Origin of the sequence: uncultured Abyssibacter sp. (assembly GCF_964000955.1) — a bacterium.
Lineage (GTDB): Bacteria > Pseudomonadota > Gammaproteobacteria > Nevskiales > OUC007 > Abyssibacter.
Map to the genome: position 1 here is coordinate 1 of NZ_CAXFCL010000058.1, position 44,641 is coordinate 44,641.

Genomic DNA, 44,641 nt, shown 5'->3' on the forward strand with positions numbered 1-44,641 from the left:
CCCGCGGCTGAAGATGCGGCGAGTGCGGATGCCGGGACCGGGCAGGCGGCGGCGCAACGTGCCTACATCGACCCCGAAACAGGGGAATTGACGGTTCCGCCCACCGATCAGAAATCCGACGCCGCCGAGCGCGACCGTTCATCACCCAAATATTCGTTCGAGACTCGCCCGGATGGCGTGACCGTCATGCGGCCCAAGAATCCGACAAGCCGCACGCTGAATGCGGAGAAGGCCGAAGACGGGTCGCTGGAGTACGAGGAGACGGCCAATGACGACTAGGTTGTTTGTTGCGGCCGCGGCTCTCGTCGCGACCGGCGTCTTGCATGCCGCCACCATTACCATCGTTCCGACCGACCCGGCGGGCGAAGGCTTCAATGACCCGAGGCCGTTTACGTCCGTCGGCGGAAACAACGCGACAACGCTCGGCGAGGCTCGCCTCAATGTGTTTCGAGCCGCGGCGGAACAGTGGGGGGCGCTGCTGCAAAGCGATGTCGAGATCATCGTTGAGGCCAATTTCGAGCCGTTTCCGGATGAGGACTGCGACTCGAATTCCGGAACGCTGGGTGCGGCGGGCCCCAACGGTTTTCTCGCCGATTTTCCCAATGCGCCGGTTGCCGACACGTTTTACCCGATAGCACTGGCGAACGCACTGGCGGGAAGTGATCTGGATCCGGGAGTTGCCGACATTTCCGCGCAATTCAATGGCGCGGTGGATACCGACCCGAACTGCCTGAGCGGCACGCAGTTCTACTACGGCTTCGATCACAACGCCCAGGGCGATCTGGATTTCTACAACGTCGTGATGCACGAGTTCGGTCACGGGCTTGGCTTCTTCTCCGGGATTGACGAGGACGGTGCCAACCTGGCCGATCCGCAGTTTCTCGCGTTTGACCGGCTCGTGTTCGACAACTCACAGAATCGTTACTGGGATGACATGGACCAGGCCCAGCGCGGACAGTCCATCGTCAACGATCGCGGCGTCGGCTTTGACGGGACCCAGTCCATCGCCGGCGCCACGGGCCAGGGCCTGAATGTCGGCAACGGCGCCGATGCGGCGGGCCGCCCGCTGCTGTTCACGCCGGATCCCTTCGATACCGGCTCCAGCGGCAGTCACTGGGACACGCAGGCCACGCCCAGTCTGCTGATGGAGCCATTCGCCTCCTCCGACGTGGCGAGCAACGCCGGCGTGGACATGACCACCTGCCTGTTCGATGACATCGGCTGGACGCTGGCCGCGGGCGTCGGCTGCCCGGATGCTCACGCCGCGGACACGCCTCCGGAGATCAGCGCGATCTCCGACCAGGTCATTCAGTCCGGACAGTCCACTGGCGCGGTGAATTTCACCGTGACCGACAATTCGCGCTCCACGCCGGACAGCATGCTGACCTTGTCCGCGCTGACCGACAATCCGGCGTTGGTGCCGGTTCAGAATGTCGTCTTCACGGGCAATACCGGCGCTCGCGCCGTCGAGGTGACGCCGGACGGTGTGAATGCTGGTCGCGCGGATATAACAGTGATTGTCTCGGATGGGTTGTTTACTGCACGAACCTCTTTCGAAGCGGAGGTCATCGGTGCGAATGGCGATCGCCCGCCTCGGGCCCAGACCGATGGATTCAGCGTGCTGTCCACGGCCACGCTGAGCGGGAACGTGCTGGTCGACAACGGATCGGGCGCCGATTCCGATGCCGACGGTGATTCGCTGACCGTGGTTGCCCTGGAGGGCGCCGCCGGCAACGTCGGGACATCCGTGACGACGCCCGGTGGTTCGGCCCTGCAAGTCGACGGCAACGGCGCGCTGGCCTACACCCCTGGAGGCGATATCGCCGACCTGCCGCCGTCCCAGCAGCAGACGGAGGAGTTCAGCTACACCATCAGCGATGGTCAGGGCGGGACCGATGTCGGCACCATCAGGATCATCGTGACCGGAGACCCTGGAACGGACCTGCACGCCGACAGGCGACAGGGCGCCACCGACATCGATGTCGGGGCCACGGTGTCCACGACCGAGGGGACGATCAACACCTCCGGCGACCTGGATTACTTCGAGTTCTTCCTGTCCGAGCGCTCTGATGTCCGCCTGGAGACCACTGGCGACACGGATACCTATGGCACCTTGCTGGACAGCTTCGGTGTGCTGATCACCGAGAACGACGACATCGTGCTGGGTGTCGAGCGCAACTTCCGCATTGAAACCACGCTGGATCGGGGTACGTACTACCTGGAGATCAGGGGCTTCGATCAGTCCGTGACGGGCGCGTATGTGCTGGAGGCACAGGCCACCCCGAACACCTCCGGCGGCGGTGGTTCCGATGGTGGCGGTTCCGGTGCCTGGACGTTGGCTCTGCTCCCGCTTATCTTCGGCGTGCGGCGACGACGCAGGTGATTGTGCCCGGGCCGCGACTGGAGACCGTGTGCGAACGGAGGATAGACGCAGCCCATGGCGATTAGCCAATGGTTGGCCGACCATCTGGTCGGCCCGGACACTCGCGAAACCGTTGACCGGTTCGAGAAGACGCTCGGGTCGTTCGGATTCGATCCGTGGGGTTACAACCGTTCGACGGCCGCGCTGACGCTGGCTGGCGCAGGCTGGCTATACGATCACTATTTTCGCGTGACCGCCGAGGGGCTGGAGAACATCCCCGCGAGTGGCCGCGTGATGATGGTGCCGAACCACAGTGGCCAGTTGCCGCTGGACGGCGTCATGCTCGGCGTGGCGATGGCCCGCAATCCCGCGGGCCCGCGGGCACCCCGGGCGATGATCGAGCGCTTCTTCCCGACGGTGCCGTTCCTGGGCAACTTCATGAACGGGCTGGGCGCGGTGGTCGGTGACCCCGTCAACTGCGGTGCGATGCTGGAGCACGAGGAGGCGATCATCGTGTTTCCGGAAGGCATCCGCGGCTCCGGGAAGGTCTGGCACAAGCGCTACCAGCTGCAACGTTTCGGTGCCGGCTTCATGCACCTGGCGATGCGCTATCGCACGCCCATCGTTCCTGTTGGCATTGTCGGGTGCGAGGAGACCATGCCGTCGTTTTCCGATCTCAAGCCCATCGCCCATCGGCTGGGTCTGCCGTACATCCCGCTCGGTCCGCTGTTCCCGCTGCCCGCCCGCGTCAGCCTGCATATCGGCAAGCCGATGGTGTTCGAAGACAACTGCGAACACGAGTACGACATCGAGCCCAGGATCGAGCAGGTCAAGGCAGCGATTCACGAGCTGATCCAGCGGGGGCTGAGCCAGCGGACGTCGATCTACCGATGAGTCCGTCGCGCATCAAGCCCAAGACGATCCTGGTCACCGGCGCCGGTGGTTCGCTGGGCCGGCGCGTGATGGCGCGCCTGATGGACCGCCATCAGGTCATCGCCGTGGATTTTCGCCATGCGGTTCACACCGATGCGCATATTCCGAGCTATCAGGTGGATCTGCGCAAGCGCCGGTTCGAGGACATCTTCCGGGATCACGCCATCGACGGGGTGATCCACCTCGGTCGCATCCTGACCAACGAGTACAGCCGGTTCCGTCGCTACAACGACAACGTGCTGGGTACACGCCGCCTGTTCGACCTGGCGGAGAAGTACAACGTGGGCAAGGTCGTCGTGCATTCCACGCACTTCGTCTACGGGGCGGATGCCTACAACCCGGCGCCGCTGCGCGAGACGGCGCCGCTCAAGGCCAGCGAACTGACCATGGACCTGGTCGACGCGGTGGAACTCGAAAACCTCGCCCAGATCTACCTTTGGCGGAGCCCCAAGCTGCACATCACGATTCTCCGGCCGTGCAACATCGTGGGTCCGGGCGTGCGCAATTCCATGTCGAGACTGCTGTCGCGACGGCTTGCGCCGGCCCTGATCGGCTTTTCTCCGATCATGCAGTTTCTGCATGTCGAGGACATGGCCGACGCAGTCGTGGCGGCCTTCGAGCGGAGGGGCAAGGGCGTCTTCAACGTCGCACCGAGCGACTGGGTCGCCTATCAGGACTTTCTGCGGGCCTGCGACTGCCGCATCCTGCCACTGCCGTCGCTGCCCCCCTCCCTGCCCCGGCGCATCGCGGAAAGCATGGGCTGGAGCTCCTTCCCGCCCTACCTGATCAACTTCTTCAAGTATCCGGTCGTGCTCGACGGCAGCGCGTTCGCCAGCGCCTACCGCTGGCAGCCGCAGTATTCGCTGGCGGATATCAGCGCCTACTACCGCTCCAAGAAGCATCGCCCGGTGGACGCGTAGACGTGCGCGGGCGCCGGGGTTTGCATGGTTGCGGTGGTCTCGCGCTGGCTTGCGTGGCCGGCATCTGGCTGACGGGATGCGTGGATGACTGGCTGGGGCATCCCGGACGTGCGTCGCAGACGCCCCGGGCCGCCGACTGGGCCATGAGCGAACCCGCCAGGGAGCTGCTCGCCGAGACCTTCGCCGACATGCCGGATCACATTGTCGACCATGGCGCCTACCTCGTGCGTCGGCAGCCCGATTCGGGCTGGTTCGCCAGGCTTCGGGCCGCCATCTGGGCGGACGCGACCGGCGTGAGCGATTCGACGCGATGGCGGCCCGCCTACGTGGATCGACTGCGGGCGCTGACCGATCTGCCGTCTCGCGACATCGAACTGGTGGTGTTGACCGAGCAAACCGATGACAGCGCGGGATGGCCGGCGCGGTGGATACCGGTGGCGCAGGGCCCCGTCGGCAAGGACCGATGGATTCATGGCCTGACGCTCGCCGGCGGCGATCCGGAGCCGGACCGGTTGTGGATCGATCTGACCCCGCTGGAGGATCCGGGGCCGGCGCTGAAGCTCGCGGCATCGCACGCCGCAGCCGGACAGATGGTGTTCCTGCTGGGCTGTCTGCGGGCCGATGTCGAGCGCTGGCAGGCCTGTCTGCGCACGTTACGCGCCTCGGAGCAGCAGGAACGCCTGTACATCCTGGTCGACGGTCTTGGGCGTCCTGACACCGTATCGGCCCTGCTCAACGGCCTGTTGCAGCAGGTCGACCTGTTCGATCGGTTGCGCTACGCCAGCGCCTACCCCTATCCGGCGATCAACACCAACATCTGGCTGGACGAACTGGTCTGGGCCGGCTTCATCGAGCGGGATGATGTGGCGCCGCTGCGCGAGCTGTACGCCTACAACCCCTGGCTGTTCGATCTCGCGCTCAAGCGGCGGCTGCGGCTGCCCGGCACCGAGATCGCGCTGACGCCCGAGGTATTCGGTCCGGTCACCGGCGAGTAGGACCGTATCGGCGCGGTGGTCAGCCGCAATTCGGTCGCTTGCCGGCGCGTTTGGCCTGTTCGTACAGCGGCATCGCGACCTGCAGGCGCTTGGACAGGTCGCTGATGCGGGTCTGGTGCGAGGGGTGCGTGGAGAGAAACTCGGGCGGATTGCCGCCACCTGACTTGCCCATGTTCTGCCACAGCGGGATGCTCGCGCGCGGGTCGAACCCGGCCTTGGCCATCAGGTCCAGTCCCAGCAGGTCGGCCTCGGATTCCTGGGTTCGCGAGAACGGCAGCAGCACGCCGACCTGAGCGCCGAGTCCGAGCAGGCCGAAGAGCTGCTGCTTGGCCGGCGTGGGTTCCCCCGCCGCCACCTGGGCGAGCTGCAGGCCGGCGCTGGCGATGTAGCTGGTCGACACGCGCTCATTGGCGTGATTGGCGAGCACGTGCGCCACTTCGTGACCGATGACGGTGGCGAGCTGGTCCTGGTTCTCGGCGATGTCGAGCAGCCCCGTGTGCACGCCGATCTTGCCGCCGGGCAACGCGAAGGCGTTGGCCGAGTCATCCTTGAATACCTGTACTTCCCAGGGGCGCTGGTCCGGCAGCTCGGCCGTGATCGCCCGGGCAACACAGGTCACATAGCCGTTGGTCCGGCTCGATGTTTCCAGCGGCTGCTCTTGTTTCATGTCCTGGAACGCGGCGGCGCCCATTTCCGCCATCTGCGACTCCGGAAACAGCTGGAGTTGCGAGCGCCCCAGCGGCGAGGTGGCGCAGGCGGTGATCAGGGCGGTCAGGGTCAGGATGAGCAGGCGCTGCATGGGACGTGACTCCGAAAGATGAACCGGCATTATCGCTCAGACCACGTCGGGCGGTTTCCGCTCCCCGCCGCCGACGGATTGTGGGCGGTGGGACGGCCTGTCAGGCTGGCCGGCTTCAACGGTCGAAGGAGTGGTCGCATGCATGTCAGTGTTGAAATCTGCCTGGTCCCGATCGGCGTCGGAGTGTCCGTGTCACCCTACGTCGCCACCTGCCAGCGTGTGCTGCGGCAGGCGGGGCTGGATCCGCAGATGCACGCCTATGGCACCAACGTGGAAGGGGACTGGGACGTGGTGATGAACGCGCTCAAGGCCTGTCACGAGGCCGTGCACGACGAGGGTGCGCCAAGGATATTCACGACGCTGAAGGTCGGCACCCGAACCGACCGGCCCCAGACCCTGGCCGACAAGATTCACAGCGTTCAGTCCAGGCTTGCGTCCACACCCGACGCGTAGGATCATACCAATCGGTATGTAAAGGGGTGCGTGATGCGATCAACCATCGCAGCCATGGTCGTGGCGTCGTCGGTCTGGGGAGTGGCGAGCGCCGCGGATGGAGACATCTACACCACACTGGAGCTGGAGCTTCGCGAATTTCCACAGGAACCCGAGCTCCCCGAGCGGCCCGACCGGCAAAGCTCAACCGCGCTGACGGTGGAATTCTTCCGGGAGTGGAATCGCGGTGACCAGTTGCTGTCCGGTGTCATTTTCGGTCGCGTGGATTCCGATGACGATGAGCGTACGCATGCCGACATTCGCGAGCTGAGCTTCGTCCACGCCGCGCGTGACTACGAGGTTCGGCTGGGGATTCGCAAGGTGTTCTGGGGCGTGACCGAGTCACGCCATCTGGTTGACGTCATCAACCAGATCGACTTTGTCGAGGACATCGACAACGAGGACAAGCTCGGCCAGCCGATGGTCAATGTCGCATGGATCTCGGATTTCGGAACCTGGGATCTGTTCTGGCTGCCGGTCTTTCGTGAGCGGACCTTCCCCGGCGAGGATGGCCGCCCCGCTTTTCCGCTGAACATCAACCAGAACGCCGCGCGCTACGACTCCCATCGCGGCGATGATCACGATGACTTTGCGTTCCGCTGGCGGCATACGCTGGGCTCGGTCGACATCGGGTTGAGCGCATTCAAGGGGACCGCGCGGGACCCGCGGCTGGTGCCCTGTCTGCGCCAGGGCAGCGGGTTCGACGGGACCGGGACGCAGGCCAATTGTGACCTGATGTCGGTGATCACCGATCCGATGCTGACCGGTCTGGCGCCGCTGGATGCGGTGCTGGTCATGCTGGCGCAGCAGGCCGGTCTGGCGCCCACCGACGAGGAGTTCGAGCAGGAGGTGCGCGCGTCGCTGGAGTTGATCCCGCATTACGACCAGATCGAGCAGTACGCGCTGGATGCGCAGTGGATTCTGGGCGCCACCGCGCTGAAGCTGGAGGCGACCCGCCGTCGGCAGCTGGGTGAGTGGACGACGGCATTCGTGTCGGGTTTCGAGCACACGCTCTACGGCATCTTCGGTTCGTCAGTCGATCTCGGCCTGCTGTCCGAGTATCTCTACGACCAGCGATTCGCCGAGACTCAGGACCTGTTCGACCGCGAAGTCTTCGTGGGCACGCGTTTCGCTTTCAACGACGTGGCCGGTACCGCGATTCTCGCCGGAGCGATTCGCAGTCTCGATGAGACGACGGTGGGGTATCTGCTCGAGGCCGAGCGCCGCATCGGCTCGTCATTCAAGGTGTCATTGCAGGCCCGGGCGCTGAGCAACGTGCCCGATTCGGTTCCCGAGCAGTCGTTCAGCTCGGCGCTGGCGCAGGAAGACACCATCAGCCTCATCGTTCAGGCGTTCTTCTAGGCTGAAACGGCGTTGCTCCGGCGATGATGCCGGCCGGGGCGGATCAGGCCGAGGTCACGCCGTCGCGGTTGGGGGTGACCAGGATGCGCTGCGTGTCCTTGACCGACTTCGCCGACGTGACCTTGCGGTTGCGCTCGGCGAGCTGGCGGAACCAGAGCCGGATGGTTTCGTTCGGAATCTTCACGGCGTCGGTGTTGCGATCCGGATCGTTCCAGAGCAGATCCCAGGGCCCGCCCTGCTCGCGGGTGACCAGTGACAGGTCATACCCGGAGAGTTTGCCGTAGGCCTTCCAGGTTATGTTCAGCACGCGTCGCGTACTTTCATCGGCAGCCTGGGGGTGCGGTGTCAGTTCGATCATCTTGCCGGAGGCGGGGTCATTGCGGCGAACGACCAGTGGCTCGAGCACCCGCTTGGTTCCGCTGAGATGTTCTTGCAGGGTGGCGACGCGGGGGCCGTCCACCGTGGCGACGATATGACCATCCACCAGTGATTTGCCCACCATCGCCAGATGCCAGCCGTGGGCGCAATAGGTCAATTCATGCAGCTTCGGCGGGTTCAGATCACGCAATCGCTCACTGGCCGCCTGGGCGATGAAATAGTTGGCAACGGCAACGGCCTCAAGCATTGCGCTCGGCTCGGTGGGGGGTACGGTCGAGCGTTCAGTGAACGCCAACCGGCGTCGTTTTGCAAGGACAACGGGCGCGGCCGGCTTTCGTATACTGCCCGCCGAAGAGAGTCGGGCATCGGGCCGCCCCCGGCCGGACTCCAGTTGACTGACCCGAGGAGCAGGATGGACAAGCACATGACCAGGAAATCTCACCGACCCACACGGTCTCGTCATGGCCTTCGCGGGCTGCCTGCCCTGCTGGCGGCGCTGGTCTCGCTGGCCGCCTGTGCGACGCCGGTCGCCGACACGCCGGTCATCAGTCTGACGAGCACGCCGTGGATGCTGGTGTCGCTGGCCGGTACCTCGATCGATACCCAGGCCCGTCCGGCAACCCTGGTGCTGGAGGCCGGCAACGAGCGGATCCATGGCCACGCCGGTTGCAATCGTCTGTCCGGAAGCTATGCCCTCGACGAGGGGCAACTGGAATTCTCGCGTCTGATCACGACAAAAATGGCCTGCGCTCAGGGGATGGAGCAGGAACAGGCCTTCATCGCGGCCCTGGCGGCGACGGCAACCTATCGATTGGAACAGGGGCGTCTGACGCTGCTCAACGCCGACGGCGATGTGCTGGCGGTGCTGATGGCCGAACCCAGCGTGGGTTAGCGCGCTCGAGTCAGATGCCGCATGGCGTCTTCCAGACCCTGGATCGTCAGCGGGAACATGCGGTCGTCGAAAATGGTGCGCGTCATCGCCACCGATGGTGCGTATTCCCAGTGTGACTCCGGTTCGGGATTGAGCCACACGGCCTTGGGGAAGTGGTCGAGCAGGCGCCGTGCCCAGACTTCGCCGGATTCCTCGTTCCAGTGTTCGACACTGCCGCCCGGATAGGCGATCTCGTAGGGACTCATCGTCGCGTCGCCGACGAAGATGATCTTGTAGTCGGGTCCGTAGGTGCGGATGACCTCGCGCGTTGGTGTCTTTTCCGAGCGTCGCCGCAGGTTGTCCTTCCACACCGACTCGTAGAGAAAGTTGTGGAAGTAGAAATACTCCATGTGCTTGAACTCGGTGCGCGCGGCCGAGAACAATTCCTCGCAGAGCTTGACGTGCGGGTCCATGGAGCCGCCCACGTCGAAGAACAGCAGGACCTTCACGGCGTTATGGCGCTCGGGCACCATGCGGATGTCCAGCATCCCGCCGTTCTTGGCCGTGGAGCGGATCGTGTCACCCAGGTCGAGCTGGTCGGCCGCGCCCTCGCGCGCGAAGCGGCGCAGCCGCCGCAACGCCATCTTGATGTTGCGCGTGCCCAGCTCGCGGCTGTCATCCAGGTTGGCGAACTCGCGCTTGTCCCAGACCTTGACCGCCGAGCGGTTGCGCCCGCCCTGCTGGCCGATGCGCACCCCCTCGGGATTGAAGCCGTAGGCGCCGAACGGTGACGTGCCGGCCGTGCCGATCCACTTGTTGCCACCCTGGTGGCGCTTTTCCTGCTCCTCGAGACGCTTGCGCAACTCTTCCATCAATTTCTCGAAGCCGCCCATTGCCTCGATCTTGGCCTTGTCCTCGTCGGTCAGGTGCAGTTCGGCCTGCTTGCGCAGCCAGTCTTCCGGAATCTCCGCGAACAAATCCTCGGTCAGCGCTTCCACGCCATGCCAGTAGGCGGCGAAGATCTGATCGAAGCGGTCGTACTTGGTCTCGTCCTTGACCAGGGCCGCCCGTGACAGCACGTAAAAGTCGTCGATGCTGTAGATCACGACCTGGCGCTTGAGCGCCTCCAGCAGGGTCAGGAACTCGGTGACAGTGGGCTTGAGACCACCTTCACGCAGGGCAAAGAAGAAAGACAGGAGCATCAGACCGACCGGATCTCGTGATCGTGGGTGATGTTCACGCTGGCCTGCAGCATCAGCGACGCCGAGCAGTATTTCTCCGCCGACAGCTGGACCGCGCGCGCGACATGACGCTCGGCGAGATCACGGCCTTCCACGATGAATCGCAGGTGAATGTCGGTGAAGACCTGCGGAATGGTCTCGGCCCGGGTTCCGCTGATCTCCACTGAACAGTCGGTCACGTCCTGCCGCGCCTTGCGTAGAATGAGCATCACGTCCATGGCGCTGCAGCTGCCCACACCAAGCAGCATCAGTTCCATGGGGCGCATTCCGAGGTTGCGTCCACCGACCTCGGGCGAGCCGTCGATGACGATGGCGTGTCCGCTTCCGGACTCGCCAACCCAGGTGACACCCTCCGAAAGTTTTAGGCGGGCTGACATCACGTTTACAGTCATGGCGTTATGATACTGATCATGAACGGACGGGGAGCGGCGGAATGACCGCTGAACAGGAATGACCAGCTTGCACCAGCTGGACGAAGGGAGCGAGGCCGCCATCCAGGCGTTCCACATGGCGGCCCATCGCAGGCACTACCCGAAGAATCACACGATTCTTCACGAAGGGGATGCGCCGGACTCGCTTTATCTGATTCTCGAGGGCTCGGTCAGCATCATCTTCGAGGACGAGGATGGTCGCGAGATGGTCCTGGCCTACCTGAACCCCGGCGACTTCTTCGGCGAGATGAGCCTGTTCCCGGAAATGGAGTCGCGCAGCGCCATCGCGCGCACGCGCAAGCCGACGGTGGTGTCGGAACTGGGCTTTCAGCCGTTCCGTGAGCTGGCGCACAAATATCCTGATCTGATGTTCGTGCTGGGTCACCAGCTCGCCAAGCGGCTGCGGGACACCACGCGCCGCGCCGCCGATCTGGCGTTCGTCGATGTCGCCGGTCGCATCGCCCGCACCCTGCTGACCCTGACCGACGATCCCGGTCATGAAGTCGTCGAGGACGGCCGCGTTGTCCGCATCAGCCGCCAGGAACTGGCGCGCATCGTCGGTTGCTCGCGCGAAATGGCGGGTCGGGTGCTCAAGTCGCTGGAGGAGGACGGCATCGTGCGGGTGAAGGGACGCGCGATTTTCGTTCCGGAGGACACCCGGGATTCGCTCGGGGCGGGGTCGGCCGAGGCCTAGCCTGCGCGCAAGGGCGCGTCGAGCAGTGTGGCGAGTGCCTCACCCGGGTCCTCGGCGCGCATCAGCGATTCCCCGATCAGAAAGGCGTGAACGTCCGCCGCCTGCATTCTCTCGATGTCATTGCGGTCGTGAATGCCGCTTTCCGTGACCAGGACGCGATCCGCCGGCACCGATGCCCGCAGGGTCAGTGTGGTTTGCAGGTCGACGTCGAAGCTGCGCAGGTTGCGGTTGTTGACGCCCAACAGTGGGCACAGCTCGGCTGGCAGGCGCAGCGCGCGTTCCAGTTCGGCGCCGTCGTGGACCTCGATCAGGGTGTCCATGCCCAGTTCCAGCGCTGATTCCGCCAGCGTGCACAGACTGGCGTCGTCCAGTGCCGCGACGATCAGCAGCACGCAGTCCGCCCCCCAGGCGCGTGCCTCCAGCACCTGGTAGGGGTCGATGATGAAGTCCTTGCGGATGACCGGCAGGCCGGCGGACCGGGCCTGCACCAGATAGTCCGGCGCACCCTGGAAATAGTTCACGTCGGTGAGCACGGACAAACAGGTCGCGCCCCCTGCCGCGTAGCGATGGGCCAGCCAGGTGGGGTCGAAATCCGGGCGAATCAGGCCTTTGCTGGGCGATGCCTTCTTCAGTTCGGCGATCACGGCGGGTTGGCGTGTCTCCACGCGTGCCCGCATCGCGTCGGCGAAGCCGCGTGGCGGCTCGGCCTCGACCGCACGTCGGCGCAGCGTGTCATGCGACGTGCGCGACTGCGCCGCGGCCACCTCGTCACGCTTGGTGGCCAGGATGCGATCGAGGATGTCGCTCATGGGTTCGGGGATAGCGACTGCGAAAGCGACGCGAGCTTTTCCAGCGTCTTCAGCGCGGTGCCGGCCGTCAGCACTTCCCGCGCGCGGTTCACGCCATCGGCCAGCGTGCTGGTGAGCCCGGCGACATAAATGCCGGCTCCGGCGTTCAGCGCGATCATGTCGGCGACCGAGCCCGCGCGGCCGCCCAGCGCCTGACGGATCATCGTGTAGCTCTCGTCGGCCGAGGCCGCGCGTAGCGGTTGCAGGCTGTGAGCGGTCACCCCGAAGGTGGCGGGCTCGATGCTGTAGGTGCGCACCTCGCCCATGCGCAGCTCCGCGACATGGGTCGGCTCCACCGGACTGATCTCGTCCAGGCCATCCTGCCCGTGCACCACCATCACATGTTCGCTGCCCAGGCGTTGCATGACCTCGGCGATCGGTGCGCACCATGCGCTGGAGAACACGCCGATCACCTGACAGGGCGCGCTGGCCGGATTGGTCAACGGGCCGAGCAGATTGAACACGGTGCGTACGCCCAGTTCGCGACGGGGGCCGATCGCGTGCTTCATCGCAGAGTGGTACCCCGGGGCGAACATGAACCCCACGCCGAGCTCGTCCACGCAGCGCGCGACCGCCTCGGGGCCGAGATCGACCCTGACCCCCGCGGCCTCCAGCACGTCGGCGCTGCCGAACTGGCTGGAGACGGAGCGGTTGCCATGCTTGGCGACATGGCCACCGGCGGCCGCCACCACCATCGCCGCCGCGGTGGAGACGTTGAAGATGCCGCTGGCATCGCCGCCCGTTCCGCAGGTGTCGACCAGGTGGGCCCGGGCGGACTCCGGCAGCGTGACCGGTGTGGCAAGCTCGCGCATGACCGATGCCGCTGCCGCGATTTCGCTGACCGTCTCGCCCTTGCAGCGCAGGGCGATCAGGAAGCCGGCAACCTGAGCGGGTGTGAACTCACCCTGCATGATGCCGCGCATGGTCGCGGTCATGACCTCCGGCGTGAGGTCACGGGCGTCCAGCAACTGTTCCAGAACAGCTTTCATGGTGATGAGCGCGCGAATCCCGGATTCCGGGATTCGCGAATTGGTGGATGTGTTCCTAACGGCCGGCGATATCGGTGTACGGACGTTCCGTCGCGCCGGTGTAGATCTGGCGGGGGCGACCGATGCGCATGCCCGGATCGGAGATCATCTCCAGGTAGTGGGCGACCCAGCCGACCGTGCGGCCGATGGCGAACATCGGCGTGAACATGTTGGTCGGGATGCCGATGGCCTTGTAGATGATGCCGCTGTAGAAATCGACGTTCGGATAGAGCTTGCGCTCGACGAAGTACTCGTCCTTCAGCGCGATCTCCTCCAGCTTCATCGCCAGTTCCAGCATGCCGTCGGCGTCGCCGCCGTAGGCATTGAGCACCTTGTGGCAGTGCTCGCGGATCACGGTCGCGCGCGGGTCGAAGTTCTTGTACACGCGGTGGCCGAAGCCCATCAGCCGGAAGGGGTCGTTCTTGTCCTTGGCCTTGGCGATGAACTTGTCGACGTTGTCGGCGCTGCCAATGGCCGACAGCTGCTTGAGCACGGCTTCATTCGCGCCGCCGTGCGCCGGTCCCCAGAGGGCGGCGATGCCCGAGGAGATGGCCGCGTAGGGGTTGCAGCCGGTGGAGCCGGCCAGGCGTACCGTCGACGTGGACGCGTTCTGCTCGTGGTCGGCATGCAGGATCAGCAGCACGTCCAGGGCTTCCGCGGCGACCGGGTCAACCTCGTATTCCTCGGCGGGCACCGCGAACATCATCCGCAGGAAGTTCGAGCTGTAGTCCAGGTCGTTCTTCGGGTAAATCATCGGCTGGCCGATGGAGTACTTGTAGGCCGCCGCCGCAATGGTCGGGATCTTGGCGATCATGCGCCGCGCGAAGATCTTGCGGTGCTCCGGATCGGCCGTGTTCGTGGTGTCGTGATAAAACGCCGACAGGCCACTGACGATGGACGACAGCATCGCCATCGGGTGCGCGTCGTAGTGGAAGCCGGTGAAGAAGCGCTTGAGCGATTCGTTGAGCATGGTGTGCATGCGAATCGCGTCGTTGAACTCGTCGTATTCCGCCTTGGTCGGCAACTCGCCGTTGAGCAGCAGGTAGCAGACTTCCATGTAGTTGGACTTCTGCGCCAGCTCGTCGGCGCGGTAGCCGCGGTAGAGCAGCTGGCCCTTTTCGCCATCGATGAAGGTGATGGCGGATTCGCAGGAGCAGGTGGAGGTGAAGCCGGGGTCGAAGGTGAAGCCTCCGGTGCTCGCATACAGCTTGCGGACGTCCACCGCCGGCGGGCCCATCGTGCCCTCGACCTGCGGGAGTTCGACTGAACTGCCGTCGGGGCTCGTAACTGTATACGGATCGCTGCTCATGCTTGTGTTACTCCCAGTCGGTCCCGCTGGCCAGGCCATCATCCCCCCGAGGAATCGCGGCGGTGGCGATGTCATCTCTCCCGTGCAAGCCGACGGAGAGAAGTCGCTGGCGTCCCGTGACGTGAGTTGAGTTGAAAATGTTCAGGCGCGTGATGCCGGACGCCGCAACAACCGATCGTTCAGTGAATCGACGATCGTCGGCCGCTCCGGGCATGACCGAGCCCTTGGGAAATCGTTAGCGCCCAATAGTTTCCCCGCTCGCACCGACGGTTTGCAAGCGCAGGGCGCAAATGGGAACCGGTCGCGGGAATCCTTTCAGTGTCTCGGGTGGCTGGTCGACGGCGGTCCAGTGGCCCCCGCCACCGGCTTCGTCGCGGGTTCGGGTGTCGGCGAGAATCTCGCCGTCGGCGGCGCGGTTGCACAGCCGTGCGGCGAGCACGACCGGGTTCCCCACCGCACCGTATTCGAGGCGGCCCGCGCCCCGTAGCGCGCCAACCGTGACCCTGCCGGTCGCCAGGCCGATGCCGAGTCCGACCCGGGGTGCGTGACCGTCGCGGATCAGCATGTCGCGAACCGCGGATTGCAGCGTGAAGGCGAGTTCGATGCCTCGGCGCGCGTGATGCGTGACCTGAAACGGCGCGCCGACCAGGATCACGACGCCATCGCCGGCATGGTCCTTGACCGTGCCGCCATGCGCCCGTGCCGCGTCCCCGACGGCCTGATAGAACGACTCCAGCAAACCGAAGATCTCGTCCGATGCCCGCTCTCGCGCGTAGGCGGAAAATCCGCGCAGATCGGCGACCACGACGGTGAGCACGGTGCGCCGTCGCTCCAGCAGATGGTCGAGGCCGTGGGCGCGGACTTCCTGGGCGACCTGCGGTGACAGGAACTGGCCCATGAAATCTCCGCGGCGGCCGAGAATCGTCAGATAGCGCACCGAGGATGCCGACAGGATCACCAGCCCGACCGCGACGAGATAGGGCTCCACCCAGTGGCTGAAGACCAGCGCGCCGATGAGGAATGGCGTGGCCATGTACAGCATCCGCAGGCGCAGCGCGTCGGTGGAATCCAGCCGCGTCGTGAGCAGCAGCACGATGGCGATGCCGGCCGCCGTCAGCGCGGAGCCCAGCACCGGCGCGAAGATGGCGAACTCGATGCCGCGCACCTTGATCAGGCCGCCGGCGTCGGATGTGGCCTGCTCCGGGGCGATCAGCACGTAGCCCGCGGACAGTCCCATCAGCACCACGGTCAGCAGCTGGGAGACGCGGAACAGCCAGTGCGCGGCCACACCGCGTCGCCCGCGCGCGGAGCGGCCGATGCGACGCCCCCACTCCATGCCGGCGAGGATGGCCGAGGATTCCAGCACTTCGCCGACCAGGGTCCAGAAGACGCGTCCGGCGGTGGCCACCGCCGGTTCCAGCGCCTGCAGCAGCCCGATGATGACCAGGCACAGCGCCAGCGCGCGGTTGATGCGGTCGGCGGGGTCGGTCAGCCAGCTCGCCAGCCCCATTCCGATCGCCAGGATGGCGACGACCAGATGGGCCGCATCCCCCAGGGGCATGGGTGGGCGGCCCTAGCGCTTGGGATAGTGCGGAGGGTAATCCGCGCGGGCGGCGCCGGAATCCACGGCCGCCGCGGCCACTGCTGGCGAGACGTAGTCCGACAGGCGCGGGTCCAGCGGTGTCGGGAGAATGTAGTTCGGGCCGAAGCTCAGGTCGGGGGCGTCGTAGGCGTCCTTGACGACCTCCGGTACCGGCTGGCGCGCCAGTTCCGCGATGGCGTGCACGGCCGCGATCTGCATGTCGTGGTTGATCGAGCGCGAGCGCACGTCGAGCGCGCCACGGAACAGGAACGGGAAGCACAGGACGTTGTTGACCTGATTCGGATAGTCGCTGCGACCGGTTGCCATGATCAGGTCGTCCCGCACCGCGTGCGCCTCTTCCGGGAGGATTTCCGGTGTCGGATTGGCCAGCGCGAACACGACCGGCTTCGGCGCCATGGCACGCACCATGTCCTGGGAGACCAGGCCCGGGCCGGAGACGCCGATGAACACGTCGGCGCCGGACATGGCGTCGTCCAGCGTGCGCAGGTCGGTGTCGATCGCGAACTGCTGCTTCTGCGGGTTGAGATCCGTGCGTCCGGTGTGCACCACACCCTTGCTGTCGCACATGACGATGTTGCCCGGCGCGGCCCCCAGGGATTGCAGCAGCTTCATCGAGGCGATCCCGGCGGCGCCAGCGCCGACGCAGACGATACGGACACTGTCCAGCGACTTGCCCTGGTATTCCAGCGCGTTGAGCAGCCCGGCGCAGATGATGATCGCCGTGCCGTGCTGGTCATCGTGGAACACCGGGATATCCAGTGTCTCGCTCAGCACCTTCTCGACATGGAAGCAGTCGGGCGCGGCGATATCCTCCAGGTTGATACCGCCGAAGGTCGGCGCGATGCGCTGCACGGTCGTGATGAAATCATCCGCGTCCGGGGCATCGACCTCGATGTCGAACACGTCGACATTGGCGAATTTCTTGAACAGCACCGCCTTGCCTTCCATCACCGGCTTGGCGGCCAGCGGACCCGTGCGGCCCAGGCCCAGCACCGCGGTTCCGTTGGTGATCACCGCGACCAGATTGCCCTTGGACGTGTACTTGAACGCGTCATCCGGGTTCTTCTCGATCTCGATCACCGGTTCCGCCACGCCCGGCGAGTACGCCAGCGACAGCTCGCTGGGAGTGGTGAACGGCTTGGTAATCGCAATCCCGAGTTTTCCCGGCCGTGGTTTGGCGTGGTAGTCCAGCGCTGCTTGGCGCCTGTCGGGCTTGTTCATGTCCAGATCGTATGCCGGAAAAACGGGTGGCGATTATGAGGCCCCGATCCGGCAGGCGCCAACATGGCGGCGCCTGCGTGCCTCCCTAGCGCAGTTGCGACAAGTCGATCTTTTCGTGATCCACGACTCGCTTGAGCGCCGCTTCCATGGTGGATCGGGCGTGGGCGGTGGCGCCCCGCAGCATGGCGTGGATCGCGGCGTCCTCGGTGGAGCGGTCCTCGCAGAGCTGCGAGTACCGCTCGAACGCGCTCAGCGAGATCAGCAGCTCCGCCAGGTGGCGCGGGCATTCGCAGCTGACGCTGGTCTGCATCAACGCCAGCGTCACCAGCTCCTTCTTGGTGAACATCTGCGGCGGAATGGGTTCGGACAGGTAGTCGCCGGGCTGTTCGTCGGGCGCCAGCCAGTACTTGCGGGTGAGCAGCACGTGACGAAGCATTTCGGCGTCGATGGGCTCGCGGAGAATCAGCAATCCCAGGTCGCGAATGGCGGCCAGATCGGATTGGCGGGCGTAGCTGTAGACGATGATCACGGCGGTCAGGCTGGCGTCATCGCGCCAGATGGCCAGATCGTTCGCCAGCGATCGAGTGACCTGCTCGGTCTCGACCACCGCGATCGCGTTCGAGTGGCCGGGCAGCTGCGCCTTGCGGGCGTCCGCTGGCGTGGCATAGCTGGCATGGATGGTATAGCCGGGCAGATCGACCTCGCCGAGGCGTTCGGCCAGTGTCGGCCCGATCAGCAGCAAGGGCGCCAGTCCCGTCCGTCGCCGCCGGGCGAGGCCGCGGTTGGGCATGGACGCCAGCGACTCGATGCGAGCCGGCAGCAGCGTCTTGCCCAGTGATGCGATGTAGCCGATGGAATCGCCGGCGTCGATCAGGGAGCGAACCTGTCCCAGATACTCGATGTCCTGTTGCGAATACAGACGCGTGCCGGTCTCGTCCCGGGCTGGCTTCACCAGCCCGTAGCGACGTTCCCAGACACGAATCGTGTTGGCGGGAATGCCGGTTGCGCGTTCAACGGCCCCAATGCGGAAAGCCTGGTCGTTGTCGACCACATCTGCGGTGTCGTTCATGATCCGAACACTCCTCGTACTGTTCGATCGCGAGCCGGGGCGCCGACGGGCGATGCGTTGGACAAACCATGTACAGGGTGTTCGTTGCCGTGATCCGATTGGATGCACGGGCTTGGGGAAGCGTCGTGAAAGTGCTCCGCCCGGTTCGCTCAGTGATTCTCGACGTCGACCTGGAGCGTATAGCCATCTCCTGACTCATCGACGCGCACGACGATCGGCTGACAGCAGACGAAGCAGTCCTCGACGTATTCCTGCGAGCCGCCCGTATGGTCGACCAGCAGGCTGATCGGTTCCCCGCAGTAGGGACAGTGGGTGCGATGTTCGGTGAGCGCTTCCATCGCTCAGAACCCGGCCAGCACGGTGTCGAGATGTCGCCGGCCCAGCTCGGTCGGGCGGATGTGCTGAGCCGTCCGCTCCAGCGTGCCGACGCTCAGGGCCGCATCCAGCCCCGGTTGCAGGGCCTGGAGACCCAGGCCGGTGGCGGCCTCGAACTGCGGGATCGTGAAGCCCTCGTTGAGTCGCAGAGCGTTCATCAGAAACTCCAGCGTGCGGTCCTGCGGCTCAATGTAACGCGTTTGCTCCAGCGCGTCGGCCGTGCCTGCGGCTGCGATGTAGGCGCCGGGTCGTCGGATGCGCGCTCTGCGCTGCCAGCCGACCATGCCATGCGCGCCGGCTCCGACTCCCAGATAGTCGTCAAAGCACCAGTAGGTGCGGTTGTGGCGGCATTGCCGGCCCGGTCGCGCGTAGGCGGAGACCTCGTATTGCAGGTACCCGGCATCGGCCAGTCGCGCTTGTCCGGCTTCCCAGATCGCGATGGCCGTGTCCTCGGCGGGCAGAGGCGGCGGGCGCCGCGCGAACGCCGTGCCAGGCTCCAGCGTCAACTGGTACCAGGACAGGTGCTCCGGTGCCAGGCCGATGCCGCGATCCAGGTCGGCCAGGGCCTGCTCCAGGTCCTGTTCCGGCAGCGCGAACATCAGATCGATATTGATGTTGTCGAAGCCGGCGGTGCGCGCCTGCCCGAATGCCCGCGCCGCGACCTCGGCGGAGTGAATTCGGCCCAGGCGTCGCAGATGGGCATCGTCAAAGCTTTGAACGCCGATGGACAGTCGGTTGACCCCGGCGGCCCGGTAGCCGGCGAATCGCTCGGCGTCGCTGGCGCCCGGGTTGGCTTCCAGCGTGATTTCGGCATCGGGTGTCAGGCCGAACAGTTCATCGGCCGCTTGCAGCACGCGGGCGATGGCGGCGGGCGAGAACAGACTGGGCGTGCCGCCTCCGAAGAACACACTGCTGATCCGCCTGGGTGACGCGATCGCATCACGCTCGAAGCGCAGGTCCCGCAGCAGCGCGTCGGTGTAGCCGGGCTCGTCGATGCGGCGGCCGTTCAGGCCATGCGAGTTGAAATCGCAATACGGGCACTTGGCGACGCACCAGGGCAGGTGCACATAAAGCCCGAGCGGGCGTTCGGCCGCCATGGTGACGCTATCCCCGCAGCGGCTCGATCCGCAGTTGCGTGACCAGTGCCTGCACAGCCTGGCCGCGGTGGCTCATCCGGTTCTTGTCCTCCGCGGGCAGCTCCGCCGCGGTGCGCTGCTCGCCCACCGGCAGGAACAGCGGGTCGTAGCCGAATCCCTGCGTGCCTCGCGCCTCGGTCATGATGCGTCCGGGCCAGACACCCTGGGCGATCAGCGGTGCCGGGTCGGAGGCATGGCGCAGGCACACGCAGACGCAGCGGAACCGGGCCTGGCGCTGCCGCTGCCCGTCGAGCGCCTGCAGCAGGGCGGCGTTGTTGGCGGCATCGTCGCCATGCTCGCCCGCGTAGCGGGCCGAGCGCACGCCCGGAGCGCCACCCAGCGCAGCCACTTCCAGGCCGCTGTCGTCGGCGATGGCCGGCAGCCCGGTGGCCGCGGCCGCGGCGCGGGCCTTGATGATCGCGTTCTCGATGAAGGTCTCGCCGGTTTCCGGCGGCTGCTCGAAATCGAACTCCGACTGCGGACGTACCCGGTATCCCAGTGGCGCCAGCATCGCCTGCATTTCCCTGACCTTGCCGGCATTGCCGGTGGCCAGCACGACGGTCACTGGCGATGGCGTGGTATCGGTCATCGGCGTCAGCCGCTGGCCAGAGCCGCCTGCTGGGCGGCGACCAGTTCCGCGATACCGTCGCCGGCCAGTCCCAGCAGAGCGTTGAGCTCGTCGCGATGAAAGGCATGGCCCTCGGCCGTTCCCTGAACCTCGATGAAGCCGCCGGCGTCGTTCATGACGACGTTCATGTCGGTCTCTGCGGTGGAATCTTCCGCGTAGTCCAGGTCCAGCACCGGGGTGCCGCCGCAGATGCCCACCGAGACCGCGGCCACGTGGCCGTGGATCGGGTCGCGCTTGAGCTGACGCCGGGCGAGCAGGCCGTTGACGGCGTCGACCAGCGCCACGTAGGCACCGGTGATCGCGGCCGTCCGGGTGCCGCCGTCGGCCTGGATGACATCGCAATCCAGCGTGATCTGGCGTTGCCCCAGGGCTTCCAGATCGACCACGGCGCGCAGGCTGCGACCGATCAGGCGCTGGATCTCCTGGGTGCGGCCCGACTGCTTGCCCCGGGCGGCCTCGCGGCCCATGCGTTCGTGGGTGGAGCGCGGCAGCATGCCGTATTCGGCGGTAACCCAGCCGCGGTTCTCGTTGCGCAGCCACGGTGGCACGCGCTCATCCACCGAGGCGGTGCACAGCACACGGGTGTCGCCGAAGCTCACGAGTACCGAGCCTTCGGCGTGCTTGGTGAATTGACGGGTGATGGTGACGTTGCGCAGCTGGTTGGCCGCGCGCCCGCTGGGGCGTTGGTAGGTGTCGTTCATGGGCGCGGAGTATACCGACCGGTTCCGAAGTGATGGTCCGGCTGCGATACTCGCGCCCATGATCAAGAGCATGACCGGATTCGCCCGGTATCAGACCACCGGAGCCTGGGGGCAGCTCGTCTGGGAGCTGCGCACCGTCAACCATCGCTATCTGGACGTGAGCTTTCGCGTGCCGGAGCCCATGCGGGCGCTGGAATCGGAGTTCCGCAGCCGCATCGGCCAGCGGGTCGCGCGCGGCAAGTGCGAGGCCTCGCTCAAGCTGGACCTCTCCGCGACCGAGCAGGGCCGACTGGATATCGACACCGACCGGCTGCACGCCCTGGCTGGCGGCATCCGGCAGGTATCGGAGGCGCTGGACGTGCACGCGCCCGACCCGCTGCGCGTGCTCGCCTGGCCCGGGGTGGTCCGCCAGGTCGAGGTGGATCAGGAGGTCCTGAACGCCGCCGCGCTGGAAGCGCTGGATGATGGTCTCGACGCGCTGGCCGAGGCTAGACAGCGTGAGGGTGAGAAGATCGATGCCATGCTGCGCGAACGCGCCGACGGCATCGACGCCCTGGTCGTGCAGGTGACCGAGCGGTTACCGGCACTGCGGGGCGAATGGGAAACGCGATTGCGCGAGCGGCTGGCCGAGTACAGGACCGAACTGGACGAGACCCGGGTCGAGCAGGAATTCCTGCTGCTGCTGAACCGGACCGACGCGGCCGAGGAACTGGACCGCCTGAAGGCGCATGTGCAGGAAATTCGCGCCATTCTCAAGCGCAAGGAACCGGTGGGCCGTCGCCTGGATTTCCTGATTCAGGAGCTCAACCGTGAGGCGAACACGCTGGGTTCCAAGTCACAGGACACCGAAGTCACCCGAGCGGCGGTCGAGCTGAAGGTGCTGATCGAGCAGATGCGCGAACAGGTGCAGAACGTCGAATAGCCGCCGGTCAGTGCTGACCGGCCAGCGTGGTCCGCGGCATCGTCGCCTCGAAATCCCCCACGTGGTAACGGTGGCATAGCGAGCAGTCGGCGCCAGCCTGGTCCGGCTGATGGCAGTCCAGGCAGACCGCCTTGTTCAGCGGCGCGAAGTTGCTGGCGAAGTTGTGCGGGTCCCGATCGTCGAAGCTGTCCGCGTACGGGGCCTCGTTGTCGATCTGGTGGCAGGTCTCGCAGCCGGCGTCGCCCAGCAGGCTGAAATGCGTGCTGTGATCGAATTCGGTGAAGTGGTGTTCGGTCGGGGCCACCCGCTTGCCCTGCCACTGCGCCGTGGTGGCGCCGGAGGCATCAACGTCCAGGCTGTGGCACTGGGTGCAGGCGCCGGGGGTTCGCGGGTCCAGCCAGTCTTCCATGCCCTGCTGGCGGGTGGCGAGTTCCGTCCATGAGCGCAGGACGGGGTCGGCATGGCCGGCCGGGCGATAGCGCAGATGGAATTCGTCCAGATACCAGCCGCCCAGCGCCATCCGCTCCTCGTCGGACTTGGTCACGACCTCGGGCTCCGAGTCCTCGGGTTCCGGATCGGCGAAGGGGTCGCCGATGTCGTCGCCGCCTCCGAAGATGTCGCCCCCGAACAGATCACCGCCGTCATCGCCGGAATCCTCCGCGAACAGGTCGCCGAAGCCCTCGTCGCCGTCATCGGAGAACAGCGCGTCGAATTCGTCGTCATCGACCGCGTCGCCGCCCTCGTCGTCCGCCGCGTCATCGTCGGATGGCGGCCGCAGCGCCTCTGTGGCGGGCGCGCTGCCCGACGCCCGCGCCTCGATCTCGGTGTCCAGCATCGGGAACCACCGTGTCTGCGCCGCATCGACCAGTGTCGCCGGCAGCAGGCCGGTCAGTCGCCGTTGTTCGTCCGCGCTCAGCGTGCGTCCCATCGCCGCTTCCAGGCGCGTGACCAGCGCCTGACTGCCGTCGGACTGGATGGCATGCACCAGCGCCTTGAACTGCCAGGCCAGTTCGGACGCGGCGGCGCGCGCTTCCGCGGACGCGGATTCCAGGTCCAGCAGGTCGACATCGGCCAGCGTGTCGCGAATGTCGGCATAGGCGGGATCGCCGGACAGCAGCAGTTCGGTCATCGGCGTCAGGTCGCCGTCGGCGAACTCCGGCCACTGGCCGATGTTCTCGACCAGGGTCAGATCAAGTCCGGGAACGGACAGTCCCGCGACGCCCTTGGGCCCGGCCAGCGCATCGCCGGCGATGTCGCCGGCGTGACAGGCGCCGCAGCTCTGATCGAAGTCGCGGACTTCCATGGTCCGGCCGTCCGCCGCCGTCGTATGGCAGTCGGAGCAACTGGATGGTGCCTGCTCCGCCTCATCACTGAAATGCTTGCCCAGATGACTGGCGTGATCGAAGACGATCCGGGTCCTGCGGTCATAGGGGTAGTCGGTGAAATCGGGGTGCCCGCTGTTGAAGCTGACGAAGCGCTGGCTGTGGCAGACCTGACACTGGCTGTCCGCGACGTCGCGCAGGTCCGCATCCACGCCCTTGTGTTCCTCGTGACAGCTGCCACAGGCGATCGGCGCCGATGGCGTCGTGAACAAGGCCCGATTCAGCTCGACCGGCCACGGTCCCAGCGAGCCCGATTGCTGATCGTCCACCGCTGGCAGCGTGGCGAGGCTATGCGGCGACAACGGCGCATCCCCGACATCGTGACAGTTCAGGCAGGCGTGCCTGGTATCGGACGGGAACTCGGGATGCTGGCCGAATGCGGCCGCGAGCCAGCCGGAGGCGCTGTCGCCCGGTGCGTTGTGGCAGGCCGAGCAGTCGGCGACGGTGGAATGGACGGCTGACAGATGGCCGGGCTGCACCATGTCCCCGGCCCAGATGCCGGCCACGCCGAGAATGATCAGCCCGAGCGTGGCCGCGATCGTGCTGCGCACCACGAGCTTGCGGCGATAACGCCAGCTGCGTCGCGGCCGGCACGGCGGCGTGATGCAGCCACAGCTTCCGTCGGACTGCGGTCCGGCGTCGCAGGGGCCACCGTGCAGCGGCCCGCGCGTGCAACGCCAGCGATCGCCGTCGCGGGCTGGTGCGCACTGCGGTCCGGCGCCGCAGCGCCCCTTGGGATCAGGGCCGCTCAGGCAGCATTCGCCGTCGGCCAGGCGTCCGCAGACCCATTTCTGATTCGGGCGGTGGTAGGGGCTGGAGCGGTAGTCGAATCCCTGAAGCCGTTCGGTCACGTTCAGGTGCCCCCGAATGCGTGAGCGGCCACGAGATGCAGCAAGGCCAGAAGCAGCATCGCCGCGGTCAGCGGGACATGGACGAACAGCCATGCCTTGAGCAGGCCCTGCACGGTGTAGTGCATGTCCAGGTCCGACTTCTGGCGACAGAGGTCCGCGAGCTCGCGAGCGAAGGGCTTCTCGTCCTCGGACAGGTAACGCTCCAGCGCGATCAGGCGATCACGTTGCCGGGTGACGTAGTGCGTCGGCCCCAGGTGACGCCAGCGCCAGTGCGGTGCCATGAACAGCTCGGCGAGATGGGTTCGATAGTGGTCCCCCAGCAGCACCGAGTCGGTTTGCGTGGCGGCGGCGATCACCAGTTGTTCGGCGCGCCGGCGCAGCCGTTCCGAGAACATGGGGATGCGCTCGTAGAGCAGTTCCTCGTCCGTCGCCGCCAGTCGCGGTGGCAGGGTGCGCGACCAGTAGAGTCCGGCCAGACCGCTGCCCGCGGTGCCGACGAAGCTGAGCCACAGCAGCCATTCCAGCGGCGCGTCGGGCAGGGAGAAACCGGTATGGGCGACGAAGACGACGATCGCGAACGCGCCGGTGTAGGCGTGGAGCTGCAGCCAGACCGCCGCGCGACCAATCGGCAGCATCGACACGCGCTTGCGTTGCGAGTAGAGGCTCAGGAACACGACGGTGCCTATCAGCAACCAGCCGGTCCAGAACGGCGCTCGCGTCAGTCCCGCCGATACGGCGGCGAACAGCGCGGCGGCGATCAGCACGACGATCGCCCACGCGGTCAGATTGACCCGGCGCCGCTTCGCGAAGCGCATCATCGGTGCAGCCAGTCCAGCAGATTCGGCAGATCGCGCATGTCCACGCGCTCCAGCGCGTCGTGGGGGCAGGCCCGCTGACAGGCGGGACCGCCGGGCTGGTCGATGCAGAGATCGCACTTGGTCGCCTTCATCACCGGCGAGCCAGTGGCGTTGTTCTGCACGAACTCGCCGCTGTTGTTGCGGATTTCGACCATGCGGATGTTGTCGTAGGGACAACTGTTCGCACAGGTCGCGCAGCCGATGCAGGTGTCGTCGTTGATGACGACCTGTCCCTGTTCGGAGGAGCGATGAATCGCCCCGGTGGGGCAGCCGATCATGCACACCGGGTCCGCGCAGTGCATGCAGGCATTGGCGATCATCAGCGAGTCGTGACGATGCCCGTGCCGGTTGAAGCGCGGATTGTTCTGGTGGCCGACCGCGCAGGCGTCGGTGCAGGCGTCGCAGCGGACGCAGCGGTCCAGGTTGATCAGCATGGCCGCGCGGCCGTTGATCAGATGACGGTCCACCAGGGTCTCGACCAGGGCGTCATCGTCGCCGCTGGGGCGCACGTCCAGCGCGTTGGTGGGCGTCGCGTTCCCGCCGGGCCGATACGTCGCCAGCGAGTCCTTGAGCGTTTCCGCCTGCATCTGCCGCGCGCGCTCGAGCTGCGCCTCGGTCAGGTTCGGCAGGACATGGGTCTCGATCACGCGGGTCGGCACGCGCAGGATGTCGGCGTACCCCACCGCGCGCAGCGAGCAGCGGTAGGTGGACTGGCCTTCGCCGTTCCAGCCGGCCAGCAGCTCGTCGAGGCCGAAGGCCGCACCGCGCCCGAGGTAGTTGATCGTCTGCTGGCCCTTGTGCAGGGGGCGCGTGACGCGGGCGAAACCGGAGCGGATCAGCAACAGGCCGTCAGGATAGTCGCCGGCGCGCACGATTTCGGGTTCGATCTTCAGCCGCTGGGCCTCGGGCTGGTCGGCCAGGCGTTGATAACTGGTGTGCCAGTCGAATTCGCCAAAGCTCTCGAACAGGGTCTGCCGGGCGATTTCGTCGATGACGTCGTCTGGCAGATGGCTGAACAGCGGAGTGGCTCGCAGATGGGTGATCAGGCTGTTGGCCCGGTACAGATCTTCCACATGCTTGCGGAACGCGGCGTCGCGCTTGCGCAGATCGCGCAGGCCCTGCCAGCGGATTTCCAGCAGGATGGAATCCTCTTCGGCGAAGACGGTCGCAGTGCGCTGGGTGCGACCAAGCGCCGCGATCTCGCCGAACACGTCACCGGTCTTGAGTACCGCGGACTGCGTGTGATCCAGCACCGCCGGGATGTCCTGGACGAATGTGTGGCCAGCACCGGCCTGGGCCGCATCCTCGATGACCGTGTTGCCCCACTCGGCGTCCACCGCCGAGGGGTTGAGGATTCGTGTACTGAGCATCGATGTCTGATCGAGATCACCCTCGCCCACGAAGCGGAGGTGGCTGCGGCCGATCCGGATCTCGTCGCCACCGCCGAGAATATGGTGTTCGATGCGTTCGCCGCTGACGAAGGTGCCGTTGGAACTGCCGAGGTCGATGATCTCCCAGCCCAGCTCGGTGGCCTGGAGCCGGGCATGCGATGACGACGCCGCGGAGTCGTCGAGGATCAGGTCGTTGTCGGCGCCCCGGCCGATGCGAATGCCCTCGTGGCCGGCGCTCGTCAGAATCTGCTCCTGGAGCATCTGCCCCTGCGCGTCCCGCACGATCAGCCGGGCGGGCGACGGGGGCGTCTTCTCCGGCTCGGAGACGTAACGCGAGACATCCCGCACCTCGGGGTGGCCTGGATTCTTCCAGAGCTGGGCCAGCGCCTGCAGCCAGTTCTTCTGGCGCGGGCTTGCGCGGCCCAGGGACTCTTCCGGCAGGCCGGGGGGCAGAATCACCCGCACCCGTCCCTGAACGATCAGAAAGGCGGAGTTACCGTAGTCACCGGCGCGAACGACGATCTCGCCGCGGGTCAGACGTCGCAGGCGGGTGTCGTTGCGGACGATCCCCTCCAGCGTGATCGGCGGCCGGAACCGTGACGGATCCATGCTGGCGAAGGGCTCCATCGACAGCACGCGCTGCACGTCCCGCTCGCCCATGCCCTCGCCAAAGGGCTGCGACCAGCGCTGCGGCGGTGGGATGGACGAGACTGGCGCCGGCCCGCTCCCGGCGCGCAAATCCCTTGTCAGTATGGATTCGGCCACGACTACGGCGTGTGGACCGAGCCCTTGTACGCGTCCGGCTTCGGCAGCAGGCCGTCCAGCGCGGCCAGCTCACTGCCGTCGTATTTGCTTGCGATGGCCTTGGCCTGGGTGGCGACCTGATCGGCGGCCGCGGTCAGTGCCGCTTCGTTGTTCAGTGACACTTTCGCCGAGCCGGCGATCTTGAGCAGCGCCCCGACCTCGGGAATGCTGACCCCGGCATCCGAAATCGCCTTGATGCGCAGTGCCGAACGCTTGGCGCGCTTGGCCATTTCCACCGCGTACTGCGCCTTCTGCGTCGCCTTGGCGACACCGCGCAGCGCGTATTCGAGATCCAGGGCCTGACCGACCAGGAACATCAGACGCTGGCGATTCTGCGACGCCTCGGCATTGGCCGCGCCGTCGTTGTACCAGACGTTGTGGCGCACTTCGCCCTGGCTCCAGGCGACCAGTTCGAAGTTGCTGCCGGCCGGGTGTCCGCCGGTGTTGACCAGGTTTTCCTTGGGCACGGTGTGGCACTGGTAGCAGTTCTCGGCCAGCTTGTAGAGATCGCCGGGACGGATCATGCCGGCGGCCTCGGACTTGGCCCAGCGCTCCTTGCGATGCGCCTCCGATTCGGTTTCCGCGGTGGCGTCCTTGCCGCCGAAGTCGCTGTGGATCTCGATCCAGTCCTTGCCGGCGCCGTGGCAGGATTCACAGGTGATGCCCGCGATGGTGTCGACCTCGCCGTCCTCCATCTTCGACGTGAAATGGCAGGACACGCATTCGCCCTCGGCCTTGATGCGCTTGATGTCGAGCTTGTCGGCGATGTCGCGTGCCTCGTCGGTGCGCGGCATCTGCTTGAAGGTGGAGAAGTGGTGGGTGTCGCGCCAGGCCGCGATCGATGCCTCGTGGCAGTCGCCGCAGGCAGTCGGGCCCATGACCTTCTCGGGGTCCAGGCGCAGTTCCTGGGCCTGGGCGGTCGACAGGCCGGCCCATCCGCAGATGGCCAGGATGGTGATGGCGAGGGTTGAACGAATCATCGGTCGGGTCTCCGGGGCGGGCGATGGCATTGGGGCGTGGCGGACGTCAGGCGTCCAGCACCACGTTGGAGGTGGGGCGGGCGATGCAGACGAGGCAGGAACCGGCATCCGGCGCGGCGGCGGGCGGCGTGGCGTAGTCGACCGCCCCCGAGCGCACCGCGGTCACGCAGGTGCCGCAGTTGCCGGCTCGACAGCCGGAATCGATGACCACGTCGTGGGCTTCCGCCAGTTCGAGCAGGCTGTCGGCGCCGGACCAGTTCACGGTCTTGCCGCTGTGCGCGAACTCCACCGAGAACGTGGGTGCGTCGGCCGCGACCGCCGGGGCGGGTTCGGTCTTCTTGATCGACGCGGGTCCGAACGCTTCCATGCGGATGTCGGCTTCGGGCACACCCCATTCGGCCAGATCGGCGGTGACACCGGCCATCATCGGCGGCGGGCCGCAGATGTAGAACACGTAGTTGTTGGACGGCAGCAGCTTCTTGAACAGCTCGACGCCGACATAACCCTGATGATGGAAGTGCTCGCCCAGCTTCTCGTCGTCGGTCGGGTTGCTGTAGCAAAGGCGGATGCGCACGTTCTCGTGCGCCGCTTCCAGGGCGCGCAGATCATCCTTGTAGATCTGCTCGGCGCCGAAGCGCGCGCCGCTGAAGAACCAGATCTCCTGGTCGTAGCCCGCGGCGCAGGCGGCCTTGAGCATGCTGAACACCGGCGTGATGCCGACGCCGCCGCCGATCAGCACGATTGGGCGGCGCTCCTCCAGGTCGAGGAAGAAATCCCCCGCGGGGGCCTTGACGTCCAGAATCTCGCCTTCGGGCACCTGCGTGTGCAAAAAGGTCGAGGACTGGCCGGGCGGGGCCTCCGGACTCTTCGGCGGCGGATCCAGGCGCTTGACCGAAATCCGGTAGTAGTCCGTCTCGCTCGGGCTGTCGGACAGCGAATAGCAGCGGACCAGCGGCTTGGCGCGATCCGGCAGTTTCAGCTGGAACGTCAGGAACTGGCCGGGCTTGAACGCCGGCAGCGGCTTGCCGTCATGCGGCACCAGGTAGAACGAGGTGACCGTGTCGCTCTCCGGCACCTTGCGTTCGACACGGAATTTCCGTGAGCCGGACCAGCCGCCCTCGGCATCGCGGACCGCGCGCAGATGTCTGGCCGCGGCACCGGCGAGATCCTTTTCGAGTATGCGCAGCCGCTGATCGTGAACCGTGCGCGCCTGCACGGCGTCCCGGCGTGCCTGCAGCAGTGAAAACGCCAGATGCAGCATGGCGCCGATGACGAGCAGCGCGCCGAGCAGCTGCACGGTAACCGGAGCAATCAGCCAGTCCATCAGAGCTTCACCACCAGCTCGGCGCGGATGCCTTGCTGGTCCTGTCCCGTATCCGCGGCCGAGGCGAAGCCGCCGAACTGGAGGATCACGCGCCGGCCGACCGCCTGCTGCAGCCGGAACGACAGCGCCGTGGCATCGGTGTCGGAGACTTCATGGTTGCCCCGGCGACCGGTTTCGACGATGAGCTGCGTGCGATTGGCGTTCCAGAACATCTGGTAGCCCATCGCCACGCCCCAGGCGTTGTCGGTGCGGTTGCCCAGCGGAGCCGGGAACGAACCGATTCCGCGGGCCGCGAAGGTGATGCCGGTCCGCCCCAGCGGGCCCCCGGCAAGCGGGTCACGCGCCGCGGACGAGAAGTTGTCCTCACCCCAGAACGCGTTGGCGTAGAACAGGTTGTGCGTCCTGTGAGGGGTGAGCGACCACTCCATGAAGTACAGCTGGCCGTTGTCCGAGGAGGGTAGGTCCAGGCCGTCCTTGCCGAAGTCATCCGAATGCAGGATGCGGATCGTCGAGTTGATCAGGCCGAAACGCTGGACCGCGCTGAAGCCTCCGACGAACAGATCGCCGCGTCCTTCGGTGCCGTCGACGACTGCCAGGTCCAGGTCGAAGGTGCTGGAGAACTGGTTGCCGAACACCGTGTCCCACTGCGTGAACAGCCCGTAGAGTCGCGCGCCGTCATCCGGAGCGTTGTCGTCGCGGTCGATCTCGTCCCAGGCGTAGAGGAAGGTCACGCGCAGGTTGTTGAGCCAGCCAAGGCTCGGAAAGCGCAGGTTGTTGCGCGTCAGGCCGATGGCGTCGAGCCGGTCGTCGATCAGGAAGCCGTCCTGAAAGGTGATCTGCTGGCGGCCGATGGAGAAGCCGATGTCCAGGTCCAGCCGGTCGGTCGGGTCCAGGGCAGGGAACAGCTCGCCGAAGTCACCTTCGAAAAACAGCGTGGTGATGTCCGCGTTGGTGTGATCCTCGTACGGATCCTGCCGATCCGGGTCGTATTGCCAGCCGGTGAAGTTCGCGCCGTCGTTCAGCGGCCGGATGCCGATGAGCACCCGCTCGCTGCCGGAGAGCTGCAGGTTGCCGAACAGATCCAGGCGATTGACCAGCTCGCTGCGTCCGGTGCCGGCTTCATTGTCGAAGCTCTGCAACGCGGACCGGAACGTGCCGTAAACCCAGAATTGGGGTTGCCACACGGCGCCTCCGGGCAGCTGGAAACCATGCGGAATGTTGCCCGGCCCGAGGAATTTGCCGCCCAGCTCCACGATCGGGGGCGTGAGCTTGGGCAACTCCTCGTCGTCGAGATACTCGCCCGGTTCGTCGGAGAAACGGCTGCTGCCGCCGGCGGCCAGCGCCGACCCGGTGGTCAGCAACAACCCCAGCATCAGCGCCCTGGCCATGATTTTTGGTGCAGCCTTGTCCGCCACAGTGTCGACTCCCCTGATCATCCGGTCTCGAGTTCCCTGTTCCGCGCCCTAGTCGGAGTCCGCCTGCGCAACGGTTGCGCCTCCAACCTCCAGCCTGCGCTCCCAGATCACCATGTGCCCGGCCACCACACCGTCGGCCACATCCCGCGGGCTCATGCCGTAGTCGAAGCCCACATCCTTGATCTCGGCGACCAGGTTGACGGGAATCATGGCGGCCTTGAGTTCCGCGGAGACGGTGTAGGGTCCGTTGCCGTTCAGGGGGCTGTGGTACTTCGCCGTCCGCTTCGCGCCGGGCGATAGCACTTGCCGGTGCTTGCGGGCGCCCGCCGGCTGCCCGGTGAGAATGGTGGACGACGTGCTGGGACGGATGAACGGCAGCGGGTCGATCGAGTAGTTCACCGTCAGCACCTGCTCGCGTTCGCCGCCGCGGACGTTCCGGGTCACGAACTTCGACTGCATGTTGAACAGCTGCGTGTCCAGCGGCAGTTCGCCGTTGTGCACGTAGAGGGAATGCGAGTCGCGCACGTCGCCGTTGGGGTCGAGATCACCCGACTCCATCAACACCTTGCCGTCGGCATCCTTGACGACCACATGCAGCCAGATCACGCGTTCGGCATCGAAACCGGTCGGCACGCTGTGGCCGTTCATGATGTTCTTCACATCCAGCTCGAACTTGAGCTTGCGGTCGGACTGGCTCGTGATCGCGACCTCGCTGAGGCCGAACCCGTTGCGCATCACCTCGAGGCGCTTGGTTCGTGCCCATTCCAGGCGTTCGAACTGCTCGTCGAGAATTGCCCGGGCGTCATAACGGTCATCGATCGCACGCCAGCGTTCGGGGAACTCGAAGTCATCCGGCACGGTGTCCTCGAACGCGTCCGTGCCCCAGCCCGCCTCGTGATCGAACTTCAGCCAGTCGCGCGGCGTTGCCAGCTTCGTCGCCTCGATGTTGTGCGGGAAGATGCCGGGATGAACGATGGAATAGTCGGGGCCGGCGAAGAAGTGGTTCGTCAGCTTCCGATCCGGGGTCGGCTTGCTGCCAATCATCGCCGCCGGGCCATAGGCATAGTCGCTGACCTTGCCCTGCACCGTGCCCATGTGGCAGTCCTGACAGCTCGTCCCCTCGGCCGCCGCGGGCGACTGCTTGTAGTCGGAGAAGGCCTCTTCCAGACGGAAGCCATTGAACAGGTTCACGTCGTGGCAGACACCGCAGAAGCCGGATTCGCCAATGTATTCAAAGGTGCGCACACCACCATGGATCTTGCGGCCCGACTTTTCAGGGTCCGGGGTGAGGGTGCCGCCGGAGTTGTCGATCGTCGCCTGGAGGACCCGCCCGTCGGTGGGGCCGTAGACCGGAGCGGTCAGATCGCCGGTTTCCAGCGCGACACGACCGCTGACCTTGCCGTAGGGCTGGCTCAGGCGGTGGCAGACCACGCAGGTGATGCCCTCGCTGGACGCCGGGTGGCGGTCGAGGTTGGAGATGAACGGGGATTCCCCCTTGTTCATGCCGATCTGCGTATGGCAGCGAATGCAGAAATCGCCGTTGGTGCTGCTGGTCTGCGCATTGATCGTGCGCTGCATCGACATGTAGACCGGCGAGATCTGCGCGTAGGCATGCTGTGACACGGCCCATTGCTCGAACTGCACGGGATGGCAGCTTCCGCAGGTGTTCGCCGACGGATACTCCTCTTCCTCGAAGAGCAGTCGATGAATCTGATCGGGGGTGAGCTGGTCGCTTTCCGGTTCGGTTTCGGCGACCTCGGTGGGTTCCGTCTCGGTGGCGGCCGGGGCTTCTCCACTCAGCAGATCGGAATCGCCGTCCAGCAGACCTCCCGAATCGCCCAGCAGATCGTCGTCGCCTTCCAGCAGGCTGTCGCCGCCCAGCAGGCCGTCGTCGCTCTGCTGTTCGGATGAGTCGTCGAGCAGGTCGCCTTCCAGCAATCCCCCGTCGAGCAAATCATCCTGTGCCGAGACCACGCTGCACGCCAGCATCACAGCGGCGGCGATCAGTCCTCTCCGGATCATCCCACACTCCCTATGCGCAAGTTTTCTTACGGGCCGAGCGCCCCAGGCGCGGGCCACAGTATTGCGCGACGCCGGAGAACTTATCTTGAAACGGTTCACATTTCACCGGGCAATGTGGGAGCCGATTGATTGGGGGAGAAATGCAAAGATGTGATGGCCGGTGGTCTCGGCGCGCCGTTATCCTGCAACTCGTTGTTGTAAATGGGTAAATTGATATTTTATGCACTGAATGGGACATTGGTCCCATGTTTGGGGTGCCATCATTCGGCGCGATGCCGGATCGATCATCCGCCCTGCAATGCTGTAAAAATCCGGCTTTTCATTTAAAGCAAATGAGAATGATTGTCTTTTGCAAATTAGTTTGAAGCGGGGTCAACTTGGCGGCGCGGATCAATCAGTGTTTCCTTAAAATGGCGACGCAGGCTGCCCACGGGTGGCCGGAATCGACAGGACGCATCGTCCGGTGGCTCAACGCATCCGGCGAACAATGGGAGTGTTGGTGAAGGGATCTCTGATAGTCGTATCCGCTCCGTCGGGAGCCGGGAAGACGAGTCTGACGCACGCGGCCATCGACCAGCTGGCGTCGGACGGGCATGACGTGTCGTTCTCCGTGTCCTACACCACGCGCGCATCGCGGCCCGGGGAGCTGGACGGGCGTGACTATCATTTCGTCAGCGAGGAAACCTTTGTCGACATGGCGGACCGCGGCGCCTTTCTCGAGCACGCCCGCGTGTTCGACCGTCGCTACGGCACCGGACGCGAACGCACGTTGGCGGTGTTGGAGCAGGGGCTGGACGTCGTGCTCGACATCGACTGGCAGGGCGCGCGTCAGGTCAGGACGGCCTATCCGGACGCCGTGCTGGTCTACGTGCTGCCGCCGTCCACCGAGGCGCTACGGGCGCGGCTGTCCGGGCGGGGTCAGGACAGCGACGACGTGATCGAGCGGCGAATGCGCGACGCGGCCGCGGAGATGTCGCACTGGCGGGAATACGACTACGTGATCGTCAACGATGATTTTGACGCCGCGGCCCGTTCGCTGGTGGCGGTGTTCCGTGCCGCGCGGCTGCGGCGCGTGCTGGTCGAGGCCGGGCCGGTCGGCGAGCTGGCGCGCTCGCTGGTCAAACCGGGCTGATCTGCGTAGAATCCCGCCTCTTTTCCAGCGTCACCCGCAGAAGAACCATGGCACGAGTAACCGTTGAAGACTGCCTTGAGCAGATTCCGAACCAGTTCCAGTTGACCCTGGTGGCCGCCAAGCGCGCCCGTCAGCTGGCGCGTGGCGCCGAGCCCAGCATTCCGTGGGGGACCGACAAGTCGACCGTGGTCGCATTGCGCGAGATCGGCGAGGGCCATGTCGGCGAGGACGTGCTGCGCGAAGAGGATCTCCCGCTGATCCCGCGCGTGAAGATGGAACTGGCCAATCTGGATCCGGGACCGGAGTCCTGATCTGACGGCCTGATCACCGCATTCAACGAAACGCCCGCCTCGCGCGGGCGTTTTTGTGTCCGCCGGCCAGCGCCAACCGCTCGTCGGTCTTATATAGTGCTTGCATGCTCACCCGCCTCAACAATGCCATCCGCAATCAGCGGATCTCCCGCGAGTTCGGGATCGACGCGTTGTGCGAGGTGCTGGAGACCTACCTGCCGCAGGAGCAGGTGGATGAAGTGCGTCACGCCTACGAGTTCGGCGCGGAGCGCCACGAAGGTCAGTTCCGCAAGTCCGGCGAGGCCTACATCTACCATCCGCTCGCCGTCGCCAAGATTCTGGCGGAGATGCACCTGGATCACACGACGCTGATGGCGGCGATTCTCCACGACGTGGTGGAGGACACCGACGTCACGCTGGCCGAGGTGTCCGATCACTTCGGTCGCGATGTCGCCGCGCTGGTCGACGGCGTGTCCAAGCTGGATCGGGCGCAGTTCCAGACCAAGGCCGAGGTGCAGGCCGAAAGCTTCCGCAAGCTGCTGCTGGCGATGACGCAGGACATCCGCGTGATCCTGGTCAAGCTGGCCGACCGCCTGCACAACATGCGCACACTGGGGTCGATGCCGCATCCCAAGCGGCGCAAGATCGCCCGCGAAACGCTGGATATCTACGCGCCGATCGCCCAGCGTCTGGGCATTCACACCATGCGCGTGGAGTTGGAGGACCTCGGCTTCGCCAACCTCTACCCCAAGCGCTACGACGTGCTGGCCCGCGCGGTGGCCGAGGTGTCCGGCAATCGCCGCAACCTGATCCGGGAAGTGGAACAGACGCTGTCCAAGGCGCTGCGCGACGAGGGCATTGGCGCCTCCGTGGTCGGCCGGCAGAAGAATCTGTACAGCATCTACCTGAAGATGCGCCGCAAGCATCTGCGCTTTCTCGACGTGATGGACCTCTACGGCTTCCGCCTCATCGTCAAGCGCATCGATGACTGCTACCGGGCGCTGGGTGTCGTCCACCACGTGTACAAGCCGATCGGCGAGCTGTTCAACGACTTCATCGCCACGCCCAAGGTCAATGGCTACCAGTCGTTGCACACGACGCTGGTCGGGCCGGGCGGCATCAAGATCGAGGTGCAGATCCGCACGCGGGACATGCATCACATCTCCGAGTCGGGCATTGCCGCGCACTGGCAGTACAAGCTGGGCGGCGGCGGCGCCAAGGCGCCGCAGGTGCGGGCGCGCGAGTGGCTCACCGGTCTGCTGGAGATGGATCACGCGCCGGGCAACTCGCTGGAGTTCCTGGAGAACGTCAAGATCGACCTGTTCCCCGACGAGGTCTACGTGTTCACGCCCAAGGGCCAGATCCGTCGCCTGCCGCGGGGTGCGACGCCGGTGGATTTCGCCTATTCCGTGCACACGGAACTCGGCAATCATTGCGTGGCGACCCGGGTGAACCACCATCTGGCTCCACTCTCGGTGCAGCTGCGCAACGGCGACACGGTGGAGATCATCGGCGCCAAGCATGCCCGGCCCAACGCGGCCTGGCTGAACTTCGTCAAGACCGCCAAGGCGAGAACGTCGATCCGCAGCTATCTGAAGAACCTGCGCGACGACGAGGCGATTCGTCTGGGCCGCCGGTTGCTGGAGCGGTCGCTGGACGAGCTGGGCCTGGCCGGCCGGGTGCTCAAGGGCGAGGGAGCCGATCTCGTGCTCCAGAAGCTGGAGCTGGACGACATGGAGGATTTGTACGCCAGCATCGGCCTTGGCCGGCGCCTGGCGCCGCTGGTCGCCCGCCTGTTCCTGGAGCCGGCGGGTCAGAGCAGCGCCATCGAGATGGTCGCGCCGCTGGCGATCCAGGGCACCGAGGGATTGATCGTCGAGTACGGGCGCTGCTGTCATCCGATTCCCGGCGACCCGATCCGCGGCCACGTGTCCATGGGGCGCGGCATCGTCATCCATCGCGTGGACTGCAAGTCCGGCATCCAGAATCGCAAGGGCGGACCCCACGACTGGGTTTCGCTGTCCTGGTCACCGGATGTACAGGGCGACTTCAACGTGGAGCTGCGCATCCAGGGCCCGAACCAGCGCGGCTTTCTCGCGACCGTGGCCACCGAGATCGCCGATGCCGGCTCCAGCATCGAGAACGTCAACATGGCCGATCGCTCCAGCGGGATGGCCGACATGCGGATCAACATCACCGTGCGCGACCGCATTCACCTCGCCCAGGTGATGCGGGGGCTGCGGCGGCTGGATATCGTCGAGCGCGTGCAGCGCAGCTGACGCGGCGCGCGTCACCTCACACCACTCAAGGAAGCAGTCATGCGACGCATCATCAGCACGGATCAGGCGCCGGCGGCCATCGGCACCTACTCCCAGGCGGTCCAGGTCGGCGCCACGGTCTACATCTCCGGTCAGATCCCGCTGGATCCGGCCACTGGCGCGATGATCAGCGAAGATTTCGAGGCCCAGGCGCGGCAGGTTTTCAGCAATCTTCAGGCGGTCGCCAGCGCGGCGGGTGGCAGCCTGCAGTCGGCGGTCAAGCTGACGATCTTCCTGACCGATCTGAGCCAGTTCGCCACCGTGAACACGGTGATGGCCGAGTTCTTCGACGAACCCTATCCGGCGCGGGCCGCCGTCGAGGTGTCCGCGCTGCCCAAGGGGGCACAGGTCGAGGCCGACGCGATCCTCGCGCTTGAGGACTGAGCGCCGCGGCCAGGCATGACCTCGCGGGGGCGCATCGGAGCCGCGCGTACCACGCCGCTGACACCGGACTCGCCGCTGACGGCGTTTCCGGGCGTTGGCGAAGCGATGGCGACGCGCTTGCAGCAGCTCGGGCTGCAGGTCGCGTCCGATCTGCTGTTCCACCTGCCGAATCGCTACGAGGACCGGACCCGGCTATGGACCATTGGCGATCTCGCGCCCGGCATTCGGGCGCAACTGGTCGCCCGCGTCGAGCGCGCGGATCTCAAGTTCGGTCGCCGCCGTTCGCTGCTGGTGTCGCTGACGGATGGCAGCGGACGGCTGGGCATGCGCCTGTTTCATTTCTCGAAGGCGCAGCAGCGGCAGTTCGTGCCCGGTCAGTGGGTGCGCATCTACGGCGATGCCAGAGCCGGCCCGGTGGGTCTGGAGATGGCCCACCCCGAGTACAAGCTGGTGTCCGGCCCGGACGACGCGACGGCCACCGAGGACACGCTGACACCGCTTTATCCGCTGACGCAGGGCATCACCCAGGGCCGGCTGCGCGGGATGATCGGGCGCGCGCTGGATCAGGTGCTGGAGCAGATCGACGATCCGCTGGCGGATGCCGGCCTCGACGTCGGCGCCTATCCGGATCTGCATGCGGCGATCACGACGCTGCACCGCCCGCCGGTGGGCAGCGACGTGACCCTGCTGGCCTCGGGCTACCACCCGGCCCAGCGCCGGCTGGCGCTGGAAGAACTGCTGGCGCATCGGCTCAGCCTCAGTGATCTGAAACGTCGGGCCCGTGAGCAGTTGCGCGCGACGCCGCTGAGCCTCGACGCGATGACGATGAAGCCCCTGCTTGCCCAGCTCGGCTTTTCGCTGACCGGCGCGCAGCGGCGTGTGGTTGGAGAGATCGCGCGGGACCTGGACCAGAACACGCCGATGATGCGGCTGGTTCAGGGCGATGTGGGCGCCGGCAAGACCGTGATTGCCGCCGCGGCGTTGCTGGCCGCCGTGCGCGCCGGCCGTCAGGCTGCGCTGATGGCGCCCACCGAGCTGCTGGCGGAGCAGCATGCCGGCACGCTCGCCGGCTGGCTGGAACCACTGGGCATCGAGGTGTTGCTGTTGTCCGGTGCGCGCAAGGCCCAGGAACGTCGCGCGATCGAGGCGCGGCTGGAGTCCGGCGATCCGCTGCTGGCGGTCGGCACGCATGCGCTGTTCCAGCGCTCGGTGCAGTTGCCGAAGCTCGCGCTGGTCGTGGTCGACGAGCAGCACCGGTTCGGCGTGCATCAGCGCCTGGCCCTGCTGGACAAGGGCGCCGATCTCTATCCGCATCAGCTGGTGATGACGGCGACGCCCATCCCGCGAACGCTGGCGATGCGGGCCTATGCCGACCTGGATACCTCGGTGCTGGACGAACTCCCGCCGGGTCGCACCCCGGTGACGACCATCGCCGTCGATCAGCAGCGTCGCGACGAGGTGATCGAGCGCGTCGGCGCCGCCTGCAAAAGGGGGCGGCAGGCCTACTGGGTCTGCACGCTGGTCGAGACCTCCGACCAGCTCGATGCCGAGGCGGCGGAGGCGGCGGCCGAGCGCCTGCGGAGCGACTGTCCCGAGCTGCGCGTCGGCCTCGTTCATGGCCGCATGAAACCGGTCGACAAGCAGGCGGTGATGGCGGACTTCAAGGCCGGGAAGATCGATCTGCTGGTCGCCACCACCGTGATCGAGGTCGGCGTGGACGTGCCCAACGCCTCGCTGATGGTGATCGAGAATGCCGAGCGCCTGGGCCTGGCGCAGCTGCATCAGCTGCGCGGCCGGGTCGGGCGCGGCAGCGAGTTGAGCCATTGTGTGCTGATGTACCAGGGGCCGCTGTCCGAGCTGGCAAAGGCGCGTCTGGCGGTCATGCGCGAGACCACCGACGGCTTCCGCATCGCCGAGCGTGATCTGGAGCTGCGCGGGCCCGGCGAAGTGATGGGCACACGCCAGACCGGCGAGATCGGACTGCGCATCGCCGACATGGTGCGCGACGCGGACCTGCTGGGTGCGGCCGAGGCACTGGCCGCCGGTCTGGGCGACCGGACCGATACGGTCCGTGAGGTGTTGTCACGGCGATGGGTGGCCGGCGCCGAGCGCTACGCCCGCGCCTGAAGAGATCCGTCGTCGATACGGGATGGGATGCAGTCCGTTCCGGTCTGGTTCATGGTCGTGCTGACCTACGCAGTTCAAGGAGTGATGGCATGTCGCAGCAAGAGGAGTACGTCCCACCGAAGGTCTGGACCTGGGACGCCGAAAACGGCGGGCGGTTCGCCAAGATCAACCGACCGATCGCCGGTCCGACGCATGAGAAGACCCTGCCGGTCGGCAAGCATCCGCTGCAGCTTTACTCCGTGGCCACGCCGAACGGGGTGAAGGTCACCGTCATGCTGGAGGAACTGCTGGAGCTGGGTCATGCCGACGCCGAATACGATGCCTGGCTGATCAACATCACCGAGGGTGATCAGTTCTCCAGCGGCTACGTGGAGATCAACCCGAACTCGAAGATTCCGGTGATGGTGGATCGTAGCGGCGCAACCCCGCTGCGCATCTTCGAGTCCGGGTCGATCCTGCTCCATCTCGCCAACCGCTTCGATGCGTTTTTGCCGCGGGACCCGCGCGCCCGCACCGAGGCGATGAACTGGCTGTTCTGGCAGATGGGCAGCGCGCCGTTTCTTGGCGGCGGCTTCGGGCATTTCTACGCCTACGCGCCGTTCAAGATCGAGTACGCGATCAACCGCTTCGCGATGGAGGTGAAGCGACAGCTCGACGTGCTCGACCGCCATCTCGCCGAACATGCCTATCTTGCCGGTGACGAGTACAGCATCGCCGACATGGCCACCTGGCCCTGGTATGGCGCGCTGGCCAAGGGGCTGCTCTACGAGGCCGGCGAGTTTCTTCAGGTGCAGACCTACGGTCACGTGCAGCGCTGGGCGGATGCGATCGCCGAGCGACCCGCGGCCCGGCGGGGGCGCATGGTCAACCGTGTCTGGGGCGAGCCCTCGGAGCAGCTGTTCGAACGTCATGATGCCTCGGACTTCGAGTTGCGGACCCTGGACAAGCTCGATCCGAACGCCAAGGCCACGACACTCTGAATGCAGCCTGCGACGCTTCCGGGCGCTGCCGCGTCTTGCTGGGGACAGGCACATGAGCCGACCAAGCCTCAGGGAGACGAGACCATGAGCAATCGCAGAGACCGCATGCCCCGCCGTTCACTGGCCGCCGCGCTGGCGCTGGGCCTGGTTGCAGGACCGGCCGCCGCCGAGGGTCCATTCTTCGCCGGGCTGGCCGGGTCGGATGCCGCCCGCCACTGGCTGGTATTGAACTTTGATGAACAGCCGGTGGGGCACCAGATCGCCCGGCAGGGCAATGCGGCGTTGCAGCGTATCCGCGACGAGATCCGAATCGCCGCCCCCATGCTCCCGCAGCCTCAGACCAGTCTGGCGGTTGGCGGAGAATTTCCCCTGGACGGTTAGGGAAGCACTGATCTATTCGCGCCGCCAAGCAGCGCCTGGATCCGTCCGCGGAGCGCCGGGAGCACTTCGGCCTCGAACCAGGGACGCCGACGTATCCAGATGCGATTGCGCGGGCTTGGGTGCGGGAGCGGAAACACGCCCTGATCGAGGTGTTCGGGCCAGCGCCGAACCGTGTCACTCAGCGTGGCGGACGGGGCGTGAACATACCGATCCTGCGCGTAGCGACCGAGGGTGACGATCAGGCTGACCTTCGGCATCGCCTGCAAGAAGCGCGGATGCCAGGTTGGCGCGCATTCCGGACGGGGCGCGGCATCGCCTGACGGGCCCTTTCCGGGGTAGCAGAATCCGGTCGGCAGGATGGCCAGCCCCGGGTCGTTGTAGAACCGGTCTCGGCTCATGCCCAGCCAGTCGCGCAGCGTGTCGCCGGAGGGGTCGTCCCAGGGCACGCCGGACGCGTGTACGCGCGCGCCCGGCGCCTGACCGACCAGCACGACACGTGCGTCCGGTCTCGCCAGGAACACCGGACGCGCGCCCAGGGGCAGCTGTGCCTCGCACAACCGACAGCCCCGGGCTTCGGTGATCAGGCGGCCGAGTTGACCTCCCACGGCGCGGGTTCCTCCACCCAGGTCACGCCGGCCATGCCGCTGGCGAGAATCGCCTCGTGCAACGCGACAATGGCCTGACGGCGCGGAAAGTTCTTGCGCCACGCGATGGCGATGCGTCGCTGTGGTGCTGGTGAATCGAATGGCCGCGTGATCAGCATGGTCGTCTCGTCGGGCCGGTTGACGATGGAGCTTTGCGGCAGCACCGTGATGCCGAGGCCGCTGGCGACCATGTGGCGGATGGTTTCCAGGCTGGAGCCGGTCAGCGGGCTGGGCTGGCCCTGCACCTGATCGACGCAGTTGGGGCAGGCATCCACGACCTGATCTCGGAAACAGTGGCCGGGGCCGAGCAGCAGCAGATGCTCGCCGGCGAGTTCCTCCGACGGAATCGTCTCGTGCTTTGCCCAGGGATGATCCGATGGCAACACGACGGAGAAGGTTTCGTCGTAGACCGACCAGGTCTGCAGGCCGGCCTGATCGATGGGCAGCGCGATCAGGATCGCGTCCAGCTCGTTGGCCTTGAGCTGCTCGATGAGGTTGACCGTGAAGTTTTCCTCGATGATCAGCGGCATGGTGGGCGCCGCCTTGCGCAGGGCCGGTACCAGATACGGGAGCAGATACGGGCCAACCGTGTAGATCGCGCCCAGGCGCAGAGGCCCGGCAAGCTCGTTCTGGCCCGCCCGTGCCAGCTGCTCGATCTGGGCGGCCTCGGATAGCACCACCCGGGCCTGGGCGATGATGCGCTCCCCGATCGGGGTCGGCCTCGCCTCGCCACGATGGCGCTCGAACAGCGTCACGCCCAGTTCGTCCTCCAGCTTGCGCAACGCCACCGACAGCGTGGGCTGGCTCACGAAGGAACGGTCCGCGGCGCGGCCAAAGTGGCGTTCGCTGTCCAGCGCGACCAGATACTTGAGTTCGGTGAGAGTCATGGACGGGAGTCTGTGTGCACCGCTGCCGCAGTGCAACACGACCAACGTCGAATGGTGGCTAAATCCAGGACCTGGGGACGAGAAAGTGCTCCGTCAGGGCCGCCTCGGGTGAGCCGGGCTCTGGCGTGTAACGGTAGCGCCAGCCCGTCACCGGTGGCATCGACATCAGAATCGACTCGGTGCGGCCGCCCGATTGCAGTCCGAACAGGGTGCCGCGGTCGTGCACCAGGTTGAACTCGACGTAGCGGCCACGCCGGTAGAGCTGGAAATCCCGCTCGCGCTGGCCGTAGGCGGTGCCGTGGCGGCGCTCCAGAATCGGCATCAGCGCATCGATGTAGCCGCGCCCAACGGCTTGCTGGAACGCGAAGCAGTTCTCGAAGCCCCAGTCGTTGAGATCGTCGAAGAACAGGCCGCCGATGCCACGCGGTTCGGCGCGATGCGGCAGGTAGAAATAGTCGTCGCAGGCTGCCTTGTACTGCGCGTAGACGGTATCGCCGAAGGGTTCGCAAAGCGCCTTGGCGGTCGCGTGCCAGTGCTGGCAATCCTCGTCGAAACCGTAGATCGGGGTCAGGTCGAAGCCGCCGCCGAACCACCAGATCGGGTCGGCGTCCGGCGATTCGGCGATCAGGAAGCGCACGTTCATGTGCGAGGTGGGCGCGTAAGGGTTGCGGGGGTGCACGACCACCGACACGCCCATGGCGCGGAAGCCGCGGCCGGCCAGATCAGGATTGCGCGCGCTGGCGGCCGGGGGCAGACGCTTGCCGCGAATCACCGACAGCGCGACGCCGGCACGCTCCAGCGCGTCGCCGCCCTCCAGTACCCGGGTGTTGCCGCCGCCGCCTTCCTCGCGTTCCCAGAGATCGTTGCCGAACCGGGCCGTGGGTTCCAGCGTCTCCAGCGCCGAGCAGATGTCGGCCTGCAGCTGGCGGAGAAAGGCTTCCACCGCGGTCGAATTCACCGGCGGATTTTCAGGCATGGGTCGGTCCTCGCCGCGTCAGCTCGCCGGAGCCGGCGACCCGGATCGGCGTGGCGCCGCGCAGCGATCCGGTACGCCCGCCCAATGCGATGTCCACGCCAGCGCGAATTTGCCGGTCGACCTGCGTGGCTCGTCTGGGCGCCGCCCGGCCACCGGGATTGGCGCTGGTCGACACCAGCGCCGCGCCGAAGGTGGCGCTAAGCGATGCCGCGATCGGGTGCGTGGTGATCCGCACGGCCAGGCTTGGTCGCCCGCCCGTGAGCCACCAGGGGCAGCCGGCGCTGGCCGGCACGATCCAGGTGGTCGGGCTGTTGTCGGGCGGCGGGATATCGGCCAGATCACGCACGTAGGGCGCGAGGCGTTCGACGCGGTCGGCGATCAGGATCAGGCCCTTGCGGGCAGGGCGGGCCTTGAGCGCCAGCAATGCGAACACGGCGTCCGGGCTGATCGGGTCGCAACCCAGGCCCCAGACGCCTTCGGTGGGGTACAGCACCAGCCCGCCGCCACGGAGCACGCGGGCCGCGTCGCGCAGCCGGAACCCCGTGGTCACCCGGTCTTCTTGGGCTTCGCCGCGCCGCGGCGACCGCCACGCTTCTTGCGTTCAGGTGCCGCCGCGATGAGTTCCTGGCACTGTTCCAGGGTCAGGGACTTGGGGTCCGTGTCCTTGGGAATCTTCGCGTTCTTCTTGCCGTCGGTGATGTACGGCCCGTAGCGACCGTTGAGCACCTTGATGCCCTCGTCTTCCCAGACGTGAATCTCGCGTTCGGCGTCCAGCTTCTTCTTCGCCGCGACCAGTTCCAGGCAGCGCTCGCGGGTCACCGTGTAGGGATCATCCTCCTTGCCCAGCGACGCGAACTTCTTGCCGTAGCGGACGTAGGGGCCGAAGCGACCGACGTTGACCTGCATTTCCTCGCCCGCCGGTGTCTCGCCCATGTCGCGCGGCAACTGGAACAGCGCCAGCGCCTCGTCCAGCGTGATCTTGTCCAGCCGCTGGCCGGGGCGCAGGCTGGCGAACTTGGGCTTGTCCTCGTCGTCCTTGGAGCCGATCTGCGCGAACGGTCCATAGCGGCCGATGCGCACGATGACGGGCTTGCCCGACTTGGGGTCGGTGCCCAGCTCGCGGGCCTGGGCGACCTCGGCGTCGGTCTGGCCGACATGGGCGCCCGCGGCGCCGGCGG

The 44,641-nt window shown here is 66.2% G+C and carries 43 protein-coding genes; 17 read left to right on the plus strand and 26 right to left on the minus strand.

Going from position 1 to position 44,641, the window contains the following annotated elements; genetic code table 11:
* The 5 genes from ABNS06_RS02495 to ABNS06_RS02515 form a co-directional block, all read left to right on the plus strand.
* A partial coding sequence (locus ABNS06_RS02495) for a hypothetical protein (protein WP_348672385.1) occupies positions 1-279 on the plus strand: 279 nt, incomplete at its 5' end.
* The gene (locus ABNS06_RS02500; protein WP_348672386.1) at positions 269-2,383 is read left to right on the plus strand and encodes an Ig-like domain-containing protein; all 2,115 of its coding nucleotides are present in this window, start codon (positions 269-271) and stop codon (positions 2,381-2,383) included. The genes ABNS06_RS02495 and ABNS06_RS02500, both read left to right, overlap by 11 nt.
* A 54-nt stretch (positions 2,384-2,437) precedes the next feature.
* A complete protein-coding gene (locus tag ABNS06_RS02505) occupies positions 2,438-3,256 on the plus strand; it encodes a lysophospholipid acyltransferase family protein (RefSeq protein ID WP_348672387.1) in 819 nt (272 codons plus the stop codon).
* The gene (locus ABNS06_RS02510) at positions 3,253-4,215 is read left to right on the plus strand and encodes an NAD-dependent epimerase/dehydratase family protein (protein ID WP_348672388.1); all 963 of its coding nucleotides are present in this window, start codon (positions 3,253-3,255) and stop codon (positions 4,213-4,215) included. Before ABNS06_RS02505 ends, ABNS06_RS02510 begins: the two co-directional genes overlap by 4 nt.
* 2 nt (positions 4,216-4,217) lie before the next feature.
* Positions 4,218-5,210, plus strand: a complete 993-nt coding sequence (locus tag ABNS06_RS02515; protein ID WP_348672389.1) for a hypothetical protein — start codon at positions 4,218-4,220, stop codon at positions 5,208-5,210.
* A 19-nt stretch (positions 5,211-5,229) separates the two neighbouring features.
* On the opposite strand, the gene ABNS06_RS02520 is transcribed toward ABNS06_RS02515, so the two are convergent.
* On the minus strand, positions 5,230-6,009 hold the full coding sequence (locus ABNS06_RS02520; RefSeq protein ID WP_348672390.1) for a M48 family metallopeptidase: 780 nt from the start codon (positions 6,007-6,009) through the stop codon (positions 5,230-5,232).
* Between the two features lie 138 nt (positions 6,010-6,147).
* On the opposite strand from ABNS06_RS02520, the gene ABNS06_RS02525 reads away from it, so the two are divergent.
* A complete protein-coding gene (locus ABNS06_RS02525) occupies positions 6,148-6,462 on the plus strand; it encodes an MTH1187 family thiamine-binding protein (RefSeq protein WP_348672391.1) in 315 nt (104 codons plus the stop codon).
* A 33-nt stretch (positions 6,463-6,495) separates the two neighbouring features.
* Positions 6,496-7,863: a hypothetical protein gene (locus ABNS06_RS02530; protein WP_348672392.1), complete on the plus strand. Its 1,368-nt coding sequence runs from the start codon at positions 6,496-6,498 to the stop codon at positions 7,861-7,863.
* A gap of 43 nt (positions 7,864-7,906) precedes the next feature.
* Here the strand turns inward: ABNS06_RS02530 and ABNS06_RS02535 are convergent, their stop codons facing one another.
* Complete coding sequence (locus ABNS06_RS02535; protein ID WP_348672393.1) at positions 7,907-8,488, minus strand: type II toxin-antitoxin system antitoxin SocA domain-containing protein; 582 nt, start codon at positions 8,486-8,488, stop codon at positions 7,907-7,909.
* Between the two features lie 177 nt (positions 8,489-8,665).
* On the opposite strand from ABNS06_RS02535, the gene ABNS06_RS02540 reads away from it, so the two are divergent.
* A complete protein-coding gene (locus tag ABNS06_RS02540; RefSeq protein WP_348672394.1) occupies positions 8,666-9,133 on the plus strand; it encodes an META domain-containing protein in 468 nt (155 codons plus the stop codon).
* Here the strand turns inward: ABNS06_RS02540 and ABNS06_RS02545 are convergent.
* Positions 9,130-10,314 (minus strand): VWA domain-containing protein, encoded by a 1,185-nt coding sequence (locus ABNS06_RS02545; protein ID WP_348672395.1) that lies wholly within the window; start codon positions 10,312-10,314, stop codon positions 9,130-9,132. The genes ABNS06_RS02540 and ABNS06_RS02545 overlap by 4 nt on opposite strands.
* Positions 10,314-10,730 carry an OsmC family protein gene (locus tag ABNS06_RS02550; protein ID WP_348672396.1) on the minus strand — a complete coding sequence of 139 codons (417 nt, stop codon included), beginning with the start codon at positions 10,728-10,730 and terminating at the stop codon, positions 10,314-10,316. The genes ABNS06_RS02545 and ABNS06_RS02550 overlap by 1 nt, the downstream gene beginning before the upstream one ends.
* A gap of 73 nt (positions 10,731-10,803) precedes the next feature.
* Between ABNS06_RS02550 and ABNS06_RS02555 the strand changes: the two genes are divergently transcribed.
* Positions 10,804-11,478 (plus strand): cyclic nucleotide-binding domain-containing protein, encoded by a 675-nt coding sequence (locus tag ABNS06_RS02555; RefSeq protein WP_348672397.1) that lies wholly within the window; start codon positions 10,804-10,806, stop codon positions 11,476-11,478.
* Here the strand turns inward: ABNS06_RS02555 and trpC are convergent.
* The 10 genes from trpC to rph form a co-directional block, all read right to left on the minus strand.
* Positions 11,475-12,287: an indole-3-glycerol phosphate synthase TrpC gene (gene trpC / locus ABNS06_RS02560; protein WP_348672398.1), complete on the minus strand. Its 813-nt coding sequence runs from the start codon at positions 12,285-12,287 to the stop codon at positions 11,475-11,477. The two genes, ABNS06_RS02555 and trpC, sit on opposite strands and share 4 nt — an antisense overlap.
* On the minus strand, positions 12,284-13,321 hold the full coding sequence (gene trpD, locus ABNS06_RS02565; RefSeq protein ID WP_348672427.1) for an anthranilate phosphoribosyltransferase: 1,038 nt from the start codon (positions 13,319-13,321) through the stop codon (positions 12,284-12,286). Before trpD ends, trpC begins: the two co-directional genes overlap by 4 nt.
* Before the next feature lie 49 nt (positions 13,322-13,370).
* On the minus strand, positions 13,371-14,663 hold the full coding sequence (locus ABNS06_RS02570; protein WP_348672399.1) for a citrate synthase: 1,293 nt from the start codon (positions 14,661-14,663) through the stop codon (positions 13,371-13,373).
* A gap of 235 nt (positions 14,664-14,898) precedes the next feature.
* On the minus strand, positions 14,899-16,224 hold the full coding sequence (locus ABNS06_RS02575; protein WP_348672400.1) for an adenylate/guanylate cyclase domain-containing protein: 1,326 nt from the start codon (positions 16,222-16,224) through the stop codon (positions 14,899-14,901).
* A 12-nt stretch (positions 16,225-16,236) separates the two neighbouring features.
* Positions 16,237-17,487, minus strand: a complete 1,251-nt coding sequence (locus tag ABNS06_RS02580; RefSeq protein WP_348672401.1) for a malic enzyme-like NAD(P)-binding protein — start codon at positions 17,485-17,487, stop codon at positions 16,237-16,239.
* An 85-nt stretch (positions 17,488-17,572) separates the two neighbouring features.
* Complete coding sequence (locus ABNS06_RS02585) at positions 17,573-18,556, minus strand: MerR family transcriptional regulator (protein WP_348672402.1); 984 nt, start codon at positions 18,554-18,556, stop codon at positions 17,573-17,575.
* A gap of 149 nt (positions 18,557-18,705) precedes the next feature.
* Positions 18,706-18,894 (minus strand): CPXCG motif-containing cysteine-rich protein, encoded by a 189-nt coding sequence (locus ABNS06_RS02590; protein ID WP_348672403.1) that lies wholly within the window; start codon positions 18,892-18,894, stop codon positions 18,706-18,708.
* Between the two features lie 3 nt (positions 18,895-18,897).
* Positions 18,898-20,028, minus strand: a complete 1,131-nt coding sequence (gene hemW / locus ABNS06_RS02595) for a radical SAM family heme chaperone HemW (RefSeq protein WP_348672404.1) — start codon at positions 20,026-20,028, stop codon at positions 18,898-18,900.
* Positions 20,029-20,035: 7 nt separating this feature from the next.
* Positions 20,036-20,656, minus strand: coding sequence for an RdgB/HAM1 family non-canonical purine NTP pyrophosphatase (gene rdgB / locus ABNS06_RS02600; protein WP_348672405.1), 621 nt, complete (start codon positions 20,654-20,656; stop codon positions 20,036-20,038).
* A 5-nt stretch (positions 20,657-20,661) separates the two neighbouring features.
* A complete protein-coding gene (gene rph, locus ABNS06_RS02605; RefSeq protein ID WP_348672406.1) occupies positions 20,662-21,396 on the minus strand; it encodes a ribonuclease PH in 735 nt (244 codons plus the stop codon).
* Between the two features lie 58 nt (positions 21,397-21,454).
* Between rph and ABNS06_RS02610 the strand changes: the two genes are divergently transcribed.
* Positions 21,455-22,318 (plus strand): YicC/YloC family endoribonuclease, encoded by an 864-nt coding sequence (locus tag ABNS06_RS02610; RefSeq protein ID WP_348672407.1) that lies wholly within the window; start codon positions 21,455-21,457, stop codon positions 22,316-22,318.
* A 7-nt stretch (positions 22,319-22,325) separates the two neighbouring features.
* On the opposite strand, the gene ABNS06_RS02615 is transcribed toward ABNS06_RS02610, so the two are convergent.
* From ABNS06_RS02615 to ABNS06_RS02645, 7 genes are all read right to left on the minus strand, one after another.
* Complete coding sequence (locus tag ABNS06_RS02615) at positions 22,326-24,551, minus strand: hypothetical protein (protein WP_348672408.1); 2,226 nt, start codon at positions 24,549-24,551, stop codon at positions 22,326-22,328.
* A 2-nt stretch (positions 24,552-24,553) separates the two neighbouring features.
* Positions 24,554-25,369, minus strand: a complete 816-nt coding sequence (locus ABNS06_RS02620) for a hypothetical protein (protein ID WP_348672409.1) — start codon at positions 25,367-25,369, stop codon at positions 24,554-24,556.
* On the minus strand, positions 25,366-27,459 hold the full coding sequence (locus tag ABNS06_RS02625; protein ID WP_348672410.1) for a cyclic nucleotide-binding domain-containing protein: 2,094 nt from the start codon (positions 27,457-27,459) through the stop codon (positions 25,366-25,368). The genes ABNS06_RS02620 and ABNS06_RS02625 overlap by 4 nt, the downstream gene beginning before the upstream one ends.
* Before the next feature lie 107 nt (positions 27,460-27,566).
* The gene (locus ABNS06_RS02630; protein ID WP_348672411.1) at positions 27,567-28,583 is read right to left on the minus strand and encodes a multiheme c-type cytochrome; all 1,017 of its coding nucleotides are present in this window, start codon (positions 28,581-28,583) and stop codon (positions 27,567-27,569) included.
* A 46-nt stretch (positions 28,584-28,629) separates the two neighbouring features.
* The gene (locus ABNS06_RS02635; protein WP_348672412.1) at positions 28,630-29,907 is read right to left on the minus strand and encodes a 2Fe-2S iron-sulfur cluster-binding protein; all 1,278 of its coding nucleotides are present in this window, start codon (positions 29,905-29,907) and stop codon (positions 28,630-28,632) included.
* Positions 29,907-31,343 carry a hypothetical protein gene (locus ABNS06_RS02640; RefSeq protein ID WP_348672413.1) on the minus strand — a complete coding sequence of 479 codons (1,437 nt, stop codon included), beginning with the start codon at positions 31,341-31,343 and terminating at the stop codon, positions 29,907-29,909. The genes ABNS06_RS02635 and ABNS06_RS02640 overlap by 1 nt, the downstream gene beginning before the upstream one ends.
* 27 nt (positions 31,344-31,370) lie before the next feature.
* Positions 31,371-33,344 carry a multiheme c-type cytochrome gene (locus ABNS06_RS02645; RefSeq protein ID WP_348672414.1) on the minus strand — a complete coding sequence of 658 codons (1,974 nt, stop codon included), beginning with the start codon at positions 33,342-33,344 and terminating at the stop codon, positions 31,371-31,373.
* A 499-nt stretch (positions 33,345-33,843) separates the two neighbouring features.
* On the opposite strand from ABNS06_RS02645, the gene gmk reads away from it, so the two are divergent.
* The 7 genes from gmk (at position 33,844) to ABNS06_RS02680 (ending at position 40,956) form a co-directional block, all read left to right on the plus strand.
* Positions 33,844-34,476, plus strand: a complete 633-nt coding sequence (gene gmk / locus ABNS06_RS02650; RefSeq protein ID WP_348672415.1) for a guanylate kinase — start codon at positions 33,844-33,846, stop codon at positions 34,474-34,476.
* Between the two features lie 47 nt (positions 34,477-34,523).
* A complete protein-coding gene (gene rpoZ, locus ABNS06_RS02655; protein ID WP_348672416.1) occupies positions 34,524-34,787 on the plus strand; it encodes a DNA-directed RNA polymerase subunit omega in 264 nt (87 codons plus the stop codon).
* 104 nt (positions 34,788-34,891) lie between these two features.
* Positions 34,892-37,045, plus strand: coding sequence for a bifunctional (p)ppGpp synthetase/guanosine-3',5'-bis(diphosphate) 3'-pyrophosphohydrolase (locus ABNS06_RS02660; RefSeq protein ID WP_348672417.1), 2,154 nt, complete (start codon positions 34,892-34,894; stop codon positions 37,043-37,045).
* Positions 37,046-37,084: 39 nt separating this feature from the next.
* Positions 37,085-37,468: a RidA family protein gene (locus ABNS06_RS02665; RefSeq protein ID WP_348672418.1), complete on the plus strand. Its 384-nt coding sequence runs from the start codon at positions 37,085-37,087 to the stop codon at positions 37,466-37,468.
* A gap of 15 nt (positions 37,469-37,483) precedes the next feature.
* Positions 37,484-39,595 carry an ATP-dependent DNA helicase RecG gene (gene recG / locus ABNS06_RS02670; RefSeq protein WP_348672419.1) on the plus strand — a complete coding sequence of 704 codons (2,112 nt, stop codon included), beginning with the start codon at positions 37,484-37,486 and terminating at the stop codon, positions 39,593-39,595.
* An 89-nt stretch (positions 39,596-39,684) separates the two neighbouring features.
* Positions 39,685-40,575, plus strand: coding sequence for a glutathione-dependent disulfide-bond oxidoreductase (gene yghU / locus ABNS06_RS02675; RefSeq protein WP_348672420.1), 891 nt, complete (start codon positions 39,685-39,687; stop codon positions 40,573-40,575).
* An 84-nt stretch (positions 40,576-40,659) separates the two neighbouring features.
* On the plus strand, positions 40,660-40,956 hold the full coding sequence (locus ABNS06_RS02680; protein WP_348672421.1) for a hypothetical protein: 297 nt from the start codon (positions 40,660-40,662) through the stop codon (positions 40,954-40,956).
* Here the strand turns inward: ABNS06_RS02680 and ABNS06_RS02685 are convergent.
* From ABNS06_RS02685 to ABNS06_RS02705, 5 genes are all read right to left on the minus strand, one after another.
* Positions 40,953-41,561 (minus strand): uracil-DNA glycosylase family protein, encoded by a 609-nt coding sequence (locus ABNS06_RS02685; RefSeq protein WP_348672422.1) that lies wholly within the window; start codon positions 41,559-41,561, stop codon positions 40,953-40,955. The two genes, ABNS06_RS02680 and ABNS06_RS02685, sit on opposite strands and share 4 nt — an antisense overlap.
* The gene (locus ABNS06_RS02690; RefSeq protein WP_348672423.1) at positions 41,537-42,487 is read right to left on the minus strand and encodes a hydrogen peroxide-inducible genes activator; all 951 of its coding nucleotides are present in this window, start codon (positions 42,485-42,487) and stop codon (positions 41,537-41,539) included. The genes ABNS06_RS02685 and ABNS06_RS02690 overlap by 25 nt, the downstream gene beginning before the upstream one ends.
* A 58-nt stretch (positions 42,488-42,545) precedes the next feature.
* The gene (gene hemF, locus ABNS06_RS02695) at positions 42,546-43,463 is read right to left on the minus strand and encodes an oxygen-dependent coproporphyrinogen oxidase (RefSeq protein WP_348672424.1); all 918 of its coding nucleotides are present in this window, start codon (positions 43,461-43,463) and stop codon (positions 42,546-42,548) included.
* The gene (locus tag ABNS06_RS02700) at positions 43,456-44,013 is read right to left on the minus strand and encodes a Sua5/YciO/YrdC/YwlC family protein (protein WP_348672425.1); all 558 of its coding nucleotides are present in this window, start codon (positions 44,011-44,013) and stop codon (positions 43,456-43,458) included. The genes hemF and ABNS06_RS02700 overlap by 8 nt, the downstream gene beginning before the upstream one ends.
* Positions 44,010-44,641 (minus strand): topoisomerase C-terminal repeat-containing protein (locus ABNS06_RS02705; RefSeq protein WP_348672426.1); only part of this gene is annotated, 632 nt, incomplete at its 5' end. The genes ABNS06_RS02700 and ABNS06_RS02705, both read right to left, overlap by 4 nt.

Bases quoted from the DNA above. Each gene is read 5' to 3' on its own strand.
- ABNS06_RS02555 (WP_348672397.1), top strand. From the start codon at position 10,804: ATGACCAGCTTGCACCAGCTGGACGAAGGGAGCGAGGCCGCCATCCAG.
- ABNS06_RS02545 (WP_348672395.1), bottom strand. From the start codon at position 10,314: ATGCTCCTGTCTTTCTTCTTTGCCCTGCGTGAAGGTGGTCTCAAGCCC.
- ABNS06_RS02525 (WP_348672391.1), top strand. From the start codon at position 6,148: ATGCATGTCAGTGTTGAAATCTGCCTGGTCCCGATCGGCGTCGGAGTG.
- ABNS06_RS02530 (WP_348672392.1), top strand. From the start codon at position 6,496: ATGCGATCAACCATCGCAGCCATGGTCGTGGCGTCGTCGGTCTGGGGA.
- hemW (WP_348672404.1), bottom strand. From the start codon at position 20,028: ATGGCGGCCGAACGCCCGCTCGGGCTTTATGTGCACCTGCCCTGGTGC.
- ABNS06_RS02680 (WP_348672421.1), top strand. From the start codon at position 40,660: ATGAGCAATCGCAGAGACCGCATGCCCCGCCGTTCACTGGCCGCCGCG.
- ABNS06_RS02505 (WP_348672387.1), top strand. From the start codon at position 2,438: ATGGCGATTAGCCAATGGTTGGCCGACCATCTGGTCGGCCCGGACACT.
- hemF (WP_348672424.1), bottom strand. From the start codon at position 43,463: ATGCCTGAAAATCCGCCGGTGAATTCGACCGCGGTGGAAGCCTTTCTC.
- ABNS06_RS02660 (WP_348672417.1), top strand. From the start codon at position 34,892: ATGCTCACCCGCCTCAACAATGCCATCCGCAATCAGCGGATCTCCCGC.
- ABNS06_RS02645 (WP_348672414.1), bottom strand. From the start codon at position 33,344: ATGATCCGGAGAGGACTGATCGCCGCCGCTGTGATGCTGGCGTGCAGC.
- rph (WP_348672406.1), bottom strand. From the start codon at position 21,396: ATGAACGACACCTACCAACGCCCCAGCGGGCGCGCGGCCAACCAGCTG.
- trpC (WP_348672398.1), bottom strand. From the start codon at position 12,287: ATGAGCGACATCCTCGATCGCATCCTGGCCACCAAGCGTGACGAGGTG.
- ABNS06_RS02585 (WP_348672402.1), bottom strand. From the start codon at position 18,556: ATGAACGACACCGCAGATGTGGTCGACAACGACCAGGCTTTCCGCATT.
- rdgB (WP_348672405.1), bottom strand. From the start codon at position 20,656: ATGACCGATACCACGCCATCGCCAGTGACCGTCGTGCTGGCCACCGGC.
- ABNS06_RS02640 (WP_348672413.1), bottom strand. From the start codon at position 31,343: ATGATCAGGGGAGTCGACACTGTGGCGGACAAGGCTGCACCAAAAATC.
- ABNS06_RS02550 (WP_348672396.1), bottom strand. From the start codon at position 10,730: ATGTCAGCCCGCCTAAAACTTTCGGAGGGTGTCACCTGGGTTGGCGAG.
- yghU (WP_348672420.1), top strand. From the start codon at position 39,685: ATGTCGCAGCAAGAGGAGTACGTCCCACCGAAGGTCTGGACCTGGGAC.
- ABNS06_RS02635 (WP_348672412.1), bottom strand. From the start codon at position 29,907: ATGGACTGGCTGATTGCTCCGGTTACCGTGCAGCTGCTCGGCGCGCTG.
- ABNS06_RS02580 (WP_348672401.1), bottom strand. From the start codon at position 17,487: ATGAACAAGCCCGACAGGCGCCAAGCAGCGCTGGACTACCACGCCAAA.
- ABNS06_RS02690 (WP_348672423.1), bottom strand. From the start codon at position 42,487: ATGACTCTCACCGAACTCAAGTATCTGGTCGCGCTGGACAGCGAACGC.
- ABNS06_RS02665 (WP_348672418.1), top strand. From the start codon at position 37,085: ATGCGACGCATCATCAGCACGGATCAGGCGCCGGCGGCCATCGGCACC.
- ABNS06_RS02625 (WP_348672410.1), bottom strand. From the start codon at position 27,459: ATGGGCGAGCGGGACGTGCAGCGCGTGCTGTCGATGGAGCCCTTCGCC.
- ABNS06_RS02590 (WP_348672403.1), bottom strand. From the start codon at position 18,894: ATGGAAGCGCTCACCGAACATCGCACCCACTGTCCCTACTGCGGGGAA.
- ABNS06_RS02570 (WP_348672399.1), bottom strand. From the start codon at position 14,663: ATGAGCAGCGATCCGTATACAGTTACGAGCCCCGACGGCAGTTCAGTC.
- recG (WP_348672419.1), top strand. From the start codon at position 37,484: ATGACCTCGCGGGGGCGCATCGGAGCCGCGCGTACCACGCCGCTGACA.
- ABNS06_RS02620 (WP_348672409.1), bottom strand. From the start codon at position 25,369: ATGATGCGCTTCGCGAAGCGGCGCCGGGTCAATCTGACCGCGTGGGCG.
- ABNS06_RS02575 (WP_348672400.1), bottom strand. From the start codon at position 16,224: ATGCCCCTGGGGGATGCGGCCCATCTGGTCGTCGCCATCCTGGCGATC.
- ABNS06_RS02610 (WP_348672407.1), top strand. From the start codon at position 21,455: ATGATCAAGAGCATGACCGGATTCGCCCGGTATCAGACCACCGGAGCC.
- ABNS06_RS02630 (WP_348672411.1), bottom strand. From the start codon at position 28,583: ATGATTCGTTCAACCCTCGCCATCACCATCCTGGCCATCTGCGGATGG.
- ABNS06_RS02535 (WP_348672393.1), bottom strand. From the start codon at position 8,488: ATGCTTGAGGCCGTTGCCGTTGCCAACTATTTCATCGCCCAGGCGGCC.
- ABNS06_RS02500 (WP_348672386.1), top strand. From the start codon at position 269: ATGACGACTAGGTTGTTTGTTGCGGCCGCGGCTCTCGTCGCGACCGGC.
- ABNS06_RS02520 (WP_348672390.1), bottom strand. From the start codon at position 6,009: ATGCAGCGCCTGCTCATCCTGACCCTGACCGCCCTGATCACCGCCTGC.
- ABNS06_RS02510 (WP_348672388.1), top strand. From the start codon at position 3,253: ATGAGTCCGTCGCGCATCAAGCCCAAGACGATCCTGGTCACCGGCGCC.
- rpoZ (WP_348672416.1), top strand. From the start codon at position 34,524: ATGGCACGAGTAACCGTTGAAGACTGCCTTGAGCAGATTCCGAACCAG.
- ABNS06_RS02540 (WP_348672394.1), top strand. From the start codon at position 8,666: ATGACCAGGAAATCTCACCGACCCACACGGTCTCGTCATGGCCTTCGC.